33 protein-coding genes (1 of these 33 running past the window's edge) are annotated in these 45,001 nt (G+C 43.8%); 10 read left to right on the top strand and 23 right to left on the bottom strand.

Annotated elements, in window-relative coordinates:
- Positions 1-1,238: PTS fructose transporter subunit IIABC (locus tag VJL_RS20655; protein WP_038881102.1), on the bottom strand; the 1,238-nt coding region annotated here is incomplete at its 3' end.
- A 233-nt stretch (positions 1,239-1,471) separates the two neighbouring features.
- Here VJL_RS20655 and VJL_RS20650 point away from each other — a divergent pair.
- Complete coding sequence (locus VJL_RS20650; RefSeq protein WP_005441202.1) at positions 1,472-1,771, top strand: PTS fructose transporter subunit IIB; 300 nt, start codon at positions 1,472-1,474, stop codon at positions 1,769-1,771.
- Positions 1,772-1,783: 12 nt separating this feature from the next.
- Positions 1,784-2,560 carry a PTS sugar transporter subunit IIA gene (locus VJL_RS20645; RefSeq protein WP_017819357.1) on the top strand — a complete coding sequence of 259 codons (777 nt, stop codon included), beginning with the start codon at positions 1,784-1,786 and terminating at the stop codon, positions 2,558-2,560.
- A gap of 8 nt (positions 2,561-2,568) precedes the next feature.
- Here VJL_RS20645 and VJL_RS20640 read toward each other — a convergent pair whose 3' ends face one another.
- Positions 2,569-3,411: a helix-turn-helix transcriptional regulator gene (locus tag VJL_RS20640; RefSeq protein WP_038881100.1), complete on the bottom strand. Its 843-nt coding sequence runs from the start codon at positions 3,409-3,411 to the stop codon at positions 2,569-2,571.
- Between the two features lie 382 nt (positions 3,412-3,793).
- On the opposite strand from VJL_RS20640, the gene VJL_RS20635 reads away from it, so the two are divergent.
- The 3 genes from VJL_RS20635 to VJL_RS20625 all read left to right on the top strand — a co-directional run bounded on the left by VJL_RS20635 (position 3,794) and on the right by VJL_RS20625 (position 8,148).
- On the top strand, positions 3,794-5,701 hold the full coding sequence (locus tag VJL_RS20635) for a PTS fructose transporter subunit IIABC (protein WP_038881097.1): 1,908 nt from the start codon (positions 3,794-3,796) through the stop codon (positions 5,699-5,701).
- A 77-nt stretch (positions 5,702-5,778) separates the two neighbouring features.
- On the top strand, positions 5,779-7,011 hold the full coding sequence (gene manA / locus VJL_RS20630) for a mannose-6-phosphate isomerase, class I (RefSeq protein WP_038881094.1): 1,233 nt from the start codon (positions 5,779-5,781) through the stop codon (positions 7,009-7,011).
- A gap of 201 nt (positions 7,012-7,212) precedes the next feature.
- Positions 7,213-8,148 carry an ADP-ribosylglycohydrolase family protein gene (locus VJL_RS20625; RefSeq protein WP_038881093.1) on the top strand — a complete coding sequence of 312 codons (936 nt, stop codon included), beginning with the start codon at positions 7,213-7,215 and terminating at the stop codon, positions 8,146-8,148.
- Between the two features lie 61 nt (positions 8,149-8,209).
- On the opposite strand, the gene VJL_RS20620 is transcribed toward VJL_RS20625, so the two are convergent.
- Complete coding sequence (locus VJL_RS20620) at positions 8,210-9,121, bottom strand: DMT family transporter (RefSeq protein WP_038881090.1); 912 nt, start codon at positions 9,119-9,121, stop codon at positions 8,210-8,212.
- A 526-nt stretch (positions 9,122-9,647) separates the two neighbouring features.
- Entirely contained in the window at positions 9,648-10,304 is a 657-nt protein-coding gene (locus VJL_RS20615; RefSeq protein ID WP_038881087.1) for a hypothetical protein, read from the bottom strand.
- Between the two features lie 286 nt (positions 10,305-10,590).
- On the opposite strand from VJL_RS20615, the gene VJL_RS20610 reads away from it, so the two are divergent.
- The gene (locus VJL_RS20610) at positions 10,591-11,493 is read left to right on the top strand and encodes a LysR family transcriptional regulator (protein WP_038881086.1); all 903 of its coding nucleotides are present in this window, start codon (positions 10,591-10,593) and stop codon (positions 11,491-11,493) included.
- Positions 11,494-11,561: 68 nt separating this feature from the next.
- Here VJL_RS20610 and VJL_RS20605 read toward each other — a convergent pair whose 3' ends face one another.
- The 5 genes from VJL_RS20605 to norV form a co-directional block, all read right to left on the bottom strand.
- Positions 11,562-12,557 (bottom strand): HlyD family secretion protein, encoded by a 996-nt coding sequence (locus VJL_RS20605; protein ID WP_038881084.1) that lies wholly within the window; start codon positions 12,555-12,557, stop codon positions 11,562-11,564.
- Positions 12,557-12,880 carry a DUF3302 domain-containing protein gene (locus VJL_RS20600; protein ID WP_038881081.1) on the bottom strand — a complete coding sequence of 108 codons (324 nt, stop codon included), beginning with the start codon at positions 12,878-12,880 and terminating at the stop codon, positions 12,557-12,559. The genes VJL_RS20605 and VJL_RS20600 overlap by 1 nt, the downstream gene beginning before the upstream one ends.
- A gap of 663 nt (positions 12,881-13,543) precedes the next feature.
- Positions 13,544-13,882 carry a TehB family protein gene (locus VJL_RS20595; protein WP_038870398.1) on the bottom strand — a complete coding sequence of 113 codons (339 nt, stop codon included), beginning with the start codon at positions 13,880-13,882 and terminating at the stop codon, positions 13,544-13,546.
- A 42-nt stretch (positions 13,883-13,924) separates the two neighbouring features.
- Positions 13,925-15,073, bottom strand: coding sequence for an NADH:flavorubredoxin reductase NorW (gene norW, locus VJL_RS20590; protein ID WP_038881078.1), 1,149 nt, complete (start codon positions 15,071-15,073; stop codon positions 13,925-13,927).
- An 8-nt stretch (positions 15,074-15,081) separates the two neighbouring features.
- Positions 15,082-16,584, bottom strand: coding sequence for an anaerobic nitric oxide reductase flavorubredoxin (norV, locus tag VJL_RS20585; protein ID WP_038881076.1), 1,503 nt, complete (start codon positions 16,582-16,584; stop codon positions 15,082-15,084).
- Between the two features lie 190 nt (positions 16,585-16,774).
- Between norV and norR the strand changes: the two genes are divergently transcribed.
- The 3 genes from norR to VJL_RS20570 all read left to right on the top strand — a co-directional run bounded on the left by norR (position 16,775) and on the right by VJL_RS20570 (position 19,742).
- Positions 16,775-18,307, top strand: coding sequence for a nitric oxide reductase transcriptional regulator NorR (gene norR, locus VJL_RS20580; RefSeq protein ID WP_038881073.1), 1,533 nt, complete (start codon positions 16,775-16,777; stop codon positions 18,305-18,307).
- A gap of 97 nt (positions 18,308-18,404) precedes the next feature.
- Positions 18,405-19,052 (top strand): HAD family hydrolase, encoded by a 648-nt coding sequence (locus VJL_RS20575; RefSeq protein ID WP_038881070.1) that lies wholly within the window; start codon positions 18,405-18,407, stop codon positions 19,050-19,052.
- 156 nt (positions 19,053-19,208) lie between these two features.
- Positions 19,209-19,742 (top strand): cytochrome b, encoded by a 534-nt coding sequence (locus tag VJL_RS20570; RefSeq protein WP_038870389.1) that lies wholly within the window; start codon positions 19,209-19,211, stop codon positions 19,740-19,742.
- Positions 19,743-19,793: 51 nt separating this feature from the next.
- On the opposite strand, the gene VJL_RS20565 is transcribed toward VJL_RS20570, so the two are convergent.
- From VJL_RS20565 to VJL_RS20510, 12 genes are all read right to left on the bottom strand, one after another.
- Complete coding sequence (locus tag VJL_RS20565) at positions 19,794-21,101, bottom strand: dicarboxylate/amino acid:cation symporter (RefSeq protein ID WP_038881067.1); 1,308 nt, start codon at positions 21,099-21,101, stop codon at positions 19,794-19,796.
- A gap of 83 nt (positions 21,102-21,184) precedes the next feature.
- Positions 21,185-22,414, bottom strand: a complete 1,230-nt coding sequence (locus tag VJL_RS20560; protein WP_038881064.1) for an NAD(P)/FAD-dependent oxidoreductase — start codon at positions 22,412-22,414, stop codon at positions 21,185-21,187.
- Between the two features lie 222 nt (positions 22,415-22,636).
- Entirely contained in the window at positions 22,637-24,349 is a 1,713-nt protein-coding gene (locus VJL_RS20555; protein WP_038881060.1) for a GMC oxidoreductase, read from the bottom strand.
- 198 nt (positions 24,350-24,547) lie between these two features.
- A complete protein-coding gene (locus tag VJL_RS20550; protein WP_038881057.1) occupies positions 24,548-25,498 on the bottom strand; it encodes a hypothetical protein in 951 nt (316 codons plus the stop codon).
- Between the two features lie 247 nt (positions 25,499-25,745).
- Positions 25,746-26,498, bottom strand: a complete 753-nt coding sequence (locus tag VJL_RS20545) for a LysM peptidoglycan-binding domain-containing protein (RefSeq protein WP_038881054.1) — start codon at positions 26,496-26,498, stop codon at positions 25,746-25,748.
- Positions 26,464-27,501, bottom strand: a complete 1,038-nt coding sequence (locus tag VJL_RS20540; RefSeq protein WP_038881051.1) for a hypothetical protein — start codon at positions 27,499-27,501, stop codon at positions 26,464-26,466. Before VJL_RS20540 ends, VJL_RS20545 begins: the two co-directional genes overlap by 35 nt.
- Positions 27,482-28,174, bottom strand: coding sequence for a fimbrial biogenesis chaperone (locus tag VJL_RS20535; protein WP_038881049.1), 693 nt, complete (start codon positions 28,172-28,174; stop codon positions 27,482-27,484). Before VJL_RS20535 ends, VJL_RS20540 begins: the two co-directional genes overlap by 20 nt.
- A 5-nt stretch (positions 28,175-28,179) precedes the next feature.
- A complete protein-coding gene (locus tag VJL_RS20530; protein WP_038881046.1) occupies positions 28,180-30,882 on the bottom strand; it encodes a TcfC E-set like domain-containing protein in 2,703 nt (900 codons plus the stop codon).
- Between the two features lie 76 nt (positions 30,883-30,958).
- Positions 30,959-31,462 (bottom strand): hypothetical protein, encoded by a 504-nt coding sequence (locus VJL_RS20525; RefSeq protein WP_038881043.1) that lies wholly within the window; start codon positions 31,460-31,462, stop codon positions 30,959-30,961.
- A 44-nt stretch (positions 31,463-31,506) separates the two neighbouring features.
- Positions 31,507-32,109 carry a hypothetical protein gene (locus VJL_RS20520; protein ID WP_038881040.1) on the bottom strand — a complete coding sequence of 201 codons (603 nt, stop codon included), beginning with the start codon at positions 32,107-32,109 and terminating at the stop codon, positions 31,507-31,509.
- A gap of 461 nt (positions 32,110-32,570) precedes the next feature.
- Positions 32,571-36,098: an Ig-like domain-containing protein gene (locus tag VJL_RS20515; protein ID WP_038881038.1), complete on the bottom strand. Its 3,528-nt coding sequence runs from the start codon at positions 36,096-36,098 to the stop codon at positions 32,571-32,573.
- 139 nt (positions 36,099-36,237) lie between these two features.
- Positions 36,238-39,861: an Ig-like domain-containing protein gene (locus VJL_RS20510; RefSeq protein ID WP_038881036.1), complete on the bottom strand. Its 3,624-nt coding sequence runs from the start codon at positions 39,859-39,861 to the stop codon at positions 36,238-36,240.
- Positions 39,862-40,473: 612 nt separating this feature from the next.
- Here VJL_RS20510 and azu point away from each other — a divergent pair.
- Positions 40,474-40,926 (top strand): azurin, encoded by a 453-nt coding sequence (gene azu, locus VJL_RS20505; protein WP_005441233.1) that lies wholly within the window; start codon positions 40,474-40,476, stop codon positions 40,924-40,926.
- Positions 40,927-40,995: 69 nt separating this feature from the next.
- Here the strand turns inward: azu and VJL_RS20500 are convergent, their stop codons facing one another.
- Together VJL_RS20500 and VJL_RS20495 are read right to left on the bottom strand one after the other, a co-directional pair.
- Positions 40,996-43,062: an EAL domain-containing protein gene (locus VJL_RS20500; protein ID WP_038881123.1), complete on the bottom strand. Its 2,067-nt coding sequence runs from the start codon at positions 43,060-43,062 to the stop codon at positions 40,996-40,998.
- A 387-nt stretch (positions 43,063-43,449) separates the two neighbouring features.
- Positions 43,450-45,001, bottom strand: partial view of an EAL domain-containing protein gene (locus VJL_RS20495; RefSeq protein WP_038881033.1) — the 3' portion only. It continues 491 nt past the right edge of the window; the window shows 1,552 of its 2,043 coding nt (coding positions 492-2,043); its start codon lies off the right edge, out of view — the gene reads right to left on this strand; it ends in the stop codon at positions 43,450-43,452.

Genomic DNA, 45,001 nt, shown 5'->3' with positions numbered 1-45,001 from the left:
CCCGCCTCACGCTCATCACGTTTAAACTTACTTGGCGATAGGAAAGTCGCTAACGCCATGCCCAGAGGCGGGGTACAAATCGCGATACCGACGCCACCCATTAGCCACGGTTGCGTATTTACCTGTGTTTGAGCAAACAAGGTCGCCACTTTGTTGATAGGGCCGCCCATGTCAAACGCGGTCATTGCGCCCAGTACGGTGCCCAACATCACTTTGCCAGAGCCCGCCATACCTGTGAGCACATCGTTCATGGTCGTCATTGCGCTGGCGATAGGTGAACCAATCACCCACATCACTGCGCCACAGGTGACAAACGTACCAACCAGTGGGTAGATAAAGATAGAGCCGAGCGAACTCATGCTGTCCGGCAATTGAATCTTCTTCAGTAGCCAAACCACAAAGCCGGCGAAAAATCCGACGACAATCGCGCCCAAGAAGCCGGTGTTGTAGTGACTAACCGCAATCCATGAGCCAATCATACCCGGAGCCAGACCCGGCTTATCCGCAATCGAATAGGCAATGTAACCACCCAATACCGCAGTAAAGAGCGTCAAGCCTGCGATACCCATCTCAGCGATATCTGCCAGAATCCCCTCTTCCGGAACACCTCCATGACCTGAAATCATCACAGACAGAGACAGCAATACGCCGCCCGCGACAATAAACGGAATCATATGAGAGGTGCCAAACAGTAAGTGTTCTTTCATTCTGCCGAGCTTTTGCGCCCAAGGGCTGAGTGGCTCAGATGCAAACTCTAAAGGATCGATACCAGAGTCATTCGTGTTCGATTGAATATCAGTAAGTAGCTCGCGCGCTTCCTCCACCGACTCCGCCGCTTTTAACTTGTTAACGAAACCATCTTCAATGATTTTGGTGGAAATTTGTGCCAAGACTTCGATGTGATGATGGTCATCCCCATCCGGAGAAGCCAGCATAAAAAATACGTCAGACAGTTCGCCGTCATCGGCACCGTAATCAATCCCTTTTCGGCTGATGCCCACTGCGACTGCGGGTTTAGCGACCGCATTACTTTTGGCGTGAGGAATGGCAATACCCTCGTCAAAGCCGGTATTGCCAATCTCTTCTCGTTTCCAAATGTCCGCCAAGAACTGACTTTTGCTAGTGAGCTTGCCCGCCGCGTCCAACAATTCGACGAGCTCTTTGAGCGCTTCATCTTTGGTTTGAGCCTGCAAATCCAAGCAAATGGTTTCCGGCTCAATAAGGTTTAATATGTCCATTGTTTGTACCTTGCAATGTTCACGCTCGAGAGTCATGAGTTATTTATTCCATCTATGACTGTGTACAGAGTAACCAACACTCGTCCTTTCCAATACAGGACAAAAAGTGCATTAACTGGATTAATGTAACATGAGATTTAAACTGTGATAGAGCTCTTGCGATTATCTGCTTTAAATCCATCCTTCCGACGGTCACTATGCTAAAATCCACAAAAAAATAAAGTGGATAGAACATGAAGATCGTAGCGGTGACAGCGTGCCCTACAGGCATCGCTCATACTTATATGGCGGCAGATGCACTAATGAAAGCTGCGCCTAAGCATAACGTACAAATTAAGGTTGAGACGCAAGGCGCGATGGGTATTGAGAATCAGCTCACTCCCCACGATATTGCACAAGCGGATCGTGTCTTAATTGTGTCCGATATTGAGATTGAACAACCAGCTCGCTTTGAAGGCACCAACAAAGTCCAAATCCCTATTGAAGACGTGTTACTTAATGTCGATAAAGTGTTCCTTGTACACTGTCGATGATACGCTGTGCTGATGAACGAATACCAGATCACCTTTTTTGTCGATGATATCAATGCCAGTGCTCACGTAGCGCAGCCCCTTAATCGCGTCGCCAAAAAGTTCAAAAGCACATTACACATCATCAACATAACCCAAAATCGCGTTGCTGAGCTCACTAAGTCAATCGCGGTTTTACAAGTTGGCTTGCAGCAAGGCGACTTGTGTCAAATCACGGCTATTGGTATTGATGCCGAGCTTGCCTGTTTCGTTATCAAAGATATGATTGCTGAGAACTTTACCGTTGTGGGTTCTCACATCAACTACGAGTTCTCAAGCCAACTTGCTGAGCGTCTTCCGCAAATCTGCCCGCCTTGTGAAATTAAATGGCATTACGCCAAAGCGCACACTGAACTCACCAAATTTGAGTGCTTGAAAGGGCTAGCGCAACTGATTCATCCGATTCACCCAGACGAACTCATTCTCGCCTTTATCAAACGCGAAGAACGATCCTCAACCGCAGTAACACCGGGCATTGCTCTACCACATGTCATGTTCGAAGGTGTGGACCACATCTCTGTTGCGGTTATCGCTAACGAGATTCCGATGGATTGGGCATCAAAAATGGGGGAAGTGCATCTTGCTATCGCATTAGTAATGCCAGCGAAACCGACTCGCGAACACATCATTGCGGCAACCAACTTAACCCGTAACCTGCTGACCGACCAAATGGCTGAGCGTTTACTGCTAACAAAAAGCAGCGTCGACTTGCAGGCGCTTCTGATGTACGCCATGTCGAGGCTGCTTGCTTAGGATCTGTTCTAGATTGAACCGCGATATTCCGTTGGCGTTCTGCCCGTGCGGTTCTTAAAGACTCGGCAGAAGTAGTTCACATCTTTGAATCCACAGCGCACCGATACCTCATTCAACTTAAAGTTGTATTTCTTGAGCATAAATTTTGCGCGGTCTACTCGTACCCACGTAATGTAATCGGCTAGCGTCATGTGACCTTGCTGACGGAACAAACGCGATAAATGGTTAGAAGAGATGCTGAACCTCGACGCAATACTGTCACGTGTAATTGGGCGGTGAAAGTTCTCTTGGATGTAGATACAAATGCCCTGATACAGATCTTGCACTCGGCTGTGCGCCTGCGTCTCTATAGGTGCATCTAACATCGACTTAGCGTATTGCAACAAGGCTTGTAGCAACAACTCATCCATTGGCTTCTTATTACACTCACGAGCTAATGAACTCAGTGCTTCCAAGATATTATCAATGGCAAATCCAGAACGAGTTTGAATACTGTGCTTTTGGATATCGTAAAAGCTCGCTTCCCCTTTACGTTTGGACACGAGACTCAAACCCAATTGACGGCGACCGAAGAGAATACTTAATACCGAGCAATCTGTATCCCAGTCAGGTTTATTCCAACAGTTAGGCGGAATAAATATCGCATCACCGCTTTTCGCCACGATATGCGTCACTTTGCGATCATGACTTTCCATTTCATTAATATATTCACCAGACAAGACCAATTCTAATCGAGGGAAGTTAACCTGATAGCTAAATTCAGGTGGTGTATGAAAATCACCAGCAAACCATATATTATGGAATGGTTCTCGCTCGTTTAATACTGATGAAATCAAATCATGAAAAATCATTTTACGTACTCTTAAACACGCATCCATGATGCTATACCTATAGATATACACCCTACTGGATTTTTGTGCTATTGAGCAAAATCACACTTCCACTTTAACGTTACAAAAATTCAGTTAACGCATCAATTATCCAGTCTAGAAAATCATCAACAAAGTCTTCAAACCCTTATATATGGGAGCAATAACACATTTCACTTATGGTTCATCGACTTCCACATAATGTCACAGATATGCAGTAAGTTTATCCAGTAGACGATCTACATCACACTCTAGTCGGGCGGTTACAATCATCCAGTAAATGCATTTTTTCTTCACTACTGTCTCCGCTTGGTTAATTTCAAAATACCCCTGAAATAAAAATTATATTTATAGGGGTTCGACAATGATCACCAAACTAATAAATGAAGACTTGATTAAGCTTGATCTTCAAGCGACTTCAAAAGAAGACGTATTTAAAGAACTGGTTGCAGTTCTACACGCCCAAGGTCGTATTTCAGACCAAGAGCAATTTCTTGCAGATATAAAAGCACGTGAAGAGTTAGGTAATACCGGATTTGAGGATGGCGTTGCTATCCCACACGCGAAAAGTGCCGCGGTTCTTGAACCAGCGGTTGTGATCGGCGTAAGCAAATCAGGTATCGAATACGGCGCTGAAGACGGTTTGCCTTCAAAACTGTTCTTCATGATCGCTTCTCCAGACGGTGGCGATAACCACCATATCGAAGTTCTTGCAGAGCTGTCTTCAAAACTGATTGAAGATGGTTTCATTGATGCATTCTTAGGTACAGCAAACAGCCAAGACGCACTGGCACTCCTACTTGCTAAAGAAGAGCCGCAAGCAGTGACAGACGCACCAGCAAACCAAGGCTTCATCATTGGTGTTACTGGTTGTCCTGCGGGCGTTGCACACACTTACCTAGCGGCAGAAGCGCTAGAGAAAGGTGCAGCAGCGATGGGTTACGAAATCAAGGTTGAAACGAACGGTTCAATCGGTGTGAAAAACAGCCCAACCGCAGAAGAAATCGAACGTGCAGACGCAATCATCGTGGCATGTGACAAACAAGTCGACATGAACCGCTTTGCGGGCAAACGCGTGGTTAAAACCAACGTAAAAGCACCTATCCGCGATGCACAAGGTCTGATTAACGAAGCGTTAAGCGCTCCAGAATACCAAGCAGAAGCAAGCAGCAATGCACAAGCGTCTGTTGCAAACAAAGCCTCTCAGGCTCGCTCGGACCTCTACCGCTACTTGATGAACGGTGTATCACACATGATCCCATTCGTTGTAACAGGTGGTCTGTTGATTGCACTTGCTCTTGCAGTCGGTGGTCAGCCAAGTGAAGCGGGCATGGCAATTCCTGAAGGCAGCATGTGGAACCAAATCCTCAACGTAGGTGTGGTTGCCTTTACGCTGATGATCCCAATCCTAGCGGGTTACATTGCTTACGCGATTGCTGACCGTCCTGCTCTAGCTCCTGGCTTGATCGGTGGTTGGATTGCAAACAACGGTTCTTTCTACGGTGCAGACGCAGGTACAGGCTTTATCGGTGCCATCATCGCTGGTCTGCTTGTGGGTTACTTCGTGAAGTGGATTACGTCGATTAACTACCACAAATTCATTCAACCTTTGGTGCCAATCATGATTGCGCCAATCACAGGTTCGCTATTCATCGCTGGTCTTTTCATCTTCGTTATCGGCGCGCCAATCGCAAGCCTAATGGACGGTCTGACTGCACTACTAACAAGCATGAGTACAGGTAACGTCGTTCTACTAGGCATCGTACTTGGTGGTATGGCTGGCTTCGATATGGGTGGTCCATTCAACAAGGTCGCGTTCCTATTCTCTGTGGGCATGATTGCGAGCGGTCAAACTCAATTTATGGGTGCGATGGCGTGTGCAATCCCTGTTGCACCTCTAGGCATGGCACTGGCAACGGCGCTTGGTCGTAAGTTCGACCTGTTCGAAGAATCAGAAACCGAAGCGGGCAAAGCAGCTGGTGCAATGGGTCTGGTTGGTATCTCTGAGGGTGCGATTCCGTTCGCAGCGCAAGATCCAATGTCAGTGATTCCTGCAAACGTACTTGGCTCAATGGTAGCGGCAGTAATGGCGTTCTCATTCGGCATTACCAACAGTGTTGCTCACGGCGGTCCAGTTGTGGCTCTACTTGGCGCGATGAACCACCCAGTACTTGCTCTGATTTGTATGGCAGCTGGCGCAGTAGTTACCGCAGTAACGTGTGTAACTCTGAAGAAAGTTCGCAAAGCAAAAATGATGCAAGCGGCCGCTTAATCACCCCTACCCCCAAATGGCTCCTATGGCTTGGGCAATGTCGCCCAAGCCATGATTTTCTCTCATGGTGACACTCTATGTCTGATTTAACGATGTCCGATACACAAACGATTCAAACTCAAGCTAAGCATCAGATGTTTTTCCTGATGAACAACGTGATTCAAAACTACGCTTGGGGCAGTACTACTTCTGTTAACCAACTGTTTGGCATTGAAAACCCAACGGGCGAACCACAAGCAGAAGTATGGATGGGCGCGCATCCAAACGGTTGCTCATTGGTGATGGTAAACGGTGAGGAGACCAAGCTCTCTTCACTGATTGCTCAAGACATGAATGCCTTTCTGAGTGAAGAAGTCACAAACCGTTTTGGTGAACTTCCATACCTGTTTAAAGTGCTTGCCGCTGAGAAAGCGCTGTCGATTCAGGTCCACCCAAACAAACAACAAGCAGAGCTAGGTTTTGCACTGGAAGAAAAACAAGGCATCCCCTTAACCGCTGCAAACCGCAACTACAAAGATCCAAACCACAAACCGGAATTGGTTTACGCGCTAACCCAATACCAAGCGATGAATGGCTTCCGCCCAACAAGTGAAATCATCAGCTTCTTCTCTGAGCTGGCAATTCCTGAGCTACAAGGCCTGGTGGATGACCTTATCGCAAACCAGACGCCAACAGGCTTGGCGACCTTCTTCTCGGGTCTACTATCACTAGAAGGTGAACAGAAAGAGATGGCGTTGACGGTGCTATTGGCTCAAGCTCGCATCACCGACTTACCTCTGTTCAACCTTATTCTTGAGCTAGAGAAGCAATACCCTGGCGATATTGGTTTGTTTGCACCACTGATGCTTAATGTCATTACCCTACAACCGGGCGATGCCATGTTCTTAGATGCAGAAACGCCACACGCTTACTTAAAAGGTACGGGGCTTGAGATCATGGCGAACTCAGACAACGTACTGCGCGCGGGTCTGACACCAAAATACATGGACGTGAAAGAACTTGTTGCATGCACACGTTTCAACGAGAAGCCGTTCGACAGCCTATTGCTCGCACCAAACGAAATCGACGACATGTTGGAATACCCTATTCCCGTGGATGATTTCAAATTCGCCATCGTTAAGCAAGCTCACCAGCGTACTCTTGAAGTTCAAACCGCTGAGATCCTTATGCCTCTGGATACCAAACTTGTGCTGACTCACGCAAACGGCGAAACATGCGAAGTTGAAAAAGGACAATCAGTTTTCATTCCGGCTTACGCAAAACAGGTTACTTTGGATTGTGAAGGTCGCGTCGCACGCGCTTACAGTTAATCGTTATTGTTAATAGTACGCAACTAAAACCAACGCCTCGCCACTCGCGGGGCGTTTTGCTTTTAACCTTAGTCTTTTTAACCCTAGTAAAGCAATGGTTAATTGAGCACTATAGTCTTGATCCAAAAAAGAAAAATTTCCCTACAAAACCAAGAAACTGTGTAAGACTTATTGAGTAGCCCTGTTGACAAAGGTGGCAAGATGACTCATAGAAACGCTCGCTCTCTTCATGCCATTATCGGCGCACTCGTCGGTGATGCAGCATCTCTCGGATTTCATTGGCTTTACGATCAAGAACTCGTCAGGCAGTTTGGTTCTCCACATCCGGAATTTCATCAACCTAACCGAACTGAATACCATGACAAAGGTTATTTTGCCCACGGTAGCAAGCGAGTCGGTGATCTCACCCACTACGGCGCACAGCTTGTTGCCATGTTAGACGCTCTGGTTCAAACCGGACACTACGACGAGGCGCGTTACATTCGCTCCTTTCGAGAATGGTTTGATTTTGGTGGTAAATGGCAGGGCTATACAGACAAACCGACAAAGCAAACACTGCTCAACATTCATGCATTAGAAGACAAAGAACTGCGCGTAACTTTGTGCGGGGCTGACGACACTCAGAACACAGCATTATCCAAGCTTCCGCCTTTGGTGGCTTTTCATTCCGATGATGACAAACTCGCTAAATTGGTCGATTCCGCCGTGCGGGTTACCAATAACAACGACACCGCAGTTATGTATGCCCAAGCTATCGCAGTGATGATTCAGATGGCGTTGCAAGGCGCTGCGCCCAAAGCGTGTGTGATGGCAGCTCAGACGGTTTCTCCAAAGATTGCTAACAATATTCAACGTGCAGAATCGATGAGCGGCAGAAGCGCCACCAGCGTTGCGGAGTCCGTTGGGATGCATTGCGGTTTAGACGCTTCATTTGTGGTGATTTGTCATTTGTTGATGAACTCAGAAAGCTACGAAACCACCATGCGTGAGAACATTTACTGTGGCGGCGATTCAAGTGGACGAGCTATTCCGCTCGGTGCCATTCTTGGGGCAAGTTACTACGACTCACCAATGTCGATTCCAAATCACTGGATGGATAAAACCGCACTACCTCGCCGTTTACTGCAGTGTTTATAAAAGAAGGGGATGTTGCGGATTCAGGGCAAAAAAGAGGCCCATGAGAGCCTCTTGCTATGCGTTACTCGGCGGGTACTGCCACTGAGCGGAACTTGAAAAGCTTCTTAGGAGCTTTGGTTAACAAAATGCCAAACATAAGAGGTAGCATTAAGATAATCGACTGCTCTGAAAGCATCTCTCCATTAATAAACGCGGATAGGAATAACGCGACCAAAGGGAAAATCAGAAAACAAATCGAAGCTTGAAACGGTGTCGAAACCTGACCAAGTTTAAAGTAAGCCACAATACCGCCAACACTTGCTACAAAGCCAAGATAAACCACCGCTAGAACTGAGTCGTAAGTAAACGCCAATACATCAATTTGCTCAAAGGCTGCTGATAAAGCAAATAGTAGAAGAGAAGCAATAAAACAAGGCAGTGCATTATAAGTCAGCACCTGAATGTCCTTACAGTATTTTTGAACTAGCACATACATCACTGCATGCATTGCCACCGCGAGAGCTAATGACATCGTACCCAGTAAGTAATCTTCCCCACCCAGTTGCATCTCGTTGCCCAAAATCAGACAAAGACTTACCACTGCCGTCAACAAGCCAAACACTTGGTGACGCGCTAAACGCAGCCCTAAAAACAGGCCAGACATTAGCATCACCGCAACCGGCATGTTGGCAAAAATAATCGATGCAAGACCCGATGAGATGTATTGCTCTCCGTAAATCATCAGAGTAAACGGCATCGCAAAGTAGAAAACAGCCACGATAAAAATCCAATGACGTTTACCCTTTGGGAACATCAAAGGTTGTTTGAATGCTTTTGCCATCACAAACAGCAAAGGCGCAGCAAGGAAAAAACGCATACCTGTGGCAAGAACAGGGGGAATAGAGTGCAATGCGACTTCCATTGCGAACCAAGTGGTTCCCCAGATCAAACACACGGATAGAAAGAGTACAGCAGTAAAAGATTTTGAATTCATGACGACGACTTACTTAAAACATTTAATATTCACTGGCTTGTTTCACCAGATTGACGTGCCACATTTTAAAAACTTCCATCTAGAAATGTTTTACCATTTACAAACACTATTTAAATAGATATGGAAATTTATTCTACAAAAGCCTTAATTAGAGAAAATTTACTCCACAAAAAAGACACATGGCAATGTCATTGTTTTATTTGTGGTTTTAGAAAGCTATAAAGTGTGCGATCCAAGTTGAGCGCAGTAAATCGTTCTAAATGGAGTTTATCCTTCATAAATCACATGTACTAACCACTCCATCACCTTAACGGCGTAGTAGTGTGATGGCTGACAATATATATAACCAATAGCATATAATTCTTTAGCAATCCTTAACGCTCTGACTGAGCCAATGCAGGCTAGGGTATTTTTTAGGGTTCGCACAGACAAGTAAAGCTGTCAGAGAGTCTCAGCAAAGTTAAAAATGCACCAGTCATTAACTGGTGCATAAAGCGAAAGGTTGAATACTGACTAATCTAAAAGACTATAGAGATTCAAAGCCAACACTAGCTTCCGTATAGCCTTTTCTTTCTGAGTTGTAGTCGATAGCAACATTCAAGTGACCTGATAGTTCACCTTCTGCGGCATAAACTGGGCAAGTTGCAACATGCGAAAGGTACGTTGCCTCTGTCGGCTTCATAAAGTAGTAAATTTGCTGCAACTCACACTCACCTACGCTCTTACCAGATGACTGAAGACTTGCTCTTTGCTGATGAAAGTTAGGAGCAGCATCTAAAAGGTAGCTTGGTGTTAGCGTGTAGATATGAGTCTGATAGATATCGGTAAACTCGTGGCCCGCTTTGTACATTTGGCTGCCCATATCGTAAACGACGTTTAAGTGCCAATAAGCAATTTCGGATTCATCCGTAACTTGCGCACCAGGTTTTGAGTACATACAAGTAATCTGGCTATGTGGGGTTTCCATATCTTGATCAGCCATGTGGCCTCTCTTGATAGACTGGATACCACAACGATGCAGCGTAAAACCAGAAGACGCCATACGATCATGGACTTGATGAGCAGATTCAAACTTTGTATGTACTCCCTCAGGCGTGCTACTGGTGATATCAACTGAGTTGTTGGCATGAGCTTGTAGGCTAATACCAGCGATGAAGACGACTGCAACTTTTATATTTTTCATAGTAATGTTCTATTCTCCTCATTAGATTCGAGAGGGAAACTAACTCACTAAACAAATATGAAACAACTTTAATATAAAAATTTGTGATATTAGATCCATATATCAGGACTAAAATTACCACAAAATCATATAAAACCCTTTTTATTCATATAATTAACAGCAAATCAACTCAGTAAAAGCCTGTTTTATTCTCCCTTCTAGAACGAACGCTTGCCAAATGTGCTTAAACTTTATTTTACTTTCATAGTCTGCTTACAATGAAAGATAACCAACTGAGAGAGCATGTATGGACCTTAACTTGTTAAAAACGTTTGATGCGGTCATGAAGTCAAAAAGCGTCAACGATGCCGCTACCGCGTTAAACATCACTGCGCCCGCCGTGAGTCACGCACTCAACAAGTTAAGAGATCAATACCAAGATCCCCTCTTTGTTCGTCAAGGCAGAGGTATCGTGCCGACGAATTTCGCGATTGAGTTACACGCAGAAATTAAAGAGCCTTTAAGCCTATTGATCAACGGTTCGAAATCTCGTCAAGAATTCACGCCAGAAACCAGCCAACGCACGTTTCGAATCTCTAGCCATAAAGATATCGATTTAATGCTCGTGCCAGCCTTGGCGAAATACAAATCTCAGCATGCGCCATTGGTATCTATTGAAGCGGATGTGGAACACTTAAACGAACAAGACCGTCAAGACGACTTAAGACGTCGACGCGTGGATGTGATCCTTGCTACCGTGCCTTTGACGGATCATGGTTATCACAATGAATTGCTGTTTGAACAGGAACTTATGGTGACAGTGAGCAAAGATCATCCTCGTATTCAAAACACGCTCACGTACGACGACTTCATGCGTGAGTCTCATGTAACTTGGCGAACGCAGCGGCTCAACACCAACGCTTTAGACTCTTTGATCATCGAAGATACGCTTCCCCCGAGACAAGTGGCTTATTCCACCGGCTCGACCATGACAGCGCTACAGTTAGTGTCTCAAACCGATTGGATATGCGTTACCTCGCGTTGGTTCTCTGACAACTTGGCAAGCAAGCTCGGATTAAACGCTTTCCCTTTGCCCTTTGAAGCCAATAAGGTGCCTATTTACATGACTTGGCACCAATCACAAAAGAACGACAAAGGGCATGAATGGCTAAGGAACGCGATTAAACAAGCGGTCACTCAATCCATTTAGTAACAGACGAGCAATAGCAGTACACCCATACAAAAAGGGCAAAACCTGCAGCTTTGCCCTTGATGTCATTAGCCTTCGAATAACCAGTTTTGCCAACTCTGCATTCTCAGAATCACTTTACGTACGATGCTGAACATTTCCCATTTAGGTGAGTACACCGCGACGTGTGCATCTGTGCCGGAGGGCAATGGCATGTCTTTGACTAAGTCTGGATTATCCAATTCCACTTTCACTAAGATTCGGCCACCAGCAGGAATTTGCTCTGGGTACTTCATGTTGCCTGATGGTGATATCGCGCCTTGAGCAAAAATGTCATTTACTTGTGTCACATGGGCCTTGTAAGCATGACCGGGAATGGTATTGAAGGTCACTTCTGCCGGATACCCGACTTTCACATATCGTGCTGGTGCTTGTTTAAATGCAGCAAACAGCTGTTTGTCTTCTTTGTGAACGAAGGTCAGGTTGCCTTGAAACGGCACAATACGACTCTTCATACCCGGACGCAGCGCCACTTGCGTGACATAGCCATCCGTTGGTGCGGTAACGGTGGTTTTGCTCAGATTAAACTGTGCAACTTCGAGCTCGGATTGGTATTTGCTTTGATTGGCTTTTTGCTCCAGTAATTGGTTCTCAATGTTGTCGATTTTCTCTTGAGAAGAGTAACCTTTGCTGCCCAGCTTTTTGTATCTCGCTAATTCAGATTGGTAAAAATCAATCGCTGATTCCGTGCGTTTGATGTCACTTTGAATACGGTTCACTTTGTCTTTAAATGGCGTTTCGTCAATTTGGTAAAGTGGGTCACCCGCTTTCACTTGCTGGTTTCCTTGCACATACACTTGGGTAACCATGCCTTCTACCTGAGAAGTGATTGGCGTCGTCACGCTATACAAACGCGCCATACGAGAAACCGGTTGATACATCGCCATGTAGAGAAAAATCCAACCAACGATGAACATGCCAATGACCGACGCCGTGGTGAGTGTCCACTTGGTTTTAGGCACACGAAATACTCGAAACACGATAACGCACAGCGCTACGTAACTTAGGATGATGAGTGTTTCCATTATTCTTCCCCTCTCGCTTGCTCAAGTTGATTGATGCGGACCAACAGTTGCTCGTAATCTTGTTGAGATATCGAAGGCTTAGCACCTAACCAGTTTTTCTTCTCCCCGTCGTACATGGTTGCCCAGATCCAAAGGAACGGCCAAATCACATGAAGGAAGAACAAGCTCACCCATCCCGCAACATGAATCGCATCGGCATGAGGGTGGTTACGTTTTTTCGCAATTTCGTAGGGAATATCGTGCAGGGCAATCAATCCAAAAATCAGAATCAACAGCACCACAAATAAGATCGCCAGAGAGGCGTAGTCCAGGGTTAAATTCATTGTGGAAGCTCCTAGTTTAAGACGTTCTAGACGTTTAAGACGCACTAAACACTGCTAAAACGTAACTGAGTGATGACTTTCCTTAAGCTTGTCGCTCCGTCGCAATGAAGAAATAGTAGGATGAGGCTTACATCAGGACTATTGATTCCTGTTTAAATGACAGTTTAGTGATATTTAATTGTCCATAAAATCATCAAGTTAGACCTCTATACCCATTCAAGTTCTGAATAGTTTCAGAATAAACAGAACAGGATCGAATCTCGCTTTCTACAAGCAGAAAAAAAGCGATACCAATATTGATATCGCTTTGGATAAGGTTGCAAGACCAGTAAATATTCCGAAAAAATCGATTGGACCCCTCCATCTCTCTAAACGGGTATTAATAACCCGGCACAAGCAACAAACCTAAAATCACTTTTATTCTTTGACTGTTCAAAATGGAATTGAAATTATGTTATAACATAACACCAATTCAATTGACTGACAGTTATTGCTTAGTGATAAGAGTCACAGAACAAACCCGTGAAGAATTTAAAGTGCCCCAAAGCATACATATAAAAAGAGCAGAGACGAATCTCTGCCCTTTCACCTACGTTTAATGATTAAGCTTGATAGTAAACGCTTCTTCCCGACAAATTAGCGCTGTATTAACTTCTGTATGCGTTATTTCTTCGCGTGGAACATTGCTTGCCCACTCTTGTCTTTATTCGACCAGAAATTGATGTTGAACTGAGCATCATCGCTCATCTCAATACGATGCCAGTACTGCGGTGGGCTGGTAGCAAACTGGCCTGCATTAATCACCACCACTACTTCTGCTTCTGTGGCGTGTTCATCAGCAAAGCCGTAGTAAGTCACTTGCCCTTCCATGACACACAACTGTCCAAACACACCCTCAGCGGTATTGTGATGAGTCAGTAGCGCTGGTGGCACATTGTCTTTAGTGAAGAAAGGCGTTGAACGTTGAACAGTCCAGTCTTTAGGAATTCGTAGATGCGACATAATGATACCCTCTCTAATTACAATTCTTTTCGTTTAAATCGGTTAAGCCTGACCGGCTTGAGACAACTCTCGAAGTAATGGAAATGCTTGCGTAACTTGTTCTCCCGTCACGACGAAGCCCATGAGTCGGCTATTTTCATCTTCTGCTTTCGCGGCAATGCCAGTTTGAGAAATCTGCACGCTCCAGTTCGTCACCGAACTAAAATCGCCTGCCAATTGAATTGGGTAGCTCGGCGTTTTCACCTTTACCATCATAGGCGGTAGTTTCAGCTCTGCTTCTTGCCCTAGTAGCTGTTTGCCCAAAGCATTGGCACTTAGCACGATCGGTTGGAGATAAGGCATCATTCGACCTTGGATCTCGGCACAATCGCCCAATGCAAATATATTGGCAACTGATGTCTGTAATCGGGCATCTACCTCGATGCCTCTGTTCACGCTCACCCCACAAGCCTTCGCTAACCAAGTGTTAGCACGTAAACCCGCAGCTGAAATCACTACATCGGCTTCGACTTCTTCACCTTTGCTCAAACTCGCCACCAGCGAATCATCTGAGTGATTGATCGCAACAACCCCAGTCTCCAACGCAAGTTGAATACCTTGCTGCTTGAGTTGGTTTTCGAGCGGCAATGCGACGAATTCAGGAATCAGGTTACCGAGCACACGGGCATTTGGCTCAACCACCGTAACCGCTTTACCACCGGTTGCGAGATCCATGGCGATCTCGACGCCGATCAAACCACCACCCATCACTAGAATTCGTTTCGCACGGCTGATTTGCTCTTCTGCTAATTGATATTCTTGTAGCGAGTTTAGCGTTATCACCTCAGGTGCTGCATCACCAGATATTGGCGGCACAAAGGCTTTCGCGCCTGTCGCAAACACCAGTTTGGAGTAAGGATAGGTTTGGCCGTTGGCTACCACTTGCTGAGCTTGCACGTCGACATGCTCAATCATGGTATGGGCGAACAGTTCGATGTTGTGTTCCTGTGCGAACGCCTCACCACTTTTGACCACTAAGTCTTGGGCGGTTTGCTTGTTGCTGAATACATGACTCAAATCAGGCTTGTTGTATTCAGCGCCATCATCGGCAGTAAACACTTGCAATGGAATATCTGCGTCCATGCGACGCACAGTTTTCACCAATTGGTAAGCGGCAAAGCCACTGCCAATAATTACAATAGGTGCTTGCATATTCCCTCCTAACCGTTGTATTCAACGAAAACGTCTTTACCTAAATGGCATTCTGGGCACAAGAAGTAATCTGGCACTTCCGACCAAGCTGTACCCGGTTCAACACCTTGGTTAGGCTCGCCTTGAGCTGGGTCGTATACCCAATTACAAACGGTGCAAACCATGCATTGACAATCTGCAGGATGCGCCTCTGTACTAGGGTTGCTAGGAGCAGCATCTACTACCGCTTGTGTTGTCGCTGGCGCAGCGGGTTGTGATTGAACTTGTGGTGCGGACGCAGTAATCGCCGGAGCAAGAACAGGACTAGTCAGGTCATGCTTTGCCCACAATTTTGCGATGTTCTTACCATGTTCGCGGCACTCACGCATCGCTTTACCATCTGGTCGCCATTTGGTTTTCAAACTGACTGCAGTTTCAAAGCCTGCATCAGTTAATCGAGCATGGATACGATCCACCGCGCCACCATTCCACCCGTAGCTACCAAATGCAGCGGCTTTTTTAGCTTTAAAACGTAGACCAGTAATTTCTTCTAGCATGCCAGCGATCTTAGGCATCATGACGTTATTCATAGTGGACGAACCAACCAAGATGCCTTTTGAGCGGAATACGTTGGCGAGAATTTCATTCTTATCATGCTTAGAGACATTAAAGACTTTGACCGCCACGCCAGGATCGACATCGTGAATGCCTTGCGCGATTGCATCGGCCATCATTCGAGTGTTGTTTGACATTGAATCGTAGAAAATCGTAATGCGATCTTCTTGATAATTGTCTGCCCACGCCAAATATTGTTCGATGATTTGAATCGGATTATCGCGCCATACAATACCGTGTGACGTTGCGATCATGTCGACAGGCAAATTAAAGCTCAGCACTTCTTTGATTTTAGCGGTTACCAAGCTGCTGAATGGCGTTAGGATGTTTGAGTAGTAACGCAAACACTGTTCCATCAACTCATTTTGATCCACTTCATCATTGAACAGACGTTCATCACAGTAGTGCTGACCAAATGCGTCATTGCTGAACAGCACTGCATCGCCAGTTAGGTAAGTCATCATGCTGTCTGGCCAATGCAGCATTGGAGCTTCCACGAACACTAGTTGCTTGCCGTTACCAATATCGATGCTGTCGCCCGTTTTTACGGTTTTGAAGTTCCACTCAGGATGGTGGTGATGACCCACAATTGAATCAATCGCCGCTTCTGTACAGTAAATTGGCGTATTCGGAATCTTCTCCATTAATGCCGACAATGCACCTGAGTGATCTTCTTCTGCATGGTTTACCACGATAAAGTCGATAGTCTTAAGGTCGATTTCCATCTCTAAATTTTGGATGAATTGTTGACTGAATCGATGATCGACCGTATCAATCAATACGGTTTTCTCTTCACGAATTAGATAACTGTTGTAGCTGGTACCTTTTGTCATTTTGTATTCTGTACCGTGGAAGTCTTGAACTTCCCAATCGCGTTGACCTACCCAGTGGATGTTGTTTTTTACGTGAATTGTCATAATTACTACCTTGAATGACGGGATAAACAAAAATAATTTCTTCTTGTATTGCACTGGGCGTGCCAACTTTTAATTCCCTTACATTTCAATAATTTAATCAAAACCCGACTTTGACAACTGTCATTTAGACACAGTTGAAAATTGTCATTAAGACACTACAATAGTCATATTGACACAATCGGTATTGGCTATGACTTCTTTAATCGCGCAATGGCTACACATCACGCAAGACCTTAACTCGGCGCTCACTCAACAGGCTCGCTTCGATACGTTATTAACCACGATTCGAGACGTATTGAAGTGTGACTCTTCTGCCCTTCTTTTGTATGAAGACCAGCACTTTAAACCTTTAGCGATCAATGGATTGGCGAAAGAGGTCCTTGGACGCCGTTTCTCTATTGAGCAACACCCAAGATTAGAAGCCATTGCCCGAGCAGGCGATATCGTGCGCTTTCCCTCCGACAGCGACTTACCTGATCCATACGATGGCTTGATTCCAAACCACGATGACAAACTGCATGTCCATTCCTGCATTGGTTTACCTCTGCTGATCGACGATCAACTGATTGGTGCCATTACGATTGACGCCTTCGATCCCAACCAATTTGATGGGCTACGCAACCAAGAGTTACGTTTTGTCAGCGCGTTGGCAGCAGGTGGCCTACACACTGCACTCCTACTAGAACAGCTAGAGACACAAGCGAGCCTGCCACGCGACTCTTACGCCGAGAAACGCACCTTAAGTAATGAAATCATTGGTAACTCTCAGGGCATGAAAAATCTTCAAGAGCAGATTGATGCAGTCGCCGATACTGAATTGTCTGTGCTAGTGATGGGAGAAACGGGCGTGGGTAAAGAGTTGGTTGCGAGCGCTATTCACCATCGCTCTAGTCGCTCTAGCAATACTTTGGTTTATCTCAATTGTGCAGCGCTGCCAGAATCAGTGGCGGAAAGCGAGTTGTTCGGCCATATTAAAGGCGCATTTACAGGCGCAATCAGTAATCGTAAGGGTAAGTTCGAACAAGCCGACGGCGGCACACTGTTTTTGGATGAAGTTGGCGAACTGTCGTTAGAACTGCAAGCTAAGTTACTTCGAGCCCTACAATACGGTGACATTCAACGTGTGGGTGATGATCGCCATATTCGAGTCAACACACGCATTGTCGCCGCCACCAACCGTATATTGCATGAAGAAGTAACCGCTGGGCGCTTCCGAGCCGACTTGTATCACCGTCTAAGCGTCTTCCCCCTTCATGTTCCGCCTCTTCGTGAACGTGAAGACGATGTGTTGTTATTAGCGGGCTTTTTTGCCGAACGCTTGAGAAGCAAATTGGGATTAAACAGCATTCGTTTGTCTCCCACTTTGGTGCAAGCACTCAAAGACTATTCATGGCCAGGCAACGTGCGAGAGCTTGAACATGTCATTAAACGTGCTGGTGTTTTGGCAAAAGCGCGTACCCACGCTATGGACATCGAGTTAGTTGAACAAGATTTTGATATTAGAACGCCGAATCAGAACATCAAGAACGTAGAGGAAACGGAGCAAAACTCTCGGCTTGCGCTACCAGAAGGCGGATTGAAGCCTGCCACAGACACCTTCCAAAAAGCGATGATTGTTCGAGCTCTGGAAGAGAATCAAGGCAACTGGGCAGCAACGGCACGTCAGCTTGAAATAGATAACGGCAATTTACACCGATTAGCGAAACGCCTAGGGATAAAATAGGGGTTGGGTAAAAAGCCTGTGAGATGGTGGAATTACGCAGGAAAATCGATCTTGCTTGTGTCAAAATGCGCCATCTCAATCGACAAGTCATAAAGTAATGAATTATCAAGCTGCTATTTTTGACATGGATGGTTTGCTCCTCGATACGGAACGTGTCTGCATGCGCATTTTCCAAGAAGCGTGTGAAGCACAAAACCTCCCATTCTATAAAGACGTTTACCTTTCAATCATTGGTCGCAATGCAGCAGGCATTGAAGTGATTTTCCGCAAAGCTTATGGGGATGATCTTGACCGATTGCACAAAGAGTGGCGTGACCGATACGATGCAGTGGTAAAACATCAAGCGATACCAGTGAAAGATGGCGTAGTTGAATTGCTAGAGTGGTTGAAGGAAAAAGGCATTCCTACCGCAGTGGCAACATCAACAGCGAAAGAAGTAGCACAGAAGAAGTTGGAACTGGCGGGCCTAAGCAAGTATTTCGACAACTTAACGACAGGCTGTGAAGTGTCACACGGCAAACCAGATCCAGAGATCTACCTGCTTGCGGCAAGTCGTCTAAACGTAGATCCAACCAAATGTATCGCGTTTGAAGATTCCAACAATGGCGTACGTTCTGCAGTAGCGGCGCACATGGTCACTTTCCAAATCCCAGATCTTGTTGAGCCTTGCGAAGAAGTTCGAGCCTTTGGCCATGCGATTGTTCCTTCCTTGAATCACGCATTAGCTGAGTTAAAACAGGCATAACCCGTTTCCTCTCATCTAACTGACTAAAAACGCTCCATCTTTTGGGGCGTTTTTTGTGGATAATATTTACCCAACTTTACACATAACTGTGTAGTTATATTCACAACATTAATAGATAATCACTCGCATAACCATACATAAAACGAGGATTATATTATGCTCAACAAAAAGCCATTAACTTGGCAAACTATCGCTTTGCACTGGGTAACTGGACTTGCTTTTATCGGGGTGTTCGCTCTAGGGCTTTACATGGTCGATTTGCCACGCAGCCCAGAAAAGTTTGAGTGGTATGGCATCCACAAATCACTAGGCGCTATCATTTTAGTTGTCGCTCTTATCCGTCTAGTGTGGCGCTTAAAAGAAGGCGCTCTACCACCCGCTTCAGAAATGCCTGCATGGCAAGATAAAGCGGCCAAAGCAGTACACGGTATCCTTCTGCTCGCTACTTTGGCAATGCCTATCTCTGGCATCGCAATGAGCGCTGGTGGTGGCCGAGCGGTCGATATCTTCGGTTGGGTTATTATCGCTGAAGGTCCAGAAACCCCTTGGCTTCAAGAACTCGGCTCAACCATTCATCACTCTGCAGTGGAAATTCTGATTGCTGTGTTTGTTCTTCACGTTGCTGGCGCTATCAAACACCAAGTGGTCGACAAAGATGGCACCATTTCTCGAATGCTTGGTCGCTCGTAGAATCGATATAGATACAAAAAACGCACTCTCAATTGGGAGTGCGTTTCACTTTTAGCTCATCAACATCTCTGAAGAATCGAGCGATTGAGGAGCTACCGCCTGCTTTTTCTGCCAGCGGTCGATCACAAGCGTCGCAATCAAATCCCCTTCCACATTAACAGCGGTGCGGAACGTATCCAACGGTCTTTCTATCACCAATAAAATCGCAATCGCTTCCAGTGGAATACCCGCTGCTAGCAGCACTAACTGCATCCCCGACATGGAGCCCGAAGGCATGCCCGGCGCACCAACGGAAGAAACCATTGCCATGATGAAGATCATCACCAATCCAGTGGTACTCAAGTCCACACCAAACAACTGTGCTAGAAAAATCGCAGCGACACCTTCAAATAACGCGGTGCCATCCATGTTCATTACAGAGCCGAGTGGCAACACCATGCTGCTGACTTCCGGCGCGACATCTAAATTGTCTTCCGCACTTTGCTTTGCCAAAGGCAGCGCCGCCGCACTTGATGACGTTGCAAACGCCATGGCTAATGGTGCTGAAATCGCTTTAAATAACGCAACTGGAGAGATGCCCGTCATTACCTTGGCAATCGTTGGTAACACGACTAGCCCGTGCACCATCGTGAGCACAAACACCAGTAACGCAAACAAGGCGAGTTGCTGAATCAGATTCCCACTTGAGGTCAGCGTGATATCAAACACGATCGCAAAAATAGCAATCGGAGACAGCTTAACGATGCCTCGAATCATGGTGTTGACGCTTTTGTTCAGCCCCGAAATCACCGCTAGCAACGGATGACCTGACGGAACAGAAAGCAAAATCGCAACGCCAGCCATAAAGGAGAAAACCACGATCGCCAGTAAGTTACCATTCGCCAGTGCAGCAAACGGATTCACCATCGCCATCTTAACGAGATTAGTGAGTATGGCGGCACCACCAGCGCCTTGCTCGTCAATCAAATGGACATCACTACCCACAGAAATGCTTTGGCTAAGTGGCTCCCATGCAGGCAATGCTAACGACGCACCAAGTCCTAAACTAATGGCAATTAAGGTGGTGAAACTGTAGAAGAGCAGTGTTCGCCCACCCAGCGCTTTAAGGCGAACGGTAGAGCCAATATTGGTGATGCCTTCGACAAGAGAAAACAGCACCATCAAGCCCACCACCATTTTCAGTAAGCCGAGATAGATCGTTTTGCCCAACATCAAAATTTGGTAGTAATCACTCGACAGTAAAAGCGATTTTTCTGCCAACCCATGGTCGACTAAAAGAAGGATGGCTTGAGCCCCACCCCACGCAAGTAGGGCAGAAATAAGAAGTTGAACGGGCAGAGAGAGTTGCAAATGACGCATAAAATACACCTAGCGCCACAAATCCTGATGATTTGGGCGCTCGATAAAAATGAAAAAATGGAAGTGAAGAGTCACGGCTTGGATTAAGACCAAGAGCCTTTGTAATATGGGTTCAATAAACCTTTTACTCGTTTAAGCACTACCAAAGCCGACACGCGGAACCAACCGAAAATAACGCGCTGATGCAGCCTAAAGATCGTGTCGTACAAGCGGCGAACGTAGCGTCCACGCAATACGAGTTTGTCATTCATCAATGCGCCAACCGCGTAGTCATGCCCGAGTGCGACAACCATCCCGCCGTCTTTGAATACAAACGGCTTTAGCTCTTTGCCTTTCACTAAGCGTTTAAATTGCTTCGCCAAATGCGCCGCAGCTTGGTTGGCAGCTTGAGCTCGTGGTGGCACGATGCTTCCATCTTCTTGTGGGCATTCAGCGCTATCACCAATGACGAACACGTTTTCATCAAGAGTGGTTTGCAGTGTTGGCAACACTTTAAGTTGGTTAATGCGGTTGCTTTCAAGACCATCAAGATTCGCTAACCAATCCGGGCATCGAATCCCTGCCGCCCAAATTTGTAGATCCGCAGGAATGACTTCATTTTCCGTCACAATACGGTCTGCTTCTGCACGCTGAACTTTAGTGTTTAAGCGAACGTTAACACCTTGCTTTTGTAGCTTCTTCAATACTTTTGTAGACATGCACTCAGCACTTGCAGGTAACACACGATCTGCCGCTTCGATGAGTGTAATCGAAAGCTGAGTATCATCTTGATAGCGGTTTAATTGCTTGCTGACTTTCGCCCATTCGGCCGCCAACTCAACACCAGTTGCGCCAGCACCCACGATAGAAACACGATGTGAACCACCGTTCGCTAGCATTTGTTTCATCTGTTCCCAAGCTTTTTCTGCTTGAGAAGCCGAATCTAAGAACAAACAATGATCGCTTACGCCCGGAATTTTGAAATCGTTACTGATCGCGCCAACGGCAATCACGAGGTAATCGTATTTCAATGTTTGCTCTGGAGAGAACTCAGCGCTCACAGTAATCGTTTTATTTGCTCGGTCTAAGCCTGACATACGAGCTTGAACATATTGGTAACCGTGACAAGCAGCATGAAGACGAAACGCAACCGAATCGAGCTCATTATCAAACGTGCCCGCCGCAATCTCATGCAGTCTTGGTTTCCATAAGTGATGAGAAGATGGCTCAACCAAAGTAACGGTATGGTCAGATTTGCCAGCAAAACTGCTCGCTAAACGCGTGACCATTTCTAACCCCGCAGCACCACCACCGATAACAACAAAATTCGACATACTCCCCTCCCGGAAACCATCCATCGAAAGATAAAAATCAAAAACGCAGCAAATACGTTTGGAATGGCGGGCATTATATTGAGTTGCAAATAAATGATAATAAGCTGAAAAAGAAAATAACTATTACGAATTTGTAATAATGAAAACTAAGCATCTGAACCTTTTGAATAAACAAAAAAAGCCACCACTTTTCAGTGATGGCTCTTATCGATACATAATTGGTTATGAAAAATCTTTTGAGATAATGTTTTCAATATTTCTTTCTGCTAGTGCAGCAATAGTCAACGCAGGGTTTGCACATCCATTGTTTCCAGGAATAAGCGCCCCATCAATAACATAAAGACCATTGTATCCATCTACACGCCCAAATAGGTCTGTCGCTTTCCCCATTTCCATTCCTCCAACTGGGTGCGCACCAGTAAAAATAACGTCGGAGAAACCCTGAGCTCCTATTCGTTGCCAGTTAGCTCGTGCAACTTTGTTGTTTACTGCTCTTAAGGCATCCGTTGCATCTTTCTCGTTCTCTTTCGGATAATGAAGAACCGCATCATCGATAGAGGCATCATAATAAAAATGACCTCGATTCTTAAAGTCCGCAGTCACGGATAGCATCATAGAAATCCCTACGTCGGCAATACCAGCATTTGCCCAGTTTTCTGCTGCGACCGGGCTTCTTCCGGCTTCATCAACATAAATTGCTGTAGGAGAAGGAGAAGCTTGAGCAACACCAGCAGGTAATCCAAATAACGACTGTCTAAATGCCATTCGGTTGCCATTATCGCCCCAGTTCTTGCCGACATATTCATTTAACTCCGGCAAGTCTCCTCTCTCTTTTGCTCTAACAAGCATACGTGTTGTGTGGTAAGAACCAGCCGATAGAATAAGCTTGTCGCACGTAATCGTTTTTTGTTGAACAACATTGCCGTGAGCATCGAGCTCTTGAATGTCTAATTCATAAATATCACCATTCATTCGAATGTTGATCAGTTCATGCTTGTGGTGGAAAGTGACATTCCCTGTTGCCTCTGCTAATGGAATATAGTTTTGCCCAAGGTCATTCTTACAACCGTTGCTATTACCGAAATTAGTTAGGCCAATAGTTGCTGAAGGTAAGCTTTTCCCTTTGAGTTCTTGCCTGATAACATCCCAATTCCAGTTACCTTCGATAAGATAAGGAGAGTAGCCTGCTTTTGAAACTTCTCTATTCCAATCTCGACAATGCTTAAACGGCGCACTGGCAAAAAGATCTTTAGGCATATTGCTGTAGTTTAAGATGGATTTCACTCTTGGATAATAAACGTCCACCATTTCTTTGTAAGAAAGCTCGTTAGGGTAAAGCTTCTTGAAATGCTCTTCCTTTGGAACAACCATAACACCAGTATAAATCACCGAGCCGCCACCGACCGCAGTTCCTAATAATAGGTCGGAACCATCTTGGTTGTTTTCTCCCGGTTTATCGACAATATCAAGAACACCACCGAATTTTTCGATACTACGTGGCGTAATCGTTTGAAGGAACGGAAGATCAAACGTGAGTGCAGGAAACGTGGTCTTTGTTCTTTGCCAAAACATCCGCTTGTCAGCCAACATATCATGTGCAAATACCGCTCGCTTTGGGTCATTAGGCCAGCGGTTTCCTCTTTCAATTACCGCCGTTTTGATGCCAGCAAGACCAAGTCGATAAGCGCTAATTGCACCACCAAAGCCGCTCCCAATGACAACGACCGGCAAATGGCCAGTTATTTGAGGAGGGCGTTCAAAAAGCTCTGGTAGATAACTTTCTAAAACAGGTAAACCTTTAAACTTATCAATCGGTTTTTCATTTTCTGGGCGAAAGAAAAAAGCCTGAGCCTTTGGAGAGGTGACACTCATACCAGCAGCAACCGAGGTAGCAACACAAGATTTTAAAAATACTCTTCGATTTGTACCATCCATTAGTAACTCTCCTTTGTTAGTAAACAAGATGAATACTATCGAAGCCTATTACTTGTAGTTGGCATATACGCATAAATGTTAATAAGCATGCTAATTTTCAGCATGCTCATCTATACTGTTTTAAGTCGTATAATAACGCGATAAAACACTGGCAAGAATGCATACGTTTGAAAACGTATGCATTCATGTGAATTCAAATCAAACAGCAATCGCATCATAGGTATCATTAAAAAATACATTAGCATCCACACCATGGCTTCGCATTTGCTCATACTCTTTTTCGTAAATAGGGTGATATTTAATTATCAACCCTAGGAAGATGGGATGACTAAGAATTTTCTGTAAATCAATATGATAAAGATAAACATTGCCGTAATCCTTCGAACAATCAATCAATGCTATCTGCTCAGCTCCCAACGTCTCATACAAAGACATATCTTCCCTGCCTCTCGCAGTAAAAAAAGCATTTTTTACGTTGAAATGATGACGAATGATGTAATTGAGTACTAGGCCAAACAAAAGCTCATAATCATTTGAGTTTTTGAAGAAAGATAGCCCAAAAAACAGAGTATCTTTTTTTGGGTTACTTGTGTAACGGTCAATAGACAAATCTAAAATATCAAACAAAGCACCTACTTCTTGATGAAAGTACATATATGACTCTGGAATTTTACTTTCTATGTTGCCCTTATAAAAAACGTCTACATTATATTTTTTATTATAGTCATCAAAACTATTTACTTTAGCTGGCATTAGATTAATTTTAGAAGTGTAATCACCATATATTTCTTGAGCCTCGTAGTTAGTCCCTTTAAAGTGACAAATTTTAGCATTTCGCTCAGGCTTTAAAATAATAGCATGATAATAACTATCAAATTGGTTTAGAAATTTTCGATATTGCGACTCTAAAGAAACCGGAACTTTTGGTGCTGAACATTGATGTAAAAAAATGTTCAAGCAATTCGCCGCGTGAGCGATAAGCAACTGTCGACAAGATGATGGTTTTGTTACGCCATTAGTCCAGCGACTCATTGTAATATTATCCAGTCCTTTGAACTCGTCATACTCCAGATGAAGTTTGATCATCAATTCCTTTCTAGGAATCTTTTTAAATACCACTTCTTTCAAGAATTCATGAAACTTTAACATTAAAATCCCCTTCGGAGATCACGACCAATCGCAAAACGCGATTATCAATAAGCAAACAAGTTAATACCAGAAAAGGCGGTAAAAAAAATGACAAAGAGAACATTCCTACAATTAACGTAAGAAAATAAAACATCAACTACAGGAATGAACCTACTATCTTGTCTAACGTTATATATTAAAGAGCCACTTTTGTTTGATTTTCCCCGAGCTAACTGTTTACAAATAAAAATTAGTTACGAAACATTAATCATTTGAATGTAACGACTTGATTAGGATAAATAAGATCTGGGTTACTCTGAAACTTAGGATTCCAAAATAGTAGTTCTTTCAAATACACCTGACACTCACGAGCAATTTTAGATAGTGTATCCCCATAAACAATCACATAAGGCTCTGTGCATACTCTCAGAGGCGAGACGTCTGTCATGTCATCTTCCAATAATGAGTCACTATCATTAAGCACAACGCTTTGAGGCATCACTTCTTCAACCTCAGTGTTGTTTGGGGTGACACGAGACTCATCAAAGCCGGATAGATTAAACGTCAAACCCGCTTCAACAAAGTAGTCTCCATAAGGGTTCGAGCGACTGAACTTGTTTTCAATAAAAATATCGAAGTAATCTGATACTGATACTGAAAATCCCAATCCCAACTTGCTGTCGACTCCACTATCAATAAAGTCTACGCCAAGTATTGTATAAACAGAGTAGATATCATTAAATTCGTACTGATAGCCAGCTTCCAAACCAAAGTAACGCTGAAAGTCACCATGGGAAGAGTGATGCATTTGCCCCTTGAGTAGGTAATTATCTACCTTATACTCTAAAAAGTAGCTGTAATAATTATGATTTTCGTCAGCGTTTTGATTGTCCTTTACATCATAAAAACCAGTTGAAACACCAACACTCGCAGACTTTTCATACCCAAATACTGGTTGGATAGAAAGAAAAGCCAATAGAAATAAGCTATAAGTCCAATTCAAACCGAACGGTAACCGCATCCCTGTAATCTCCCTCATCCACATCACCAAAATAAAGCTCTTCAAAAGAGAAAACCAAATCAAAATCTAATGTTTTTCCGACAAAAGGAATCTTTGACGTTGTTTGTTTTAGCTCACCAGTTTCGACAATGTTGCTGTTGACGCATCGTGAACAAGCTAAGCTGTACGGAATAACATCACTTGAGGTTGTATGTTCCAATTCAAATTTATCTGCCGTTCCAGAAGAAAAGAACTGCATCTTTATTCCTGGTTCTATGTGACCAGAAATACTGACTTCATAAGTTGTCGTCCCTGCGACACTGTGGTTCCCAGTATCATAAGAAAGCGAAAAGATACCATCACCTGTTACATCGACAGCCGAAATAAAAGATGGTTTATAGTCAATGGTAAATACCGTCGTATCATTATAAGTTTGATAAGTTGTTGCCGTGCCATACTTCATGTAGTAAGTAACAGGCAGACTCACCGCAGCGTAGTAAATACCAGTAGGCGCGTTTGCCGCTTTAAAAGCATCAACGAGATTGTCTAACTTGTAAGAGCTCCTATAAAAGTCGAACGGTTTGTATTTTCTCGTCGCATTTAGATCATAACTAGCTCGACATGTACTATCGTCTCTTAAAATGAACTGGCTTCCAGCTGAGCTTTCATAGCCGCAAGTATCGGCGTTTGAATTGTTCGCTACACTAAAAGGACTTGCCGTACTAAATTGAATCCCAGTATGCTGAAAAGCCGTAGTTACTTGGACTCCAGTCGTTGAGCTAAAAGTGAGCGTTGACGTTGGGCTCTTTTGAAAGCTCGGGTTCCAACTATGAACGGGCAATAAGTTGAAAGAACTGCTTGGTTGCCAGATCTGTTGTACGACTTCACCCCCAACGACGTTGGCATTCATCCAAGTAACTTCACTACCAACGACCTTCGCAGTAATGTTGTTAGAGGCATAAGCTAACTCTGTATTCAAGCTAGCTATCGCAATGAGTGACAGACTATATAGATATTTGTTCATTGATACTCTCATTTGCATTTATCACCGTGATAGCAATGTTCTTCTTCCCGACGTAATTTGCAGGCAACTTAAATACTTTTTCTGAACCCGCTAATAGCTTGTATTGGTAAATACAGTTACTCGAGAACCCTTTTTCGCACGTGTTAATAACCGCGTTGAGCATGGTGTTGCTCTTATTGGAGAATTTAAACTCTGTATCATTTACACGCTTAATTTCGTAATCTAACTTCACTTCAGAAGCAGGATCCATAAAGTAAATTCGATACCCAAAAGCAACAGATACCGCAGAATCCTCCCCTTCACCGACATAAGGGTATGGGTTAACATCTACCGCGTAGACTTGATCTTCATCGAACTTACATGATTGCTTCGCACAATCATTTTTCATTCGAACGGTTCTTGTTTCGCCATCCTTAAGAATGATCTGACTCGGTGAAACTGAAAACGTCCAAGTTGATAAGTTGTCCTTGTTTACCTTGGTAACGACTTTCTCTCCATTCACATACGCGACATGCGCAATTTCAAGGTTTATGAACATGTCTTTGCCATCATTGTTCGTGATTGAGAAATCAGCGAAGTGCTCTTCATTTGCGACTTCAAACAGACTACTTACCGCCACCGCGTGAGTGAAAAAGCTAGTTAGTGAAGTTAGTAAAAAAAATAATGTTCTCATGGCTACTACCTATTTTTAGTAAATTTATCGGAATCAGAGACTGATAACGCGTAGTTTTGTAATTCAAGAATAACTTGTTTGTTTTTTGCAATGGATAATGTAGGTTTAGAAAATAGCTTTGCAAAATAATGGTTATTGCCGTTAAAGGATATTTGGATTACTTCCATGTCTGTCATTAATTTCTTATATCTTTCAACAATGTTGTTATCCTCAAAAGCACCTAGATAATAAATATGGTCTTTATCATTCCCTAAACCATTAACCACAATTTGTAATCCCAATTCATCTTCTTCGATTTGAGGAAAACAGTTACTTTTACCGTATGAATTATCAAGATACCCATCACGAAGTGCACAAATTTGTTCATTCGCAGTAAGTAAGAACTTTTCGCCCCGCTCGACAGAAATGTTGTAGACACCATCTCCAACTTTCGCTATCGAAGTACATCCTTTACATTCAACATTATTAATTGGACGGTTATTGAAATCTTCAAAGTAAGTTAGAACAGAGACCACTTCTTCAAATTCAGTAACGATCTCTTTTAGTGTGCCGGGGTAACTAAACATTTCGCTACTTTCGATTTGATTGTGTTTGTAACCACTCAATTCTGTGTCTAGATTAAAGGCATACTCGTTGTACTCATCGAGTTCAATCAAGGTATATTGACCTTTAATAGTCTCTCGCATGTTGCTTTGGCCATTTCTGCGGATCTTAACTAACCCTAAATCATCTTGATCTTGTGTATTAGCCTTTGCATTTTTCACAACTAGATATGATGGGGCTCGTTCTCTAGAGGCATAGATATCATCAGAAGTAACAATCGTCGTTGACTCAATATTGGCAGTAAAATTCTGATAGTCTTCTGTCGTACCATTGGCATACAAGTTTGCATTGAACTTATCGTTGTGAATATTGGCGTTAATCCCATAAACAGACTGTGAGTCATTCCCATCAACATATTGAGATAGATCAGCGCTTCCAGATAGCAGCACATTTCCAGCTTCTACTTGAGGAGCATAATATTGCAATGTGTTACTAAAGCGAGTTTTGCTACGAGTCGAATAATCGACGCCAGATATGTATGAGAAACTGTCATTAAGGTCGACATTAACGCTGATCGAGAAGATATGTTCATTCAACCTAGAATTGTTAAAGTCTTTTTGATAGCTATAACCTAGATCAACATAGACATTGTTATAGACATTTTTGTTGTAATTCGTCGATAGATTTAAGTTACTTACTTCTAAGTTAGAGTCTTGATAGGTCTCCATATAGCGGTTTGCATAGAAATTAAGTGTCCCCTCGTAAATGCGAGAAGAATAAGATGCCGTTGCTTGGACGTAATCGTTAATTCCGTATCGAATGCTGCCTAACTGTTTTGAGTCCGACAGTTTTTTATTCGCATCTAGCATTTCATAATCAAAGTTAATATCAGCAATTTGGAAGTTGGTGTTGAATAAGTATCCACCTTGAAACTTATTGATATAACCGCCCACACCAAAGTTTGAATCGGTATAGGTCGCACCAAACCCAAATGCACCTTCTTGACTCGCTAGCTGAGTATTGCCACCAATAAGTAAACGGTCATTTAATAATGAGTATGTTGCCGCTAAATCAAGGTACGTTTTTTCATAACTCCTCTGGCTAAAACTGTTGCTCGATTTTATGACAGATGCAGCATAATCGTAACCTCTTAAGGAGGTTTCAGAGTTATTGTTGTGAATGATTTTTTTAGACACTTCTTCCGGAAAGCCAACCGGTTTCAATACGATTGATACCTCGTAGTTTCCTCGCGGAAGATTTCGATAGCTTACGCTGTGTTGCCCTTTTGACACCGAGTTCGTATAAATGATTTGGCCGCCCCTCAACACTTCAATCGTGCCTCTAGCTTTCATATCGAAAAACAGCTTTTTAGTGTTACCAATATCTTTAACCAGTAGGTTGTCATTCGAGAAATAACTGATCCCTACCGTTTCTTCTTCTCTATTAAAGTTGAAAATAGAGGTCGAGTTTTCTGCTGTGTTTCCGCGATGAGTCTCATACGCTTTTATCGAGCTACCTTCTAAATCATAGGTGTAAGCCAATTCATCAACATCGAACTGACTAGAACTATTGTCGACAACATAGAGTGATGCTTCTAGATCAACGTGTGAACGACCAAAACCAATTGTTGAGTTATTAGTGAGTGTCGCACTTGTTGAGCTTTGATAATGAGTAGTGAAAAGACGATTGGTCGAAATCAATGCGCGGCGGTCTTCAGTCAATCGAGTAAAGCCTAAATCAGTCACTCCCTCGGAAAGGTAATTGGCAGGGACTTCAATAATGACTTGCTTTTGAGCATAGTCGTAAACATAAAGAATGTTCTCATCACTTTGCTCCTCTGCAACCACGGCTTGCGTAACAGCATCAATATGTTCACTAGATATCCCTGCTCTTATTAATGCTTGTTGCAGTTTTTCAGGCTCTTCGATAGATTGCACACCATCAAAGTTAGAAGTGACTAGAACTGAGACGCTCGTATCATTAGGAAGAACAAATAAGATTTGATTTGACTGATATTCATAAAAATGTTCAAAACCTGGTGGAATAAACTTCGTGTTTGTATACGCAGAGAAAGCAGGAATAACACTAAGCAGTAAAACCGAACTCTTAATAGAAAGAGCCTTTATTCTCTGTATTTCTTTTTTATTATTGATTTTAGAATCCATGCAAAAAAACAACAAACTAAATACCTCCAAACCTCAACACGACGATTCCTCAAGTGCTAAGCACACGGGTCATTAATTAAAAATCTAATCCGATAGAAAGCGTTACTTTTCCGCTACAACGCTCATCCTCAACTTGAAGATCATTGTCAAAATCGATTTGGAAGTTCTTTTCTACCCATAATGTGTCTCTATTAGTAAAGAAATCGTTCAACCTAATTTCTTTACCTACGCTTAACACTTCGCCATCTAGTGTGTGTTCAGCAAAATCAGCCTTAGTTGAGTTTCCTTTGTTATCAAAGCATTCACTTGCCAAGACATTAGTGGATATTTTATAACCAGCTGAAAAACTGCTTGGAACATCAGTGGTTACAATCAACTTGGTTTCAATACTTTTAAGCTCACCCGTAGCTCGATCTACTTCAACTTGTAACCTTGGCTGTTTAAATTTGAATTCTTTTATTCTGTATGAGAAAAACTTTTCATTTTGGATCTCTGCCGATAACGGCAACACTTTAGTCACTGAATTAGAAGACAGAGCGATAGAAGGATAAAGCAGAAATAAGATGATAATTTTCTTCATAGACTTAATTTGCGCGACCTAAGTTATAGGCCGCGCGTTCCACTTTAAGGCGTCGTGTATGCTGCAAATTCTACATCTGCACGTAGTACGGTTGTTGCTGTAATTACGTCACCAGCAATCACGTTCGACATACCAGTACCTGGTGCATTCTCAATTTTCCACTGTGTCTGCCAAGCGTCAGCTGCTGTTGATTTCAATGCTGAGTTTGTCGCCACAACGACGTCATCTTTGAACACGCTTACATCAACATTTGATAGATCCACACCTTTCTCTGATACAAACGCCGGTACGTCGACACGGTATGTGATACTTTCTGGTGCAACACCAGAACTGGCAGCAGTTTCTGTACCGACAACAACCGGAAGACCTACAACATTCGTTGCTGAATCGTAGTAACGAACTTCAACAAGCACGTTCTCAGAAGTGAAGCTACCGTCTGGGTTGATCGTTAGGCCAGCATCTACCAGTGCACCACCGTTTTGACCAGTAATTGTAACCCACTCACCGTTTACTACTGTTGGTACTTTTGCTTCCCAAGTTAGCGTTGCACTTGTTGTATCGATATCGCCTGCAGCTGGGTCAGCAGCAGATGCGCCAAAAGCAAATAGTCCAGTTAGAACTGCTACAGATAACATTGTCTTTTTCATATTATTACTCTTACTATCCTGTTAAAAATATTAATTGTGGCAATGTTGAAAAATTGATTTCCTCCCTCACCCCACAGTTCATATATTAGTGTTTTCATTCATTTCGGAATTAGCATCACATTTGATTATTCGTCTTTCATGCCAACATACATAAAAATTCGATTAGCAAAAACACACCCACACCGAGAAATGAAACTCCAAGAAACAGCAATCACTTTATTATCAATTAGTTAAATTAAAAACAAAAAGAATAAAAATAGAAAATAGGGATATTCCTACTTATTGTGATAATTAATCCTACATTACATTTTAACTAGTATTACTTTGCTTGAAACTTCGTAGAGGTAAGTTTAACTACAGATTTAAAATTATAATAATTGACAGTAGTTAATTTAAAATAAATACCACCAAAAAATAAAGCCTGAATTCTCATTCAGGCTTTGTTTCTTATGGTTAAATAGTTATTGGCAGTTTATATCTCGCAGTGTAGCAACTACATTACCCGTTTCACCATCCTTAATATCAATTGTACCAACTCCTGTCCTTGCACATTGCGCTGTATAAAGAGGATTTGCATATCCAAAGCCATTTCCTAATACCAGCGCTCCTGTTGGGTTTGTAAACTGGAATGCCACTTTGTTCAAATTAGATGCTGTCATATGAATAAAGTGGTTTTTAGCATGCCCACGACAAACTGCATCTACAGCACCTTGGCTGTTTGGTACGTAGTATTTTCTTGTGTTAATTTTGATTTCAGTTACATCAAGGTTTGCAACGGAGTTAAACACCCACATTCTCGATGCTTGACTTCCTGTTGGAGTTTGCGGGGCTTGTGAGTTACAAGCCGTTCCTAGTTTTTCTGTTTCAAATAAACGAATATAGACAGCACCTTGAACGGTAAAAGAGTCACCTCCTTTAAACGTCACATTTGCTGTCTTAGAGCTTGTGCCAAATTTGGCCGTAACTGTAACCGTCTGTGCTGATGTATTAGTGATACTTGCATTTGCATGTCCGTTCCCATCTGTTTTTGTTGTTTGAGAAACTTTTGCACTACCTCCGACAGTGAAGTTTATCGTCTGATTATTAACAGGGTTATTGTTAGCATCAGTTAAAAGCGCTCTAACTTGGTTTTCTTCTGTGCCGTTTGCTGCTGCATTGTCTTTGAGGATAGACAGCGACTTAACCGTTGCAGTACTTACGTTTGCGATGAAGCTAACGTTTGTTGATCTCGTACTCGTACCATATTTAGCTGTTACTGATGTCGTTCCGGCCGTTGTGTTTTTCACATAAACCGAAGCAACACCACTGGCATTGGTTTTTGTTGAGCTCGCGATACTACCACTCGACACTGTGAAGTTTATGGTTTGGTTAGATACTAAGTTACCGTTAGAATCTGCAAGTACGACATTGACCTGGTTCGTAGCGGAATTATTCGCCACAGCATTATTTTTTGCGATTTCAATTTTGGTAATCGTCGCAGAACTTGCATCAGCACTGAAAGAAAGAGTAACTGTTCGAGAAAATGAACCAACGGATAGCGTGACATTAACGCTTTCTGCTTTGGTATTGGTTAACTCAAATTTCGCCTTGCCATCATTTCCAGTTGCAACGGTACTACTTACGAACTTAGCACTACCAGTTGTCACACCTTTAATATCAACGCCAACTGCCGCACTGCCATGTTGCTTGAACTCGGCCTCTACAGAGACTTTTGAGCTACCATTAGCGGCAGCAGAAGCAGTCAATGTTTTGATCGTCAAGGCACCATAACTGTAATCGTTCACAAATCTGGCATAGGAAGTAAGGCCTATCGTTTTGTAAGTTGCTTTGATACCTACCGATTCGGCAACTGTGTTTGTAAAATTGACGACCGCGTTACCACTTGCATTCGTCACACCAGTTGTACTCTTTAGTTTAGCTGTTGAGCTATTCGTAGCAGCAAAATTAACAGTTACTCCAGGAACGGAGTTAAAGTATTTATCCACAACCAGAGCCGTTATCTGGTTTTGATCGATACCATCCGCTAAAGCATTATTTTGAGAAGTCGATATCTGTCTTAAGACGGCAGTACTCACATCAGCAATGAAAGTAACTGTTTGAGAAACTGAAAATGTTCCGCTAACATCTACGGATACACTGACTGATTCCGCTTTGGTGCTGGTTACTTCAAATCTTACTTTGCCACTGTTGTCTGTAACTTGTGAGTCTTTAACTAAGTTCGCTCGTCCAGATACTGAAGCATCAACGGTAATCCCTGAGGCCGCTTTCCCATTAATAAGGAAAGTGGCTTCTACAATCGCCTTGTCGCTGCCATTCGCTACTGCAGTGCCATCGATTGCTCTTATAGAAAGAGCACCGTTACTCACACAGGTAACATAGTAGCCTTGGCCGTCATCAGTAAGCTCCTGTCCGCTAGATAAGCTAACTACTTTGTAAGTTGAACTATCTAGAGTTATATAACCTCGTGAGAGTGGCCAATTTTTACTATTCCCTTTGTCACTAGCCCATACAGCTTGAAGTTCAGCTTTCGTTGGTAAGCGGCCAAACGTTCCACAGTACTGAGCCGCATTACCTTGACGGAATACCGCTACGGCAGGTTTCGCTGAATGAGCTGAGTCAAAATAGGTGCCGTCATTTCGAATACCACCACTATCTGCTTCACTTTTCGTCAGAGGCCCACTGTAGATCTGGTTGTTGTAATAGTAGTCACCCCATAAACCCGTTTGATTTGGGTTTATTGCAACGATCTTCATCAATGCTACATCAAAACCACCACGATGATCGGTAACAATGGCATTTACATAATACTGCCCTGCGTGCTCGACTTTGAAAGTGAATGTTTTGTTCGTTGTATCTGAGGCATCCGACAAAGCAACTGCTGAATCAAACGCAACAACTTGGATTAATTGGAAGTTATCATCTTGTTTATCTATTACATAAGGAACGATACTGATTGTCTTTTCTTTTCCTACCTCAACAGTATCTGTAATTACTATCTTATCTGGGATATCAATCCCGACAGAACTGCGTTCAGAAACTGTCACCACAGCAGAACCAACCAAGACATTACCACTGCTGTTTTCTAAGGTGTATAAAATACGCTCATTGCCTTTAAACGTTGCCGCGGGTGTATATGAAATCTTGTTGTTTGTTTTATCTAAATACACGGTTGAGGAACTGCCTGTTGGCATTAAAATGACATCATCCGTTAAAGAAAAGCCAGATAGAGAGGTGTTATCACCAACCTTGGTGAGTTCATTATCGATGCTGATTTCTAATGTTTCACCTTGATAACCAGCAACACCAAACGGAACCAACTCAGCTTGTTGTGCATTGTTTGCAACCACGACACGGCTCACGCCACTTCGTTTACCAATCATTTGGTAACCACTTGAATATCCATCAAGGCCAACTGTGTATTGGTAGTCACAAACCATTGCGTGGTCAGAGATAATTTGGAAGCTTTCATTATCACTATCAACAAGTTGACAGCTTGGATCTGATGATAAAACTTCAACTTCAGCAAGGGAGATACGCTCTCCTCCTGAACGCGCAACTTTATCGACTACATTAACTCGGACTTCTTCCGAGTCAGTACTTTGAACGACACTATAAAAGTCTTCCGCATGAACAGAAACATATTGATCAACTTGGTTTTCAGGCCATATTTCGCTTGAACTTCCCGAATCAGATTCGCCACCGCACGCAACTAAGATAGGAAGTAAACCTAGAGGTAGAAGTGTACGTACCCATTTCTTTAAACTATTTACTTTTTGTATCGGCATAGAACTCACACTTAAGTAATCGCCTCTTAAATCTGCGCGAGTGGGCTCATTAGACGGAAGGTAAGCTGTATTTGGGAAAGAAACAGAGCTAGATAAAAGTGCTTTCCCAATACTCGTAGAATTTGAATTTGAGCTAAACCGCACACCACCAATAAAACCACCAACACACGCCAAGGCTTTGGATGCATATTTACCGATTATCATTGTTTAAGCGATTCATTGTTTAGCACTAAAAGCACATTACTCATTAGCTTGCTAACAAACACGATAAAGCCCTGATAAAAACAAAAAAGCCACCACTTTTCAGTGATGGCTTTGCTTCATCGATGTTGCTTTGTCTTAATTAGCGAGGATCAAGGCCTAGCTTTTGTAGTACCAGTTTGAAGTTCTCGCGGCGCTCTTTCACGTTGTGAACATCACCTGTCGAACACGTCAGATCCGGACAGCCACGGTTAACGATGCCTGAAACGTCATCGATAAATTGAGAACCTTGCAGACCACTGTCCACGTACTTCTTAAGTTCGTTGTGGTAGTTCCAATCAGCGTACTGACCGCCTTCGTCGTTGTATGCCTGAACTGACGTTACCCAGTAGAACAAACCTGCGATCCACTTGATCTCTTTGTTCTCTTCCGAGCTACAAATCAGACTTGGGTTAGAACAGAAGTCTAGCTCAGCATAAAGTGGGTTCGCCGGTGGCGCTTCTACCGTTACGCCATCAATTGTCTTACCAATGGTTGATGGATCAACGTGCGAACGACCTAGGTAGTGATTAAGCGTACCGAAGTTCTGACGACCTGTGGTTTGGATAACACCACGACCCCACCAGCCACAGCCTTCAACACTTTCTTGGCTGCTGCCGTCCCAAATGAACTTACCTGCTTTCTGACCAACGTAAGTCTTACATTCGTCGCGTTCCCACACTTGCTTAGACGTATCTACGCTTTCTGGAACATCGTTACAGTGACCGTTGTTTGTCCAACGACCTGCTGCACCGTTCACCAATAGGCCGCGCTCTTCAAGTACTGCATCAGGTGCTGCAAAAACTGGAGCTGGAGCGCCATACCATTTCGCATGAGTCAGAGCACTGACTTCCATCTTGTCATCACGAGGACAAGAGTACGCATGGTCCAAACCAGAAACTGGGTTTACGCCGTAATCTGCGTATTTCTGACCCAATTGACCACAGCTTGCTGTCATTGGGTAATCCGCAGGCGCGCCATATTTCACTTCAGACCAGTTGTTCTCATCACACGCGTTGTAGCGGATGGTCTCTTGCATACTTTGCGCAAGGAACGCAGCAATCGCGACTTTCGCGTATTTGATGTTGGTTGCGTCATCAACTTCATCATTCATTAGCCAGAACTTGTTGCCCGCTACACCAATGTTGTGCATTGCGTTCAAGCCATCTAGGAAGTCGTTCCACTTGTAAACCGTGGACGGAACCCACTGAGACTGCGGCGTTTCGTATAGGAAGGCTTCGTTATCCATTACGCTTTCAGCATCTGCTAACTCTTGGTTTAGCGCTTCAATACGAGTCAACGAACCTTTCTCTAACTCTTCACCTACGTAGTACAGTGGCACTTTCGCCGTTTGGTAAAGCTCAATTTTGCTGGTTAGGGCTTGAGAGTCTTGATCAAACATCAATGCAAATACGTTGCTGTACGCGGCTTTACGGATTTGCTGCTCAGTTTGCGTGTTGCCCATGAAGTAGTTTGCAGTTTGCTCTGTCGGCATGTTCGTTAGCATTGCAGGCGCATCAACGTAATCTGTCACCTGTTTTACGTATTCAAGTGCGTGATGCCACTGCTCACTAGTTAGCGCAGCAGTCGCGTTTGATTTAGTAAACGCTACAAAGTCAGCGTTGTTCGCAGCATCTGCTTTGTAAAGCTCAAAGCTATCAAGTAGATCTGCCGTGAAAACAGACGCTTCATCCCATACAGACTGACGACCAGAGTGGGTATCGTAAGCAAACTCACCAATGCTTAGTGACCAACCAAATGTCGCTTGTGGCGCAAGGGTTGTGAAGATCAAGTTGTAAGCATGTGCCCAGCCTTTCACGTCATCGCTCAGTGCGTTGATCGCATCAATATCAATACGGCTACCCGTGATATCAATAGCATTCGTCAGTGCTTGTTTAACCGCAACGGCACCAAACGATGCACCTTTGTCTTGCGTAGCCAGATCCAGAACATCCGATTGAATCACGATTGATGCTGTACCCGCGTTCTCTGCTTGTTCGATAGCCGACACAAACGAACGTGTCAGTTGCTCTAGGTCTGTTAGCGCATCACTGCTGCTTGCTGCAATAGTTAGCGTGCTTGGTGCTTGAGTGGATGGGCTCGCCACTACGAATGTATTTGGCCAACCTGCCACTTCTAGACGCACTGGGTCCATTGGGTTACGCAATGATAGCGCTGGCGCTGTACCCGGCTCAGTACCATCACAGTTTAGATGTAATGACCATGAGCTATCGCTGCCAGGAACAGATTGCGTCCAGTACACCGCTGAGTAAGCAATGTTCTTATGAACCATAATGTCGCCGCCTGTTGCATGATCACCACGAGTCCAGTCTGGGTACACATTAAAGTCAGCACACAGTCCACCTGTTGGCGGAGGTGTCGGCGTCTCTACTTTTTCAACTGTGATGTTCACACGTGCTGTCGCCGTTAGGTTCTCAGCATCTGTCGCAATCGCTTCTAGCTTAACTGCACCAACTTCTGACGCTGTCCAGTTACAAGAGAACTGGTTTGTGGTTGCTGCGTTGAAATCACAGATTTGCTTGTTGTTTGCTTTCACGACAACGCGAGACAAATCGTCATCAGCATCCGTTGCACGAACAGAAATCGATACCGCTTCACCTTTTTCAAACTTAGAACCGTTCGAAGGCGAAGAGAAGCTCACTTCTGGCTTAACAAAGCTTGGAGCTGCTTCAATAGCAACAGCGATACTGCGTTGTTCAACCATTTGGTTATTCTGATCGAGAACCACCACTTTAAGTGTCGCATTGCCCACTTCATTTGGTGTCCAAGATTGAGAATACGTCGTTTGACCTGCAGCGATGTTACGTTGACCTAGCTTGCGGTCATTTGCCCAGAACTCTAATTTAGAGATCAATTCACCATCAACACGCGCTTTGATCGTCGTTGCCTGACCCACCATCAATGTTTGACCTTGTGTAGGCGCGACGAACGTCAGCTCATGCACTTCTGGCTCCACAGGTGGCTCAACTGGCTTCTCTTTTACTGAAATGCTGACCGCTTGTTGCTGTGTAAGACCTGAGGTGTCTTCCACTACAGCTTTGATCGTGTGAGCGCCTGCACCAACAGAAGTCCAACTTGCTTGGAATGGAGCTTGTGTTACGAGAGCTACTTGTTTGTTGTCGACAAAGAAAGTCACCGCTTTAACGCTGGTATTAGTCGCCGTTACGTTTGCTAGCATAGCAACCGCTTGGCCTTCTTCAAACTCAGCTCCATTCACTGGCGATGCCAATTGAAGAGAAATTTCTGGTTCGCCAACTTCGCCCTCATCGTCAGCAATCAGACGAATGGTACTCTGAAGAAGGGTCAGATCCAATACGCCGCTCACACCCAACGTTAGCTCAATACGTTCACCTGCCGGAAGTTGAGATTTCACCCAGCTACCGCTATCAAAAGCGAGCGCAAGCGTGTTCTTGAACAGGTTACCCTGTGCGTCGCTGGTGAACTTCATACCCGGGTAACTAATGCCAGTCGCAGACCAAGATGGTGTCGACATAGATAGGTTCGAATCAAACGTCACTTTCGCATCACGCAGTTCAACTGGCTTTGAACCGTCGTTCGTTAGGATCACTTTGTAAGTGTTCCACCACTGGCTTTCTGAGCCGACGATAGTTGCGTCTGTGATCACTCCTGCGTGTGCAGCAGGCAACCCCATACCGATCGCCAGTGCTAAAACACTTGGCATGATCGCTAGCGTATTCTTTCTCATAATTAAGGACTTATACAAACAACAATAAAAAGGAACAGCATTATAGAGGGGGACTTTTTTCGCGCCGCAGCGGACAGATGTAACCAAATGTAACTCAACTTACAGGTGTAAAAGTGCCAAAAATAAAGCGTCTTTTTACGTCAATTTGACGACATTTCGCGCGCAATCGATAAGCAAACATAAATCTGGGACTCTAGTTCAATTTTCTGAAAGTGTGCGCGAGATAAAACAAATCAATTTATCCGTTTCTACAAATAGTGTGATTTGTGTTTTTTACGCCTTTATGCATCTGAAAATCAATAAGTTACAGAATAAATACAGTTGAAATACTTAGTTACATGTTAGCGAAAAAAACGCCAAAGCTAGAGCGATATGAGAGCACAAAAGAAGCGCCTGAAGCGGTTATAAAGATCGTCTTCACACTTCTTAACTGAAGCGCTAAAAATAAGGTATATGAATGATCATCCAGTGAAAACGATAAGTATAACTTTGCAACAAAACGTCAATATCCGGATTGAAGCACGGTTTCAGATTGAATATTCGATGATAATGAGATGCATTGGATCGGTTTGAATCCAAGTCAGCCCAAAAATAAAATATGGAGAGTGTTATATGTCTTTACGTTTAGTAGCAGCAACCTTTGCACTAGTTGGAATGAGCTTTGGCGCACAAGCAAGCGCAGAGTGTGAAGTGTCTATCGATGCTAACGATATGATGCAGTTTTCGACCAAAACGTTGAGTGTTCCAGCAACGTGTAAAGAAGTAAAACTGACGCTGAACCACACAGGTAAGATGCCAGCGCAGTCAATGGGTCACAACGTGGTCATTGCAGACACGGCGAACCTACAAGCAGTAGGTACAGAAGGCATGTCAGCAGGTCTTGAAAACAACTACGTGAAACCTAACGACGACCGTGTTTACGCATTTACTAAAGTGATCGGCGGCGGTGAAAGCACCTCTATCACGTTCAGCACAGAGAAAATGACTCCGGGAGGTGATTACTCGTTCTTCTGTTCTTTCCCTGGTCACTGGGCAATTATGCAGGGTAAGTTTGAGTTCAAATAAGCGTTCACGCTCGAACTCAAGCCTCTGAAAAAGAAAAGGGAAGCCAAGATAAGTGGCTTCCCTTCTTAATTAGGAAGAATAATGGTCGTAATCGCTGTGCTCTTCTAACGTTGAAAAATTCAGGGTAAGCACGTCTTCAAAAGGCATCGGCTTATAAAAGTAGAAACCTTGAATCAAATGAATGTTTTGTTCCGCCATAAACTCCAACTCTGCTTCGGTTTCTATCCCTTCAGCAACGGTTTCTGCCCCCGTAATTTTGACCAACTTAGCCGTTAGCCTAAACAGTTCGCGACCATTTTTATTGTTGAGATTCAAAACTAAAGAGCGGTCAATTTTAACTTTATCGAAATCGTACTTAGACAAGTACCCAATTGAAGAGTACCCAGAACCAAAATCATCTAACGCAATCTTCACTCCAGCCTCACGGAGAGAAGTCAAGACTCGGTGGGTACTGTGTTCATCTTGAATCAGCATGTCTTCCGTGATTTCGAATTCCACTTGAGAGTAAGACAAAGCACTTTGGTTAATCATACTCAGCACTTTTTCCGTAAAATCGGGGACAAGACAGGTCTCTGGTGACATATTGATTGAAACCTTAAAGTGAGGCGAGTCTGCTAAAGGAGCGCTCTCTTTTAGAGCCGTTTCAACCACCCACAAATCCAACTCACTCATTAACCCCACTTTGGCAAAGTCATCTAAGAAAGTAGGAGGCGAGATCTCACCCGATTCAGAACGGTGCCTAATCAACACTTCTAGAGAGCGAATCTCACCTGTTCGCGTGTTCACTTGAGGCTGGTAATACAAGATAAACTCACCGTTATTTTTTAGGTCAGTAATTCGCTTTTGTGCCGCAAATTTACTCGTAATCTCGGGGAAAAAAGCCCCTGCCGATTTACCACTTTCAACACCTTCATAATTAAAGAAATCATCAGAAAGTGACTTAGCAAACGATGCATTAGCATTCCCGATATTGTCCATCTGTTTAAAGAAGGGATAATAGATTATGACACCGACTAAGATGATGATCAGTTGTAGCACCGCGCCTGTCCACGTAGAGCCCGTGCCAACATATCCACTCATCAAAGGTGGCGTCATCCAACTCATGATTTCCGTCATTGGTGCCACCAAGCCAAGCGCCGTTGCCACATAAGCAATGACAAGACCAACAACAGGTGCAATCAAGAACGGTACGATCAACAAAGGGTTAAACATAATTGGCAGCCCAAAAATAATTGGCTCATTAATGTTGAAAAAACTTAAAATTAAAGCTGCGGTTGCCAACGCTTTGTAGCTGCGGTTTTTAGTGAGAAATAACATACAAAGCACCAAAGAAATGGTGTTTCCTGCGCCACCCAAACCCGCATAAAAATCGAAGAAGTTGGTCGTCAGTATTGGCAATGGCGTTCCGAGCAACTCATGGTTTTCTATCGCTACACGTGTCGCTTCATACAACTCCGCTTTATATGGTGCAAAAATAATGTGCCCATTAATACCAATGGACCAAAATAGATTACGTACCAGCTCGTAAATAACACCATCGAAAAGAGAGTATGGGTCCAGACTTGGCAATAAAAAGCCAGCAATATCAGCGGCACAGAAAACGCGTCCTAGCACATAACCTAATAAGGTATAACCAACAACCAACACCGTCGTTGCCATGATCAAGTTGTAAGACTGGTCGACAATATTAGGCAGCTCCGACCGCATAAACCATTTGCGGTTTTGCATTGCACGAACAGACCATCCCACCAAAATAGGAATGATGATTGCCAGTGGGTAATTGCTCGGTACGACCGTTCCTTCTTGCAGCAGCCCCCACTCATTACACACGATGAAATAGATCATCAACGAAGGCGTAATAACATTAACCCGTGAGACTTTTAACAGAGAAGAAAGAAACTGCGAGAAGTAAACCAATAACAAGATTGGGAACAGTTTCCAGATGATAGAACTCGCGGCTCCAACCGTGGTACCCACTTGCTCGTAACCCGCCATCATAAAAAAATTGCTCAACAAAGTGCTGAATGCGGAAATCAATGACACTGGGAGCAACATGACCAGTACATTACATAAGCCATTTATGTACGAGTTGGAGGAAATTAAAGTAAAAAGCCGATTTACGTATCGATTGTTCATTTGGCTAATTTTATCCATTAGTAAACGACTCGATGAGCCGCTCAGGAAGTTCGCCGCAATTAAGGTCCGTTTAATTTGTATCGCAATGAGGGAGAGTTTCGACAGACAGTCGATGACGGTATCATTCGAGTAACAAAGCGTTGATCGTTCAACGTTGCGAATAGTCACTCAACAAAGGTAGCCATGGCCAACTTGTTGTTATCTACCAAACCAAAAGAGCGCGGACTAGGACGACCGACACTCTCTTCATTTAGATACAACCCGCTGTTTCTTAGGTCAGCGTGGTTTGTATTTTTGCATGCTAATTAAGCAAGGAGGCGCACATTATCGCCAACAAGCCCCTCTTTCCACTCGACTTTTTAATTGTGACGATAAAAAACAGCACTGTTATTGCTCGCGTAAAATATCCGTAAGAGGAAGTGGACGAGTAAAGAAGTAACCTTGCGCTTTATCGACACCACAACCTTTCACAAAATCGTACTCTTGTTGGGTTTCCACCCCTTCTGCGACCACTTCGCAATGCGTAATATGGCCCAGTTTCGCTACCAATTCATATAAGTCTCTGCCTTTTTGATCATTGGCATCCAGCAGTAGCGAACGATCCAGCTTGATCTTATCAAACGGGTACTTTAGTAAGTGCGGGAACGACGCATAGCCGGTGCCAAAGTCATCCATAGCGATACGAATGCCCTGAGCTTGCAGCGCTTCCATAGTTTTAATTAAGAACACCTTATTACTAAGAATTGCCTCTTCTGTGATTTCAATTTCCAACCACTGCGGCGAGATACCATAATGAGTTAGTCGCGATAGTAAGTGCGGGACAAATTCTTCTTGCTCGATCGTAGCGACTGCAATGTTGATGGCAATTCGACGATCTTTTGATAATGTCATTTTCTGCATGTCTGCCAGAACTTTCTCAATCACGAGCTTGTCCAGTAATGGCATTGAGTTAAGCATTTGGAAGTCACTCACAAATGTCGGAGGGTGCAGTTTCCCTTCTTTATCAATGTATCTAAGCAAGGCTTCATAAGAGAAGATATTGACGTCACTAGTCGACTGGAGCTTTTGATAAAACATCACCAACTCCCCTTCCCTCAAAATCGAAGTCAGTCGCTTTTGTGCTGTCGATTTACTAATGCTTGAGTTATTCGAATCACGAACGTTGTTAAGCAAGGTTTTGAACAGCGAACTCTCAATGCCTGTGTAAGCCGTATTCGCACGAAACTGCGCAGAATACTTGCCGGCGTAAGCCAAATAAAATGGCCGATAGATAAAGACACCAAGGACGATGATCAATAATTGCAATAATGAGCCTTCAATCTGATTCCCCATCGCGACATAACCACTGAACAAAGGCGGCGTCATCCAGTTAACAATATTTTCAACCGGAGGAACAAGCCCTGATGCAATTGACCCGTAAGTGATGAGAAAGCTCAATAGCGGTACCAGCACAAAAGGCACAATCAACAATGGGTTGAAAATAATCGGCAACCCAAACAGCAAGACTTCATTGATGTTGAAGATCACCAGCGGGGTTGCTGCTAATGCAAGCATCTGGTGGTTACGTTCTTTGGCAAACAGCAACACGCACAACAATAGGCTGATGCAATTACCAGAACCACCCATCGACATAAACGCGTCGTAAAAACCTTGGCTAATTACATTTAGAGGAGCTTCACCGGCTTGCCACGCGAAAAAATTTGCTTCTGTAGCGGCGTAGATTTGCTGCTTAATGGCAAACAACAAGTTATGCCCATTGATGCCGATTGAGCCTAAGAGGCCTAGTACCGTTTGGTAAATAATCCCGCCTTTTAGCGTGAGAGGGTCCACACCCAGTCCGCGAATCATCCCACCAAATAGAGCCATAATGAATGCGGTTAGTCGCGATACTGCTAAAGCAATCAACACAAACAGAAAGAAGTGAACAACATGCTTGAGC

This window comes from Vibrio jasicida CAIM 1864 = LMG 25398 (assembly GCF_000400365.1).
GTDB lineage: Bacteria > Pseudomonadota > Gammaproteobacteria > Enterobacterales > Vibrionaceae > Vibrio > Vibrio jasicida.
This window is presented reverse-complemented; position numbering and strand designations above follow the sequence as displayed.

Excerpts from the sequence above, each read along its gene's own strand:
- norV (WP_038881076.1), bottom strand. The coding sequence starts at position 16,584 with ATGACAATTCACGTAAAAAACAACATCCACTGGGTAGGTCAACGCGAT.
- VJL_RS20600 (WP_038881081.1), bottom strand. The coding sequence starts at position 12,880 with ATGAATTTAACCCTGGACTACGCCTCTCTGGCGATCTTATTTGTGGTG.
- VJL_RS20520 (WP_038881040.1), bottom strand. The coding sequence starts at position 32,109 with ATGAAAAAGACAATGTTATCTGTAGCAGTTCTAACTGGACTATTTGCT.
- VJL_RS20500 (WP_038881123.1), bottom strand. The coding sequence starts at position 43,062 with ATGAACAATCGATACGTAAATCGGCTTTTTACTTTAATTTCCTCCAAC.
- VJL_RS20650 (WP_005441202.1), top strand. The coding sequence starts at position 1,472 with ATGAAGATCGTAGCGGTGACAGCGTGCCCTACAGGCATCGCTCATACT.
- VJL_RS20620 (WP_038881090.1), bottom strand. The coding sequence starts at position 9,121 with ATGAATTCAAAATCTTTTACTGCTGTACTCTTTCTATCCGTGTGTTTG.
- VJL_RS20635 (WP_038881097.1), top strand. The coding sequence starts at position 3,794 with ATGATCACCAAACTAATAAATGAAGACTTGATTAAGCTTGATCTTCAA.
- norW (WP_038881078.1), bottom strand. The coding sequence starts at position 15,073 with ATGCAAGCACCTATTGTAATTATTGGCAGTGGCTTTGCCGCTTACCAA.
- VJL_RS20605 (WP_038881084.1), bottom strand. The coding sequence starts at position 12,557 with ATGGAAACACTCATCATCCTAAGTTACGTAGCGCTGTGCGTTATCGTG.
- VJL_RS20565 (WP_038881067.1), bottom strand. The coding sequence starts at position 21,101 with ATGCGTCATTTGCAACTCTCTCTGCCCGTTCAACTTCTTATTTCTGCC.
- norR (WP_038881073.1), top strand. The coding sequence starts at position 16,775 with ATGACTTCTTTAATCGCGCAATGGCTACACATCACGCAAGACCTTAAC.
- VJL_RS20550 (WP_038881057.1), bottom strand. The coding sequence starts at position 25,498 with ATGTTAAAGTTTCATGAATTCTTGAAAGAAGTGGTATTTAAAAAGATT.
- VJL_RS20540 (WP_038881051.1), bottom strand. The coding sequence starts at position 27,501 with ATGAACAAATATCTATATAGTCTGTCACTCATTGCGATAGCTAGCTTG.
- VJL_RS20515 (WP_038881038.1), bottom strand. The coding sequence starts at position 36,098 with ATGATAATCGGTAAATATGCATCCAAAGCCTTGGCGTGTGTTGGTGGT.
- VJL_RS20525 (WP_038881043.1), bottom strand. The coding sequence starts at position 31,462 with ATGAAGAAAATTATCATCTTATTTCTGCTTTATCCTTCTATCGCTCTG.
- VJL_RS20530 (WP_038881046.1), bottom strand. The coding sequence starts at position 30,882 with ATGGATTCTAAAATCAATAATAAAAAAGAAATACAGAGAATAAAGGCT.
- VJL_RS20555 (WP_038881060.1), bottom strand. The coding sequence starts at position 24,349 with ATGGATGGTACAAATCGAAGAGTATTTTTAAAATCTTGTGTTGCTACC.
- VJL_RS20625 (WP_038881093.1), top strand. The coding sequence starts at position 7,213 with ATGACTCATAGAAACGCTCGCTCTCTTCATGCCATTATCGGCGCACTC.
- manA (WP_038881094.1), top strand. The coding sequence starts at position 5,779 with ATGTCTGATTTAACGATGTCCGATACACAAACGATTCAAACTCAAGCT.
- VJL_RS20545 (WP_038881054.1), bottom strand. The coding sequence starts at position 26,498 with ATGCGGTTACCGTTCGGTTTGAATTGGACTTATAGCTTATTTCTATTG.
- VJL_RS20615 (WP_038881087.1), bottom strand. The coding sequence starts at position 10,304 with ATGAAAAATATAAAAGTTGCAGTCGTCTTCATCGCTGGTATTAGCCTA.
- VJL_RS20595 (WP_038870398.1), bottom strand. The coding sequence starts at position 13,882 with ATGTCGCATCTACGAATTCCTAAAGACTGGACTGTTCAACGTTCAACG.
- VJL_RS20535 (WP_038881049.1), bottom strand. The coding sequence starts at position 28,174 with ATGAGAACATTATTTTTTTTACTAACTTCACTAACTAGCTTTTTCACT.
- VJL_RS20640 (WP_038881100.1), bottom strand. The coding sequence starts at position 3,411 with ATGATTTTTCATGATTTGATTTCATCAGTATTAAACGAGCGAGAACCA.
- VJL_RS20610 (WP_038881086.1), top strand. The coding sequence starts at position 10,591 with ATGGACCTTAACTTGTTAAAAACGTTTGATGCGGTCATGAAGTCAAAA.
- VJL_RS20575 (WP_038881070.1), top strand. The coding sequence starts at position 18,405 with ATGAATTATCAAGCTGCTATTTTTGACATGGATGGTTTGCTCCTCGAT.
- VJL_RS20510 (WP_038881036.1), bottom strand. The coding sequence starts at position 39,861 with ATGAGAAAGAATACGCTAGCGATCATGCCAAGTGTTTTAGCACTGGCG.
- VJL_RS20560 (WP_038881064.1), bottom strand. The coding sequence starts at position 22,414 with ATGTCGAATTTTGTTGTTATCGGTGGTGGTGCTGCGGGGTTAGAAATG.
- VJL_RS20645 (WP_017819357.1), top strand. The coding sequence starts at position 1,784 with ATGAACGAATACCAGATCACCTTTTTTGTCGATGATATCAATGCCAGT.
- azu (WP_005441233.1), top strand. The coding sequence starts at position 40,474 with ATGTCTTTACGTTTAGTAGCAGCAACCTTTGCACTAGTTGGAATGAGC.
- VJL_RS20570 (WP_038870389.1), top strand. The coding sequence starts at position 19,209 with ATGCTCAACAAAAAGCCATTAACTTGGCAAACTATCGCTTTGCACTGG.